55 protein-coding genes, 2 tRNA genes and 1 pseudogene (1 of these 58 running past the window's edge) are annotated in these 57,671 nt (G+C 40.7%); 13 read left to right on the top strand and 45 right to left on the bottom strand.

Annotated features, from left to right (window positions below; genetic code table 11):
• A protein-coding gene (locus tag WJR50_RS12585) for a serine/threonine-protein kinase (RefSeq protein ID WP_341293635.1) crosses the window boundary here: on the bottom strand, positions 1-401 show its 5' portion. 1,132 nt of this gene lie to the left of the window's left edge; the window shows 401 of its 1,533 coding nt (coding positions 1-401); it begins with the start codon at positions 399-401; the stop codon falls past the left edge of the window.
• A 169-nt stretch (positions 402-570) separates the two neighbouring features.
• On the opposite strand from WJR50_RS12585, the gene WJR50_RS12580 reads away from it, so the two are divergent.
• From WJR50_RS12580 to WJR50_RS12560, 5 genes are read left to right on the top strand one after another with little or no spacing between them, the layout of a single operon-like run.
• Entirely contained in the window at positions 571-2,088 is a 1,518-nt protein-coding gene (locus tag WJR50_RS12580) for an FHA domain-containing protein (RefSeq protein ID WP_341293634.1), read from the top strand.
• A 4-nt stretch (positions 2,089-2,092) separates the two neighbouring features.
• Positions 2,093-2,878: a hypothetical protein gene (locus WJR50_RS12575; RefSeq protein WP_341293633.1), complete on the top strand. Its 786-nt coding sequence runs from the start codon at positions 2,093-2,095 to the stop codon at positions 2,876-2,878.
• Positions 2,879-2,896: 18 nt separating this feature from the next.
• The gene (locus tag WJR50_RS12570) at positions 2,897-4,375 is read left to right on the top strand and encodes a PP2C family protein-serine/threonine phosphatase (protein ID WP_341293632.1); all 1,479 of its coding nucleotides are present in this window, start codon (positions 2,897-2,899) and stop codon (positions 4,373-4,375) included.
• A gap of 5 nt (positions 4,376-4,380) precedes the next feature.
• Positions 4,381-5,373 carry an FHA domain-containing protein gene (locus WJR50_RS12565; protein WP_341293631.1) on the top strand — a complete coding sequence of 331 codons (993 nt, stop codon included), beginning with the start codon at positions 4,381-4,383 and terminating at the stop codon, positions 5,371-5,373.
• Positions 5,374-5,390: 17 nt separating this feature from the next.
• The gene (locus WJR50_RS12560) at positions 5,391-6,710 is read left to right on the top strand and encodes a protein kinase domain-containing protein (RefSeq protein WP_341293630.1); all 1,320 of its coding nucleotides are present in this window, start codon (positions 5,391-5,393) and stop codon (positions 6,708-6,710) included.
• A gap of 134 nt (positions 6,711-6,844) precedes the next feature.
• Here the strand turns inward: WJR50_RS12560 and WJR50_RS12555 are convergent, their stop codons facing one another.
• From WJR50_RS12555 to WJR50_RS12410, 30 genes are all read right to left on the bottom strand, one after another.
• A complete protein-coding gene (locus tag WJR50_RS12555; protein ID WP_341293629.1) occupies positions 6,845-7,423 on the bottom strand; it encodes a cysteine peptidase family C39 domain-containing protein in 579 nt (192 codons plus the stop codon).
• A 105-nt stretch (positions 7,424-7,528) separates the two neighbouring features.
• A complete protein-coding gene (locus WJR50_RS12550; protein WP_341293628.1) occupies positions 7,529-7,831 on the bottom strand; it encodes a PAAR domain-containing contractile injection system baseplate protein in 303 nt (100 codons plus the stop codon).
• The gene (gene tssK, locus WJR50_RS12545) at positions 7,828-8,991 is read right to left on the bottom strand and encodes a type VI secretion system baseplate subunit TssK (RefSeq protein ID WP_341293627.1); all 1,164 of its coding nucleotides are present in this window, start codon (positions 8,989-8,991) and stop codon (positions 7,828-7,830) included. The genes WJR50_RS12550 and tssK overlap by 4 nt, the downstream gene beginning before the upstream one ends.
• A 14-nt stretch (positions 8,992-9,005) precedes the next feature.
• The gene (locus tag WJR50_RS12540) at positions 9,006-9,959 is read right to left on the bottom strand and encodes a type VI secretion system baseplate subunit TssG (protein ID WP_341293626.1); all 954 of its coding nucleotides are present in this window, start codon (positions 9,957-9,959) and stop codon (positions 9,006-9,008) included.
• Position 9,960: 1 nt separating this feature from the next.
• Positions 9,961-11,826, bottom strand: a complete 1,866-nt coding sequence (locus WJR50_RS12535) for a hypothetical protein (RefSeq protein WP_341293625.1) — start codon at positions 11,824-11,826, stop codon at positions 9,961-9,963.
• An 11-nt stretch (positions 11,827-11,837) separates the two neighbouring features.
• On the bottom strand, positions 11,838-12,932 hold the full coding sequence (locus WJR50_RS12530) for a hypothetical protein (RefSeq protein ID WP_341293624.1): 1,095 nt from the start codon (positions 12,930-12,932) through the stop codon (positions 11,838-11,840).
• A gap of 3 nt (positions 12,933-12,935) precedes the next feature.
• A complete protein-coding gene (locus WJR50_RS12525) occupies positions 12,936-13,373 on the bottom strand; it encodes a GPW/gp25 family protein (RefSeq protein WP_341293623.1) in 438 nt (145 codons plus the stop codon).
• A gap of 5 nt (positions 13,374-13,378) precedes the next feature.
• Complete coding sequence (locus tag WJR50_RS12520; protein WP_341293622.1) at positions 13,379-13,873, bottom strand: hypothetical protein; 495 nt, start codon at positions 13,871-13,873, stop codon at positions 13,379-13,381.
• 6 nt (positions 13,874-13,879) lie between these two features.
• The gene (locus WJR50_RS12515) at positions 13,880-15,742 is read right to left on the bottom strand and encodes a type VI secretion system Vgr family protein (protein ID WP_341293621.1); all 1,863 of its coding nucleotides are present in this window, start codon (positions 15,740-15,742) and stop codon (positions 13,880-13,882) included.
• Between the two features lie 283 nt (positions 15,743-16,025).
• On the bottom strand, positions 16,026-16,439 hold the full coding sequence (gene tssD, locus WJR50_RS12510) for a type VI secretion system tube protein TssD (RefSeq protein ID WP_341293620.1): 414 nt from the start codon (positions 16,437-16,439) through the stop codon (positions 16,026-16,028).
• Positions 16,440-16,677: 238 nt separating this feature from the next.
• Positions 16,678-18,066, bottom strand: a complete 1,389-nt coding sequence (locus tag WJR50_RS12505) for a type VI secretion system contractile sheath protein TssC (RefSeq protein WP_341293619.1) — start codon at positions 18,064-18,066, stop codon at positions 16,678-16,680.
• An 11-nt stretch (positions 18,067-18,077) separates the two neighbouring features.
• Positions 18,078-18,524, bottom strand: coding sequence for a hypothetical protein (locus WJR50_RS12500; protein ID WP_341293618.1), 447 nt, complete (start codon positions 18,522-18,524; stop codon positions 18,078-18,080).
• 35 nt (positions 18,525-18,559) lie between these two features.
• Positions 18,560-18,970, bottom strand: coding sequence for a hypothetical protein (locus tag WJR50_RS12495; protein ID WP_341293617.1), 411 nt, complete (start codon positions 18,968-18,970; stop codon positions 18,560-18,562).
• Between the two features lie 115 nt (positions 18,971-19,085).
• Positions 19,086-21,557 (bottom strand): ATP-dependent Clp protease ATP-binding subunit, encoded by a 2,472-nt coding sequence (locus WJR50_RS12490; RefSeq protein WP_341293616.1) that lies wholly within the window; start codon positions 21,555-21,557, stop codon positions 19,086-19,088.
• Positions 21,558-21,589: 32 nt separating this feature from the next.
• Positions 21,590-21,952 carry a helix-turn-helix transcriptional regulator gene (locus WJR50_RS12485; protein ID WP_341293615.1) on the bottom strand — a complete coding sequence of 121 codons (363 nt, stop codon included), beginning with the start codon at positions 21,950-21,952 and terminating at the stop codon, positions 21,590-21,592.
• A gap of 346 nt (positions 21,953-22,298) precedes the next feature.
• A tRNA-Arg gene (locus WJR50_RS12480) sits at positions 22,299-22,370 on the bottom strand.
• 129 nt (positions 22,371-22,499) lie between these two features.
• Positions 22,500-23,000, bottom strand: coding sequence for a rhodanese-like domain-containing protein (locus WJR50_RS12475; RefSeq protein WP_341293614.1), 501 nt, complete (start codon positions 22,998-23,000; stop codon positions 22,500-22,502).
• A gap of 104 nt (positions 23,001-23,104) precedes the next feature.
• Positions 23,105-23,338, bottom strand: coding sequence for a hypothetical protein (locus WJR50_RS12470; protein WP_341293613.1), 234 nt, complete (start codon positions 23,336-23,338; stop codon positions 23,105-23,107).
• Entirely contained in the window at positions 23,322-23,486 is a 165-nt protein-coding gene (locus tag WJR50_RS12465; RefSeq protein WP_341293612.1) for a hypothetical protein, read from the bottom strand. The genes WJR50_RS12470 and WJR50_RS12465 overlap by 17 nt, the downstream gene beginning before the upstream one ends.
• Before the next feature lie 144 nt (positions 23,487-23,630).
• Positions 23,631-23,942 (bottom strand): rhodanese-like domain-containing protein, encoded by a 312-nt coding sequence (locus WJR50_RS12460; protein ID WP_341293611.1) that lies wholly within the window; start codon positions 23,940-23,942, stop codon positions 23,631-23,633.
• A 110-nt stretch (positions 23,943-24,052) separates the two neighbouring features.
• Positions 24,053-24,706 (bottom strand): peroxiredoxin, encoded by a 654-nt coding sequence (locus tag WJR50_RS12455; protein WP_341293610.1) that lies wholly within the window; start codon positions 24,704-24,706, stop codon positions 24,053-24,055.
• A gap of 140 nt (positions 24,707-24,846) precedes the next feature.
• The gene (locus tag WJR50_RS12450) at positions 24,847-26,256 is read right to left on the bottom strand and encodes an MBL fold metallo-hydrolase (RefSeq protein WP_341293609.1); all 1,410 of its coding nucleotides are present in this window, start codon (positions 26,254-26,256) and stop codon (positions 24,847-24,849) included.
• A 140-nt stretch (positions 26,257-26,396) separates the two neighbouring features.
• A complete protein-coding gene (locus WJR50_RS12445; RefSeq protein ID WP_341293608.1) occupies positions 26,397-27,743 on the bottom strand; it encodes an OprD family outer membrane porin in 1,347 nt (448 codons plus the stop codon).
• Positions 27,740-28,774, bottom strand: a complete 1,035-nt coding sequence (locus WJR50_RS12440; RefSeq protein ID WP_341293607.1) for a c-type cytochrome — start codon at positions 28,772-28,774, stop codon at positions 27,740-27,742. The genes WJR50_RS12445 and WJR50_RS12440 overlap by 4 nt, the downstream gene beginning before the upstream one ends.
• Positions 28,775-28,780: 6 nt before the next feature.
• Positions 28,781-29,194, bottom strand: a complete 414-nt coding sequence (locus tag WJR50_RS12435; RefSeq protein WP_341293606.1) for a YeeE/YedE family protein — start codon at positions 29,192-29,194, stop codon at positions 28,781-28,783.
• A gap of 25 nt (positions 29,195-29,219) precedes the next feature.
• A complete protein-coding gene (locus WJR50_RS12430; protein ID WP_341293605.1) occupies positions 29,220-29,795 on the bottom strand; it encodes a YeeE/YedE family protein in 576 nt (191 codons plus the stop codon).
• Between the two features lie 156 nt (positions 29,796-29,951).
• Positions 29,952-31,361, bottom strand: coding sequence for an MBL fold metallo-hydrolase (locus WJR50_RS12425; RefSeq protein WP_341293604.1), 1,410 nt, complete (start codon positions 31,359-31,361; stop codon positions 29,952-29,954).
• 78 nt (positions 31,362-31,439) lie between these two features.
• Positions 31,440-33,167: a SulP family inorganic anion transporter gene (locus WJR50_RS12420; RefSeq protein WP_341293603.1), complete on the bottom strand. Its 1,728-nt coding sequence runs from the start codon at positions 33,165-33,167 to the stop codon at positions 31,440-31,442.
• Between the two features lie 76 nt (positions 33,168-33,243).
• On the bottom strand, positions 33,244-33,873 hold the full coding sequence (locus WJR50_RS12415; RefSeq protein ID WP_341293602.1) for a Crp/Fnr family transcriptional regulator: 630 nt from the start codon (positions 33,871-33,873) through the stop codon (positions 33,244-33,246).
• 148 nt (positions 33,874-34,021) lie between these two features.
• Positions 34,022-34,789 carry a type III pantothenate kinase gene (locus WJR50_RS12410; protein ID WP_341293601.1) on the bottom strand — a complete coding sequence of 256 codons (768 nt, stop codon included), beginning with the start codon at positions 34,787-34,789 and terminating at the stop codon, positions 34,022-34,024.
• Between the two features lie 59 nt (positions 34,790-34,848).
• Between WJR50_RS12410 and WJR50_RS12405 the strand changes: the two genes are divergently transcribed.
• Both WJR50_RS12405 and WJR50_RS12400 read left to right on the top strand, forming a co-directional pair.
• Positions 34,849-35,361 carry an FKBP-type peptidyl-prolyl cis-trans isomerase gene (locus tag WJR50_RS12405; protein WP_341293600.1) on the top strand — a complete coding sequence of 171 codons (513 nt, stop codon included), beginning with the start codon at positions 34,849-34,851 and terminating at the stop codon, positions 35,359-35,361.
• A 47-nt stretch (positions 35,362-35,408) separates the two neighbouring features.
• Positions 35,409-36,212, top strand: a complete 804-nt coding sequence (locus WJR50_RS12400; protein ID WP_341293599.1) for a DUF481 domain-containing protein — start codon at positions 35,409-35,411, stop codon at positions 36,210-36,212.
• A gap of 60 nt (positions 36,213-36,272) precedes the next feature.
• Here the strand turns inward: WJR50_RS12400 and WJR50_RS12395 are convergent, their stop codons facing one another.
• The 3 genes from WJR50_RS12395 to WJR50_RS12385 form a co-directional block, all read right to left on the bottom strand.
• Complete coding sequence (locus WJR50_RS12395; RefSeq protein WP_341293598.1) at positions 36,273-38,804, bottom strand: ATP-dependent Clp protease ATP-binding subunit; 2,532 nt, start codon at positions 38,802-38,804, stop codon at positions 36,273-36,275.
• 108 nt (positions 38,805-38,912) lie between these two features.
• Positions 38,913-39,563, bottom strand: a complete 651-nt coding sequence (locus WJR50_RS12390) for a WbqC family protein (RefSeq protein ID WP_341293597.1) — start codon at positions 39,561-39,563, stop codon at positions 38,913-38,915.
• A gap of 12 nt (positions 39,564-39,575) precedes the next feature.
• Positions 39,576-40,208 (bottom strand): L-threonylcarbamoyladenylate synthase, encoded by a 633-nt coding sequence (locus tag WJR50_RS12385; protein WP_341293596.1) that lies wholly within the window; start codon positions 40,206-40,208, stop codon positions 39,576-39,578.
• Between the two features lie 283 nt (positions 40,209-40,491).
• Between WJR50_RS12385 and mltG the strand changes: the two genes are divergently transcribed.
• The 6 genes from mltG to WJR50_RS12355 all read left to right on the top strand — a co-directional run bounded on the left by mltG (position 40,492) and on the right by WJR50_RS12355 (position 47,604).
• On the top strand, positions 40,492-41,526 hold the full coding sequence (mltG, locus tag WJR50_RS12380; protein ID WP_341293595.1) for an endolytic transglycosylase MltG: 1,035 nt from the start codon (positions 40,492-40,494) through the stop codon (positions 41,524-41,526).
• Between the two features lie 6 nt (positions 41,527-41,532).
• A complete protein-coding gene (locus WJR50_RS12375) occupies positions 41,533-41,940 on the top strand; it encodes an acyl-CoA thioesterase (protein ID WP_341293594.1) in 408 nt (135 codons plus the stop codon).
• 98 nt (positions 41,941-42,038) lie between these two features.
• Positions 42,039-42,123: transfer RNA gene (locus WJR50_RS12370), tRNA-Ser, on the top strand.
• Between the two features lie 198 nt (positions 42,124-42,321).
• Positions 42,322-43,578: a site-specific integrase gene (locus WJR50_RS12365; RefSeq protein WP_341293593.1), complete on the top strand. Its 1,257-nt coding sequence runs from the start codon at positions 42,322-42,324 to the stop codon at positions 43,576-43,578.
• 643 nt (positions 43,579-44,221) lie between these two features.
• On the top strand, positions 44,222-47,107 hold the full coding sequence (locus WJR50_RS12360; protein ID WP_341293592.1) for a C10 family peptidase: 2,886 nt from the start codon (positions 44,222-44,224) through the stop codon (positions 47,105-47,107).
• Between the two features lie 56 nt (positions 47,108-47,163).
• Positions 47,164-47,604 carry a hypothetical protein gene (locus WJR50_RS12355; protein ID WP_341293591.1) on the top strand — a complete coding sequence of 147 codons (441 nt, stop codon included), beginning with the start codon at positions 47,164-47,166 and terminating at the stop codon, positions 47,602-47,604.
• 86 nt (positions 47,605-47,690) lie between these two features.
• Here WJR50_RS12355 and WJR50_RS12350 read toward each other — a convergent pair whose 3' ends face one another.
• The 11 genes and pseudogenes from WJR50_RS12350 to WJR50_RS12300 all read right to left on the bottom strand — a co-directional run.
• Entirely contained in the window at positions 47,691-49,484 is a 1,794-nt protein-coding gene (locus WJR50_RS12350) for a type IV secretory system conjugative DNA transfer family protein (RefSeq protein WP_341293590.1), read from the bottom strand.
• Between the two features lie 62 nt (positions 49,485-49,546).
• Positions 49,547-50,539, bottom strand: a complete 993-nt coding sequence (locus tag WJR50_RS12345; RefSeq protein WP_341293589.1) for a DUF5712 family protein — start codon at positions 50,537-50,539, stop codon at positions 49,547-49,549.
• A gap of 11 nt (positions 50,540-50,550) precedes the next feature.
• The gene (locus WJR50_RS12340) at positions 50,551-50,961 is read right to left on the bottom strand and encodes a BfmA/BtgA family mobilization protein (protein WP_341293588.1); all 411 of its coding nucleotides are present in this window, start codon (positions 50,959-50,961) and stop codon (positions 50,551-50,553) included.
• A gap of 169 nt (positions 50,962-51,130) precedes the next feature.
• Positions 51,131-51,802, bottom strand: coding sequence for an ATP-binding protein (locus WJR50_RS12335; protein ID WP_341293587.1), 672 nt, complete (start codon positions 51,800-51,802; stop codon positions 51,131-51,133).
• Positions 51,750-52,571 carry a helix-turn-helix domain-containing protein gene (locus WJR50_RS12330; RefSeq protein ID WP_341293586.1) on the bottom strand — a complete coding sequence of 274 codons (822 nt, stop codon included), beginning with the start codon at positions 52,569-52,571 and terminating at the stop codon, positions 51,750-51,752. The genes WJR50_RS12335 and WJR50_RS12330 overlap by 53 nt, the downstream gene beginning before the upstream one ends.
• The gene (locus WJR50_RS12325) at positions 52,568-52,843 is read right to left on the bottom strand and encodes a helix-turn-helix domain-containing protein (protein ID WP_341293585.1); all 276 of its coding nucleotides are present in this window, start codon (positions 52,841-52,843) and stop codon (positions 52,568-52,570) included. Before WJR50_RS12325 ends, WJR50_RS12330 begins: the two co-directional genes overlap by 4 nt.
• A 205-nt stretch (positions 52,844-53,048) precedes the next feature.
• On the bottom strand, positions 53,049-54,542 hold the full coding sequence (locus WJR50_RS12320) for a hypothetical protein (protein WP_341293584.1): 1,494 nt from the start codon (positions 54,540-54,542) through the stop codon (positions 53,049-53,051).
• A gap of 255 nt (positions 54,543-54,797) precedes the next feature.
• A complete protein-coding gene (locus WJR50_RS12315) occupies positions 54,798-55,118 on the bottom strand; it encodes a hypothetical protein (RefSeq protein WP_341293583.1) in 321 nt (106 codons plus the stop codon).
• An 86-nt stretch (positions 55,119-55,204) separates the two neighbouring features.
• The gene (locus WJR50_RS12310) at positions 55,205-55,975 is read right to left on the bottom strand and encodes a hypothetical protein (protein ID WP_341293582.1); all 771 of its coding nucleotides are present in this window, start codon (positions 55,973-55,975) and stop codon (positions 55,205-55,207) included.
• 570 nt (positions 55,976-56,545) lie between these two features.
• A complete protein-coding gene (locus WJR50_RS12305) occupies positions 56,546-56,914 on the bottom strand; it encodes a helix-turn-helix domain-containing protein (RefSeq protein ID WP_341293581.1) in 369 nt (122 codons plus the stop codon).
• A gap of 496 nt (positions 56,915-57,410) precedes the next feature.
• Positions 57,411-57,560 (bottom strand): annotated as a pseudogene (locus WJR50_RS12300) (JAB domain-containing protein); the annotation flags it as partial.
• Positions 57,561-57,671 lie beyond the last annotated feature (111 nt).

The raw sequence follows: 57,671 nt of genomic DNA, 5'->3' as shown, positions 1-57,671 counted from the left end.
AGTCCCTGAAGGATTTCTTTAATCACTTCTTTAAACTCTTCTTTGGAAGGAGATGACTTCAGAAAGTCCTGCAGATTACCTGCATTGGCATATTCAAGAATCCCTACCTGTACATCTTCAGTTATACCGAAGCTATTGGTAAACCTGACAATACGTGCATCATGTACCCTGATGATATTTTTATGCGTGAACTTGCGAGAGTTTCGCATCTCACTTATAATGTCATATTTCTGGGCATCAGTATTTGTATAAAATTTGAGTGCGACAGTTTCCTCAAATTGACGATCAAAGGCCTTATAAACTTTAGCAAAGCCTCCCTCTCCCAGGAGGTTGGTATGGTCGTAAACAAACCTTCTCCTAAAGTCCTGTTCAGAGATGACTACTTTTTCACCCTCCTGCATAGTGTATAATTCAGTATCTGAGATTGAATGATGTTGCTATATGAGCAGCAATTAAATTTAACATTATTTATTGTAATTGTTAAATGTTCGGTCCAGTCTAAAGGAGGAATTTCATTAAAATTTTAATATATTGAACTACATTTAGTCCTTAGCCTATCACATTGTTTTTATGTCCAGAGCTACACAATCCTTTAAGACAGGTATGTCTTTCATAGGGGGTGAGAATGTTCCTGCTTATACACTTGAATTCCTTACAGCTTCGCCCAAGCATGCCGTAGCAAGCTTTGAAACTGTAGTTGTGCCATACATTGAGATTGGAAGGTCAAGCAGCTGCGCCATCAGGTTTTCAGATGAGGTAGGAACTGTGAGTAGAAAGCATGCTGCTCTGGAAAGAAAGGGGAACGATGTATATATCAAAAACCTATCGGCTACCAATCCCACTCTTGTTAATGGCTCACCGGTAGCCAAAGAGTGGAAGTTAAATAACGGAGATGAAGTACAGCTCTCCTTTGAAGGACCACGATTGAGATTTAACATTGCCAGAAGCGGTTCCACTTCTATGGGAGTTACCAAAAGAATAGGCTTGGTAGTCAACCAGGCGGTAAGACCCTATAGAGTAGCTGTGATTTCTATGATAAGTCTACTGATCATTGGGGGAGTAGTTGCAGGATTTTTTATTTATCAACTTAACCAGGAAACGGAAGTCTTAGCTGGTCAAACTGACAGCTTACGCAGGAATAATGAAGCGATCTCTGATTCCTTATCACTAGCCATCAGGAAAAACGAAGCACTAAAACAGGAGATGCTGGCAGATAGACAAAACATGGAGGCGCAACTTCAATCAACAGTTGCCAATTTTGCTGCAAAACAACAACAGCTTATCCAGCAAATTAATAACACAAAAAAAGAAAGCCCCGAAGAACTAGTCGCTAACGCTATCGCCAAAGTAAAGGAAAGTGTTTTTTACATGGGCATCAAAAACGTAAAAGCTGAGATGGATGGTGAAGTGCTGGTAGATGAACCTCTTCCTGAAAATTGTCACTGCACTGGCTTTTTATTAAACGACGGTAAATTTGTTACTGCCCGACACTGTGTGGAGATGTATTTCTATGAGAAAAACGAACTCAACCTACTTGCTAGTTTGGGTGGTACAGTAACGTATGATTTCTATGCAGTTTCCTCAGACGAGTCAATACGATTTGACTTTACTAATCATGATTTTATGCTTGACCGCTCTACCGACTATCATGTTGAAGAAGAATATAATGGGCAGGAAGTCGTTTTGATACAGGCTAATCATTATGACGGTACCGACTGGGCATATTTTCAGACAGATAAAAATGGTACTATTGCAGCTGACCCTCAACTATCTGCATCGCTCAAAAGTGGTACAGAACTCCACTGCCTGGGCTATACTTATGGTGATACCTTTCAGAAGTTAGGTAATGATAACGGGTTGGAAGTATTGTACAGTAAGGCTAGCGTAGCCAAAGATAAGCTAGATAATAATACCATCATCGTGTCTGGCTATGGCTTTGACAATGGTAATTCAGGAGGGCCGCTTTTCGTGATAAGAGATGGTGTACCAAAAGCTATCGCCATCGTATCAGCAGGTTATACCAATCCCTCTACCGGAAGAGATGATGCATTAGGGTCAGTGGTACCTATCAAAAATATTAGCAGGTAATTCTATGAAAAAAGTAGTTGAACTGATTTTGGTATTATTTACCCTATGTTTTTTTAAGATAGAGGCCCATGCCCAAATAGACTCTACCTCTATCCGTATCCCACAACTGGTAGCTTTACAGAACAACCAGAATCTGGTCAACAAAGCCATTGATGGAGCCATTTATTTGGTAAGACAGGAATATCTGCTGGAGTCTGCTTCAGGTGAAAAATTAGGAAGAGGTATTTTAGATTATTTTGGTAAATCATATAGAATAGGAGTACTGGTGAATAGAGACCTATGGATGCCCAGCAGCATACGGTCACCCTGGAAAGAAGACCCAAACTTCAAAGAATATGAATCCGAACATAAGCCAGCCTGTTCTTTAACCAAAGTAAAAAAGATTAACTCAAATAACGACTATAGGGTATTCGAGATCAAACAATTAAACCTTGATGCCTCTTTAACGAGCTTTAAGCCAGGTATAGCCGGACTCAATGCCAGTGACTCTCTTCCCCAGAATGGTAAATTACTGGTTTATTATGTAGAAGCAGATTTAAGCCCGGATGAGGCTGAAATTAAATCCACCAATATCAGCCTCAATCAAATTAGCTGGGATAATGAAGGTATGGCTGAGGTAAAAGACATACAGTTCAAGGACAGATCAGTGCTGGGAGGGGCCTTATTTGTAGAAAAAGTCAGTCTGGGTAAGATTGATATTGAGTTAGTAGCTGTTTATACCGATGTAGAGGATAACTGGGTCTTACAGGCCGTTAATCCTATCAAGGCAAATCTTATTCCGAGCAATTAAGCATTAAATTTTACTATTGTGAGGCACAAAAAAAGTAGTTTGAAATATTTTGGCGCCACTAATGTAGGGCAGGTCCGAGACCATAATGAAGATAGCTTTGTGATTATTGATCTCGCTCAGGAAGAGAATAATCCAAAAGGGACCATTTTTATGGTAGCCGATGGTATGGGAGGAGCCAATGCGGGAGAAGTAGCTTCAGCCATTGCCTGCAATGTAATTGAGGATAGATTCCTTAAACTACAAACAATACCAGATTCACCCAGAAATATAGAAAAATACCTGAAGAACTTACTGCTGGAGGCACACCAGCAGATGGTACAACATGCCAGCCAGCATCCGGAATGTGAAGGTATGGGTACTACTGCGGTACTTGCCTGGGTTATCGCTAATCAGTTACATATTGTATGGTGTGGAGATAGCCGTTGTTATGTTTACCAAAACAGACAGCTACATACTCTCAAGCCCATTACTGACGACCATTCTTTGGTCTGGCAAATGGTACTGAGTGGAGAACTTTCTCCCGAAGAAGCCAGAGTACATGATCAAAGCAATATTATTCTTCAGGTATTGGGGAGTACAGATTCAAAACCTAAGCCATCCTATCTCAGTAAAAAGCTGATTAAGGGTGAAAAAATACTGCTCTGTAGCGATGGCCTGAACGGGATGTTGAGCGATGCTGCGATACAGCAAATTCTGGAACGTGAGAATGATGTAGAGCAAACAACCGAAGTATTAATTGATGCAGCCAATCATGCCGGCGGAACAGATAATATTACGGCAATCTATGTAACTGTTGAGGATGCCCCAATCATGGCTCTCGAACAGAAGAAAGATATCTTTAGTACGTTCAAGAGTAAATGGCCTTTCGTTTTAGTATTCGCTTTAATATTGCTCGTTTTGGTATATTCAGTGATAGCCTGGAAAGGGAAAAAAACGAGCACTGATTCAGAAGTTGAAGTGAAAGCGCAATCTTCTCTTACAGATGAAAATCTCAATCAGTATAAAACAGCCATCAGCACTAATGAGAAAGAAGAAGAAGCTGTTATCTCAACTACAGAAACAAATCAAGGTGATGCAGTAAGCCAAGAAGAGAATGATCTGAGCACTGCTGAATATAACTTTCTCGGCTCATTAAATAAGCTTGATGAAACGTTGGAGCAGCAAATCGCCAGCACCAAAAAACTGATAGAGGGTTGTAAAACCTGTAATGATAATCCACAATTGGAGAGTGTTAACGAGTCTCTTTCCGCCACACACGATCTGATCAAAGACCAAATCAAAACGGCTAGTCTAAATTTGCCTATTTCTAGTCAATCTAAAGAGAAACTTTCTTCAATAAGTCAGTCAGTAAATGTATCTTATGATGCGAATAAACCATTTAAAGCAGACAGTCCTTTATCTGAGCAAGAATATATGATCAATACCATTAATGAAGTAGTATTAAAGATTAGTGAGCAACTGGCGACTTTAACCTCTAAAGTCCAGCAGAAAAATTAAGCGTTATGAGAAACCCATTTAAAAATAAAGGCTTTAAAATAAAAAAGCAGGAACCTAAGCCTCCCAGTGAGCCTATTAAAGAGCCCTGGAACAGACAACCCAATGAAAAGCCATTAAAGCAAACGAATAAAACGATAGTTGGGAAAAAACCTAATGCTCCCTATCTGGACCAGCAAAATAAAGAAAATTCCTTTGATAGTGGCTACCAGTGTCCTGAATGCTCTTACCCCCTGAGAAACCAGATCTCTGATACTACTCCCTGCCCCAATTGTGGTTTCAGTGGCGTGGAGAAAACTCAGCAGGAAACTACCACCGCTAAGCGTACTATGACTTTCAGTAGCCTTAACTTTGGGAAAATTTCCAGCAAGAGAAAATTCACTTTGGTTAACGAAGCCGCACCTGAAATGTCTGTAAGTGCCGAACTCGGAGAAGTAGAAGAAATTACGCTGGGTAGAGATGAGTTAGACCCCGATAACCCCAGTATTTCAGGTAGTGGTCATATTCAACTCAGGGAAAGTCAGGGGAAATGGTTTATCAAAGATATAAGCTCTAATGGGGCTACCTTTTTGCAGGCTCTTAATTACCACCCGCTACTGGAGGGTAGCAGACTTATCTTGGGAAATCGTATATTTCTTTTTTCTTCTCATGCTACCAAAAACAATCCTGTAAAAGTAGAACCAAACAAAACAATGCAGTTCGGTCAATTTAATATTTCTGAAAATCAACAGGGCACGTTTACTTTAATAGATGAGATGAATGGTACGGCAAAGCAATTTACGGGGCCAGAAGTTACCCTAAACCGTTTTAACCTTGCTCCTGATGACCAGAGCATTTCCAGTAAACAGCATGCCAGTATTGAGAAAAAACAGGATGTATGGATGATAATTGATAGGAGTTCTAACAAAGCTACGTTTGTACAATGTACGAATGAAGTCCTGTTACCCCATGAGACAAAGCTGATTTTAGGTAATAAGGTTTTCAAATTTGAGATTGGGTAATCCTTATTCCTCAACACATGCCTGTTTCTGAGAGAATAAACCTTCAACCTCCTCAAATCATTCATTTAGATGGGCTTGACCTTTCTATCAAGGAAGAAATTGGTAGAGGAGGATTTGGGAGTGTATACCTTGCCGAACATGAAGGCGTATACATAGCCATCAAACTATATCGTATGTGGGAAGTGCTCCCCGCAGAGCGAGAAGACATGGTGCAGAGGATCATTCAGGAATACAAGATCAGCAAAGAAATTGAGTCTCCTTATGTGTTAAAAATTTTCAGTTATCATGAGTTGGCTGGCAACCCCTTGCTTTTTATGAAATATTGTGAAGGGGGAAGTTTGAGAGACACTATAGGAGATAAACTGGATGACCGAAAAATATCAAAGGTTGTACATGATATTTGCAAAGGCCTGCAGGCCATGCACCAACAAAACATTATCCACCGGGATATCAAACCTGAAAATATTCTCCTCAAAGCAGGGAATTACTGTCTGAGTGATTTTGGTGTATCTGCCAGTTTACACAACAGACTTACCCAGACTGATATCCGAGGGAGAGTCAAACAAATATTTGCTACCGCTGCTTATTCTCCTCCCGAACAAGCCGATGGTGCCAGGGCATATAAAAAGACCGGACCGACAAATGATATTTTTGCTTTTGGAGTGGTGTTATATGAGTTACTCACCCAAGGTCACTTACCTTTTGGATCATTTGAGCAGTATGAGAGCGATCCTTTGCAATACGAGAAGAACAAGAAAAGTGATGATTGGGATTATCAAAGATTAATTGATTCCAATGTCAAAGCTTTCTGGAAAAATATTATTGTAAAATGCCTGAATCCAAAAGCAGACGATAGATTTCAGAGTGCTGAGGAAATACTTGAGTTGCTCAATAGAAGTGACTTCTCTAGTAAGCCTGTCCGAAACAAAGCAAAGGTAGCCCCTCATAAAAAGCTGGTTATCATATCTCCTAAAGAAAGTCAACAACAAAACTTCTACATCAGTAAAATTGCTGAAAACAAAAGTAAATTTAAACTTACAATCGGACGGCTTGATGATGAAAACTTCTCTGCTAATGATATCTTGATTGAAGAGGACGAAAGTGCCTTTATATCTCGCCACCATGCTACTTTAGAAAAATTCTTTGATAAGGAAGATAATGAGAAGTGGTACATAAGAGACGGTCAATGGATCAAAATTGATGGTCAGATGAAATGGAGGCCCTCCACCAATGGTACTTTTGTCAATGATTTTCAAATAGGCCAGGAAGGTATAGTTTTAGAAGAAGGTGATGAAATCAGGCTGGGCAATACCACCCTTAAATATTCTTCTTCCTGATCGCTTTTTAAATCTATTCTAAGCTCTGATATGAGGCTGTGTCTGATAATTCAAAAAATAAAGTTAGATCTGTCTCACTTTTAAAACTTGACAGATTTTCTTCACCAAATGTTATTTATCAGACATAACCTAAATTAAGCCAACTGTATAAGGTCATTGATTCTACCTTTTGATGCTGCATCTATAAAGTAAAATGGGAATAGCGATGACAGTGTCTCAACTAAGCCATAGTATGGGTCTAAACACACGAGTTTTTGCCCATACTGTACGCAAACCACCCAATGTCCTCCTTGTCCAACCCCACTTACCCCCCAATCGACTCCAAGGATTACTGGTTTTGTTGGTGTTGCTAGTCTGAGCCATTTCTCGACGTATTGGGGAGCCACCTGATTTGTTTGAATACCATATTTTGAAAGTACTCCTATTATTGGTGACTGCGTAGAACCTAATGCATCGAAATCCCGAACACCAGCACCATCAAGATTGACGGCCCCTTCTGCTTTTCCAAAAAAGCGACGCCCAGTACCTTCATCTAGTTCTCTGTTTTGCTTAAGTTTAAGCACCATCATTGCGCAAGCAACTCCACAACTCTGAGACTTTTCTTGTTTGAAAAGCCGATAAGGATTACCTGAACTAGTTATTACATTTATCCATGCCATAATATTATTACCTTTTAGTTTTACATTTATTAAAATGATTCTGATGCTATTCATTTAACTTCATCAAACCAAAGGAGCTAAAATCAAATGATATACTTTCATTTAGCAAGTACTAAGGATGAGGTCTTTTGTTGTAGCACAGGCCCTGGACTTTATTTGTTATCCTCCAATGAGCACAGTAGGCGCACCAAGTACAATAACCCCACCGTGCGAAGTAGAGTCACCCATACGCGCGGCGGGTTTTCCACCAATCATGACAGAAGTTGATCCCAGAATGATGCTGTCGGGGGGACCTACACATGTACACATATCACCCATTACAGCGGCGGGCATTCCGGTAATCAGGACCGTAGGCACACCAGGGCCAGTGATAGGGCCTCCCACATGTGGCACTGGCGGCAATCCGGGGGTCACCATAGGGCAGGTATGCATATCTCCTATTCTAGCGGCAGGCTTACTCATAATTCCCTCCCTCCTCTGAATATTTTAACAGTAGAGCCCATTTTTTTGGGGGCTGGCTGTTCCGCTTGGGGTTCAGGTTCTTCCCGAGGTCTTTCGTAAGCCGTAGTACTACTATAGGGTAGTTTTGAGAGTATTTCATTGAATGTACTTATTTCTTGGTGAAGCATGGCAATTACCTGATAGATCTGCCTGTGCGAATACTTCAGGTTCAGTATGTTATGAATCATATTTTCAAAGGTGCCTGCGGCGAAACTTCTGTTGAAAGTATTATAAACGTTAAGCCTGTCATCTTCAGGCATACAGTTCAACTCTGTAGATATCAACCTGATATACCTCAGAAAAAACTTGAATATGTGAATAGGAGATTTGGTAGGAACCTCCAACTGAAATTCATCCTGATAAATAGCCATGGTCATCAGCATGCTCTCGGATAGTGCCAGCACATTATGGTTAATTGACCTATCATCCAACGCACGGTTTTTTTTGATGAATTGGGTAAGACTTTGCCTGATTTCGTTAAGTAAAGTCTCAAACTCACGATAATATTCTACCAAAGTCGGATGACTACTCATACTGGTACAAGGTGGTATATAATCTTCCACCTGCACTTCTCCACCCACTACTCTGAATTTTCCTATCGTAAGGTGATACGTGCTGAACTCCTCAGAATTAACTTCCTTGGAAGGTATAATATCAACCGAATATTTAGGGATAGAAAAAGGATGTCGGAGAGGATGCTCTTCCGGATTGGGATCGCCTACAGGAATTCTGTGGTAAGGGTCAACCGTTATTACAATGGCATATTGCTGGTTGGAGGCATTTTTCAGGTCGTACTTTACTTCAAACTGGTTGCGTTCCAGACTATACAGCTTACTGATATAAGGTGTGATCTCTATTCTGATACCACCCCTGGTGATCGCCCTACAGGATAAGAGCGTAACTTTGACAAACTGTGTTTGCTCAATATCTATCTGAAAATTTACTGAGGTGTCAACATCGCCAGAAGCCGGCAGTAATCCGTATTCGTTATCCGTCAACCTTAAGGCAGCAATATCTTTGAGGTGGTCAATGACCCAATCTTCGGTTTGAAGAAAGTGATCTTTATTCACTTTCATTCCATCTATCCAGTTGACCGAGGCTTTTCTTAGGTTAGGATGCATATATCAATAATCTATTAAATAACTGTTGTATAATTTAGTAATCCTTTTCCATAATTGTCTCCTAACCTAAACGTTTCTTGCTCAGGATTTACCAGAATCTCTATTTCCCAATCAAGCTCAGCAGGAATGAAATAAGCGACCAGAAATTCAATGTATTTCTGCTGTTGTCCATCAGGTAAAAAACCAGGGAGCGACTGCTCTTGCAGAGGACCAATTCTTATTGTAATAGTATCCAGTTCGCCTACATACAGGTCGTCAAGTAAAAAATTATCACCCAGTTTAAACGCACCCAGGCTGTTGCCTTCCAAATGAAAGTTTTCATGTCTACCCATAGTACTTTTCAGAGATACCGGCACCTGCAATAGAATACTCAGGCATTGGGCTGTCAGCTCTATATTTCCCACTATGTTATGTACTATAGGTAGCATGTAGGCCATGCATAAAGACTGGTAATAATCTAATGGAAAAGGAATTTGCCAGAAATCTGTAATCAGTTCATCCACAATTGCCTCAGAAAGGCCTACAAGAGATTTTTGCTCTTCTATTTCAATGGCAATCCTTTGCTGGTAAAACATCTGCTCCAGAGGGAGGAAAAACTTTCTAGCGCTTTTCTCTTCTTCCCGATGTATCTTAAGCTCTTTCACCGACTCTTCGGTATCAATGTGCTTTGTCTTCCTAAGATTTGTGTGAAACAAACCCTCCGGTAGCATATCATAAAGTCCCTCGCGATGGATATTAAAGTGTGCGGCTGAATGCCCCATTTTTTTATCTTCAATCACTTCCACTCTGGCCAGGTCAGGCTGGTAATTTCTGGAAAATGTACCCTGAGGTTTAACGTATAATTTTTCAGGGTCTACCCTACCCTGCTCTATCAAAGCGGCAATCACTACTTCCACATACAGGTCAAGCTTAAGCTTGAGCGGCAGTTCTTTGAGTCTTGCGTTGGTTTCTTTAGGAGTAGTATTCATCTCAGGAGAGTTCTTGTAATACAACCTTTACCGTAATTGGTAAGAAGATAGAAGAACGTCGCTGTAAATTCATTGACAATTCCTCACAGATTTTATTCCACTCCTCTTCAGACAATTCCTCTTTTCCGTGGGGAGTAATTTCAACATCCAATACCCTGCGCAGCCCTTGCCGAGGTGAAGGTGCATTTACGTATCCTTTTTTGATATCAATGTGTGCAATTGTGTCTCCTAGTTCAGCATAACAGGCAGCCCTTATATCTTCCCGGGTGACGATCCTGTCTCTGGAGAGTAAGTTGCTACGGAAGGTATATAGCTTTTCCTGTTCCGAGGGCTTATCCTTTCCTCCGAAAGAAGTGGTCATAGAACACACGCTCTTGGCTTTAATGTCTATAGAACGTGTTTTGAATGCGCTTCCGGCAGGAACTTTATTAGCAAGCGCTCCGGTAGTATTCCAAAAAGAAACGTAAATATCTTTCGCCTTATCCGGCTTAAGCATAAGGTACTGGTCCGTATCACCTTCCTGCGTTTTGTTGGCGAGGTTATTTTCAATCCTGTTCAGGATCTGCTCCAGTTCAACGATTTCTTTGGAACCAATGGAGCCGCTGGCAGCCTTAAACGCGGCAGCTTCATCCCGCATAAGTTCCAGTACATAATTTAACATTTCACGGGCATTACGACTGTCAAACTTCCCTACCCTATCTCTGCGTATCGCATAGATTCCTGGTTTCATCTGCTTTACATCAAAAAACGGAAGCCCCTGGAAAGGCTGATTATCGTTTGACGCTACCTTATGTACGGCCAGAAAATAATCATCAGATTTCAGGGGAATGATATTTAGACTTTCATCAAGGCGATAAGGCCGGCGATTATCAACCAACTGCCGGTTGCAGGCCGGAAAGCAGTTAATAGCCAGGATCATATCTTCTACTGCATCCTGAGGGATCAGTTGCGATAATGACAGCTTTATCCAGAGGAGTGGTTCTTTGAGGTTCTTTAATGTCTCTTCTTCAAAAAGCGCTTCAAAAGCTTCAGGATAATTTCTAAGGTGTTCTTTGGTCGCGATATCATTACTACTGAGGGTAAGGAAATGCTGCTCGTACAACTGATTTACCTTATCCTCAATTTTGGGCAAGATGTCCCACTCCTCTAGTAATTCATTTCTAAGCTTACTTATCCTATCTTCTACAGTAAGGCCGTAGCCTGAGCGGGTGCTCATGTTATTTTCTCCTACTGAACATTGAGTGACAGGAAGCAGGTTGAGAAATTTCTGTTTTTCGGGATGGTTTCGCCAGTCAAAGAAGAAGCTGATTTGTGGAACATTTACCAGGCTAGCATTCACTTTGAGTCCAACCCATATATGCTGATTGGTAAAGCTTTCTCCTTTTTTTGTACTACTCAACATCTCTCTGGCATTGACATCTGTCTGCTGTAGAAGCCGCTTTCCCAGACCTATATAACGTATGCTGACATCAAAAATACTGGCCGGAAGTGTAGGTGAGAAAAAAATAGCCTTCTTACTGATTTCGGTGGGCTTTGCCGGGTTGATCACTTCTTTATCAATTAAAAACTGATCTTCAGGACGGAGCGTATAGCGCGGTTCTACCGCACTGGCATGTATGATGGTATGCGCCGGCAGAGGGGTAACCAGGCTTTCAGGTAGCAGCAGGTGGGCCAGTTTTTCCAATACCCGGCTTTGGGAAGAAACGATCTGGTTGGCGGTGCGCTCAAACTCCACAGCGCAAGCTCCCAGCAGCAGATCCACCAGCGGGTCAAAACCATCCATATCCGCCTGCTGATAACCCCAAAGGTCAGCTACGTACTTGACCAGGCGACGCTTGATGTTGGATTTGTCTAAATTAGAACTCATATGATGTAGTCTCAGTAATAGTACCCTCTGCTAACCCAATTATTAAAGTTTCTCTCAAATTCAACATAAGCTGATGCAGCTTTACTCTCAATCATTTCTTTTTCTTCTGTAATCAAATTAATAACCCTGACCATTTCTTCTCTTGATTCTTTTATACCTCGGTCAATAGCATTACATAGTTTATCTGTCAAACCTAATTCCTTATCCAAATGACTTACCACTGCCCCTATTATCACAGTGACACCCACAAAAAGCAACGCACCAGTAGCACCTGCAGCAACGAACACTGCCGCTTTGGCAACAGTTGCTACAATTAGAGCAGCTGATTTTACCGAGATCAATAGCTTTATCATTTCAGAAGAAAATTCTCCTAAAATCTGACCAAATGTTTTTTTATCTTTATTAACGAGTTCACCAATAGCAATGCTAGAATGAACAACTACAGCCAGGGCACTACTTTTCACCAATGTTTTTCCATACTTCATACCTGTTTTCAGTAGTTTTCCTCCTTTTAAAAATAATGCTTGAATAGGCTTAGCATTTAGTAATGCGGTGACCTTTTTTTGAGCATTACCGATTTCCTTGAAGATAAATGTGTTATTGTTGCTGTGTAAATAGAGTTTCCCTTTTATTGATTTAGCCTTACAAATTAGATCACCAAGCTTATTTATTAGCTTTTCGTTGTATTTATCAATTGTTGGCGTCGAGGAAGGCGTATTTTTGCTGGCAAATTTTGTATAAGTCAATTTATCGCTTACCACCTTGGTTGATGCATCATCCGACCGTTTCAATACTTCTAATACATCATCAACAACACCGCTTTTCAAATTTTGAAATAGTTTTTTTATATCATCTTGTGCACCTTTTATCTCCAGACCTAGCTTTAGCAAATCTTTAACGTCAAATACATGCAAAACAACAAACGATTGTGCTGTTTTTACAGAGGACTCTATTTTAAACTCCCTATTCCCTTTAATTATGTCATTTAAAAATCTATCCTGTTTATCAGCGTTTGTTTTTCTATAGCAAGCTTTTTGTTTTTCGGTAATGTCATATTCCCGACCAAATTTCGGAATACACATTTTATTTTGGTGGTCGTAAGACATAGTTTAGTTAATTGAAAGAGGACTGAAATAAATAAACTCCTGATGCTGAAACAGCTCTCGTGTTTTCTGTATCGTACCGGATACGGTGATATGTATTCTTTTTTTCAGACGGCTTTGTGGGTTACTTTCAGCGGCATAGTCTTTAGGCTCTTCTACTTTCACTTTCGTTTGAATATAATCCATCCTTTTTTCGTACTGCCGGATAGCTTCCCTGATCTGTGCCTCCAGCGCGTTTTCCCACTTGCTGATGCTCTTGATGTTCTCAAAGTCTTGGTTCCATACGTAGCAGCCAAAATCGTAATCATAGCGGTACTCAGTAAGATGTGTTTTGAGGATGATATGAATGTAATCCGCAATCCCTTCTTTCAGCTCGGCTAAGCGATGCCTTTTTTTCTGGGTCAACTGCTCTGTTTGTAATGGAAATGTATAGTAGGGACGCATTGGCTTTAGTTTTTATGAGTGTAGAGGCACCTTGGCTTTCCCGGATAAGCGGTATTAAACTTTCCGACTTTATATGTAACTACAGTTACTGTTGAGGTGGGACTATTCAATTGGGAATCGTAGCCGATTACATACCCCATATCAAAAGTAGTGACTAAATTACCATTGTTGGCTACTATGGCTGGATATACCGCAGATCTTAACACCGCTTCCTCTAGTATCTCAAAGCTATTAAATTTACTTTTTTCCAGTCTATCTGCTTCATTATCTACCTGATGACTTGGCCTTCTCTTTTCGTAACCGGGCAATCTGGCACTGGTCTTAGCCAATACTGTGTCTAAATATCTTTTTTTAGGTTTAAAGTTTGGTTTATCATCATCATCAGTATTGGGGTTCGGAACAGGATGCCATGTGGCATAATCATGATTCATCCGAGCATGAAATTTGTCTTCGTACTCAAAAATTACAGGTGGCTTGTTTTCAGGAAGAACTATTTTCATAAAAGTTTAATTTATTTTCACCAGGGCACCTTTCAGGTTGGCCATAGGGCCACCATCCAGATCCAGTTGAGCACCACCCTTGAGAGACGACATCAACCCGCCCTCAAGTTTTAAGTCAGTACCACCCTTAACACTGGCTGCAGTTCCTGCTTCAACTTTGGTGTCAGTACCGGATTTAACATTTAACTCAGTTCCCGCTTCCATCTTGGTATCTGTACCAGATTTGATCTCCAGCCCCTGGCCTACATCCAGGCTGGCATTGGCTCCTGCTTTGATATCAATGTCTTCATCGGCTTCCATGTTGATGGAATTTGCTTTGATATCCAATGCCCCCAAAGTCATAATGGTGATCTTACCATCTCCTTCCATACTTAGCCTGATTTCGTTAGTAGCACTATCAATATCTTTATTGGTAATAATAATTTCTTCCTTGCCATTCTCATCTAAAAAGTGAATCTGATTACCTGAGCGTGTCCTGATCACCTTTCGGTTGGTATTCGGATCATGCCACTCACCAGGATGATTACTGCTATTATTATGGTACACACTTCCCATTACATAAGGTAATTCGGGATTGTCATTAATAAACCCTACAATCACTTCATCCTCTATCTCTGGGGTGAAAAAGAATCCGTGCAAGTCAGATGACTGACCGGCATAAGGTTGCATCATGCGTATCCAGGGAGTAACTGTCCCGGTTTCCTGCCATTTAAACTGCACTTTCACCCTGCCCATGCCTTCCGGGTCATCATTTTCTATGACCGTCGCTTGCTGAGCTTCGCAAAAAGGCACACGTACCTTTGGGTTATCGGGCGGACTGGAAGCTGCATCAGGGATTGCCTGAATGGTATTGCTATAACTGAAGCTTTCGTCTATGCTATGATTAATCGCGGTAATGATGAATTTTTCAAGGTCTACTTCATTGGCCTTTTCACCGGTAATATTGACCACCGAACCTACTCTGAGTTGTGTATGGTCGGTAGTTCCGCTAAGCACCACCATATCGCGGGAGCGGGTGGCCATCTCATGGCGGACATAATCATCCAGCGCCTGAGCGGACTGAAATTGGTGATACGGCATACGTAATGATTTACCGGAGAAAGCATCAGGCTCAACTTTATTCAGAATTTCACCGCCAAAATTATCCAGATCAGAAATATCGCCTGGCTTTGCCGTGCTTTCATAAACTTCATGTTTGAGGTAATCATAAGCTTTAGCCTTAAAATTTACCGGCACTACACGCATAGAGAGCTTCATGTCCTGCAAATCCTTTTCAAGCAGTAAATCAATTGCAGAAACTGAGGGTTGTTCCCCAAAAATAAATTCGTCACCATCGTAATAGAGCCATTCACCGTAGGTATCTGCCAGTCTTTGCAGAAATTGCATGTTTGTCTCCCGATACTGCACAGCGTATTCTATGTTTTCTGTATATCTGGGGCTGACGATAGCGCTCATATTGGCTGGCACATCCTCCAACAACTGGTTGACAATATCTGCCAGCGTCATCTCATGGAAGGAACGGGTGGTAGCGACCCCGCTGAGGTAGACGGTAGGGCTATAGGCCGTAACAAATATCATCCTTTCCCCTCTCTGGGAGCGAGTCATCCGGATATCGGTCACAATTCCTTTGAAGCTAAAATCTCTCTTGAGTTTATCAAATACCCCTGACCTGATTTGGGCAGTGAGAGGCTGATTCAGATAATCCTTAGCCTGATTGAGAATTTGTGCATTATTGTCCTTGAATGCATTAAGAGGGATAACAACCTGAATAACATTATGGTCAAATAAGCTCTGACTGATGTCCAGATCCGCTACTGGAGAAATGGTTTTGCCCGCAATGGTGACATTTACCTTTACTTGATGTGCCAAAATAATGAGATGGTTATATCTACAATCAGTATATTAGGTCTATCATCTAAACTGCAAAACAGTAGGTAAATCAATTTTATATGATGCCATTTCACATATCCGCACGCAATGCTTGCTTGATAATACTGTATTGATTGCCTTGAGAATCTTAGAGAGCCCCTTGTGCCTATGAATACAACAAAACAAGTCCTTTGATTAATACCTTAATCTGTCAGCTGCTGTCTGAATAGAAGAACTGCACCACTCAAATACTAAGTATATTAAGCGGTGCAGCCTATTTTATCTATTTAGCAAAGTCAGGCCATTCATTCTCATGTACCGCGGGGCCATCATCGCCCTCAATGGTGATTTCCCGTGCAGACAGGCCGAAGTTTTCAGTAGCTTCCATGTTTTCACTATACGTTTGAGAATAATCTACTATGTAGACATCTTTCAGGCTGATAGTTTTTACAGGTTTTTTATCATCAGTTTCATCCATGATTTCAATCTTAGCCTCTTTGGTTTGTGTATTAGCCAGTGTCATCCAGGTAGGCAGAAAAACACTTTTGGAAGCTTCAATACTGAGACTTACATACCCTCCGGTTATATTGCCAGAAGGTTTACCAGAAAAATCGGTACCGCGTGAGAAATTGTAGCTAAAAGACAAAACTCTCCTGTCAGTAATTTTGTCTAATGTTAATCTTACTTTTTGAGCCATGATATTTAATGATTAAAGTTAAAGTTGTGTACTTAATAAGTTAATATTTCCAGAGGTTCAATAGCTATTATTGATACCCGATAAGAAAGCATCCAATAAGCCATTACCTTGCTAATGCGCTCGCGCATTAGACTGAAGGCATCTGAACAGAAGCCTGTATCAAACAATTGCAACATCGCAATTATGCTTACCAGTATCTGCCGAGCCATACGCTTCCGGAAACGGAGTTATCCAGCTTTTATTCTTCAGCAAATTCAGCGGCCCACTCATCGGCTGTATCTCCCTTGGTACCTCCCAGTTTCAACAGGAAATTTTTGGCAGGAAAAAAAGGTGTGATGTGCAGGTCTATATTAATTCGCTTGGTTTCAGGGTCCTGTTCCAGTTTCATCAGTTTATAGTCCTGGATAATCTTGGTACTTCCCATGATACTTTTTAAATATCCGGAAATCTCACTGCTCAGCTCCTTTTGTACTTTAGGCGTCCAGTTCACAAAAGCTTGCCGGTTAAGGAAATCAATAAGTACCTTGCCTATATAATCAAACACACGAACTACTGAGTATGTCTGTAAGCCTATATCATTTCCGGTATAGAGGGTTTTGGCAGAAAACGCCATAATTTTATCCCACTCTTTTACCATAGGTACAAGTCCACGCTTCTCCAGTTCAGTGATTTCACTTTTCTTCAATGGAAACCTCACACCGTTTACCTCATTGATGCCACCGTGCATTTTTCCGGCAGTAGGTTGCGCGATGAGTGTGCTGTAGATTTTTCCTGCTAAGGCAGCAGAGGGTGGAACATGCAGTTCTTCTTCCTCGCCCAGTTCATCATACTTCTCACGACCTACCAGCCAGTTACAAGCCATGATCACATTGGAGCGATGGATCTCTCCGCCGGTAAGGTTGGCTACATCAAACTCTTCCATTACCGCGTCAGGATCGTCCAAATGGGCAAAGTCAGTCACCAGCATTACCTTATTCTGATAGGCAATTTTAGCCCATTTCTCTACCACCATATTGGAACCCAGATAGCCGGGAATTACCAGCAAAGAATAATTTTCCCTCAGGTCCAGTCTGTCGTGCCGGGCCTTGAGCTCTTCTGCTATCTTATCAATAACCAAAGTATTATCAAGGTCTTTCAGGCGGTCAAGCTCTGCATTAAATATGGTAATGTTCCTTACCTTATCCTGCTCAGAATTTTTGAAGAACAGGGCCATAGAACGATAATTTTGCTCTAGCTCACGGGTAGCCTCCATGGCTTTGGCAAGGTTCTGATTCAGTAGTTTTTCTGCTGATGCACTTCTTTCTTCGGCTTTACTTACCAGTTCGGTGATATCATCAGATTCACTGAGCAGAGCGTGCCAAAGTTGAAGCTGTTTTTTCAGTTCTTCCCGGTCCTTCTTCCGGCCTGCTTCTTTGAGAAAAATGTTTTTACGAGCCTTACCCTCAGGACTCATCACTTTGGAACCATCTACTGAGGCCTCAATGAGTTCAAACTCTCCGTATTCTACCAACTCCTCCAGGCTTTCTTCCAGCACCTGGTTAGGGTTGTCAATTTTTGATCCTTCCTTAGTCTTGGCAGGTACCGCCGCTGCGGTAGCTGGCGATTTTTGAGCTTTCTGTTCAGCCATGGTTTTTTTGTTTATTGGTCAGCGTTTTCAATTTCCTGTATCATTGCCTGCAGAGCCCGCAGATAAGCTTTCTTCGCATCCGGGTTCGTTAGGGCAGACTTAAGAATTTTGTTGGACCTGAGTTGCTTAGCAAATTTTTGATAATTTTCTTTTTGCGCGTCCAGTTCTTTCAGGAAATCACTCTGTCCGGAAATGCCTTTTTTATTAAAGTCGCCTAGATTACTGAAGTGAAGCTCTTCCTTTACCGGTGCCCCCTGCTCATTTTCAAACTCTACTTTTACGTTAGGTTTAAAATGATCAAAAACATCGTCAATGGTTTTGAGTCCGGTGATGGGCTCTGGCTTGGTAGGCTTACTGGTGAGTTTTTGTACCAGCAGGGTCCTGTTGGAAGAAATCTGTGAGATTGCTTCAAAAGATTCCTTAGGCACTAACTGGCCTCCGATTTCTACTTGGTTCATGAATTATTGGTTTATTAATTACACTGAATTTTTTGTTACCAATTTTTTGCATAAGGAAAAGGACGTTCTTCTAAGGGTATATAATTCATATCCTCTTCCTTATGCGTGTAAGCCAGACCACGACGAATAGGCACAAAAGGCTTCGCGCCCTTCGCCTGATTACAACCTCCATCTCCTTTCTGTAGCGACGTACATAAAATCACCGCGTTAATCGCGATAGCGCTGGGGCGTCCGCTTCCTCTCAGTGAACGGTCCGGCGCCAAATGATCCACATTGAAGTAGCGTTTATCAGTATGACAAAACAAGCAGTTCTCACAGAAATATATTAAGCCAACCAGATGCCTGTAACCTTCTGCTATTTCTATCCCATCTTCACCTTTTGCAATCCTGAGCGCATTGTAATAATAAGCCTGATCCTTCTGTGTCGATAAGAATTCTTGTCGCATAGTGGAGAGTTTTAGACCAATATTTAATACTTAAGGATAAATAGTTTTTCAAAAAGATATTTATTAATCCTTATTTGTATGTATCCAAAGCTGTTAATAAGTAACCCCAATAAGATTAATATTTCCACTTCATCTCTTTTTTATCGTCAAGGCTCAATTTGATGGTAGAGCCTTTCTTTACTTTTTCTGCGATGATCATCCGGGAAATCGGTCTTCTCAGTTGGTTCCTAATTACCCCTGTAAGTGGCCTTGCTCCGTATTCTGGCGTATATCCGGAAAGTGCTAACTGCTGCTTGGCTTCATCAGATATTTCCAACTCAATACCTTGGGTCTGTAATTGCTTCAGCAGCTTCTTGAGATGGATATCAAATATTTTGACAACGTTCTTTTCTAATATAGGTGAAAATGGGATAATTTCCGTTACTCTCGCTAAAAATTCCGGACGGAAACTACCACTCATGATTTCCATCATTTCATTGGAAGTAGGAAGGTTTCCTTTTTCTACTTCATCAATTATATGACGACTACCAATATTAGAAGTAAAAAGCACAACTGCATTAGAGAAATCACCTTCTTTGCCCAGGCGGTCGTGAAGTTTACCCTCATCCATAATTTGGAGAAAGATATCAAAAACGGAGGCATGAGCCTTTTCAATTTCATCAAAAAGCACTACCGAATAAGGTTTCTCTCTGATCTTGTTTACCAATATACCGCCTTCCTCATAGCCCACATAGCCTGCAGGAGCACCGAGAAGTACTGCTGCCGAATGTGACTCTTTAAACTCCGACATATCAAAGCGAATGAGCATATTCTCATCATTAAATAGGAAGTCTGCCAAAGACTTGGCAAGCTCGGTTTTACCTGTTCCTGTGGGGCCCAGAAAAAAGAAAGAGCCGATGGGTTGCCCTGCTCTGGTAAGACCTGATCGTGATTCTAAAATAGCATCTGAAATCACCTTAATCGCATGATCCTGCCCCACTACTCTCTTCTTGAGATGCTCTTCCATATTGAGCAATTTCTCTCGCTCCTGCGTCTGTATTTTACCAATAGGTATTCCTGTTTTGTAGGCTACTACCGCAGCAACATCTTCTTTTTCCACACTACCTCTTTTCTTTTCCGTAAGGGTAAGCAGAAAATCTATGGTTTTATCCAGATAATCGGCAAACTCATCGGCAGAAGCTTTTTCATGTGCCTTTTCTTCTTCTATTATTTGTCCAAGCAGTATAGGACTGATTTTATCGTTGAGTTGTCGGTGAAACCACCTCAGATCAGGTAAGGACAAAAGCTTCTCTTCGTTGTCCCGGAAGCTTTTTAATTCTTCCTTGAGGGTTTTTAACTCATTTTCTGAAGTTTCGTCTGCCATACGTATTGCTGCCATCGTACGATCCAGCAGGTCAATGGCTGAATCAGGCAGCCTTCTGTCCTTCACATATCTCTTGGCCAGAGAAACTGCTTCAGAAGGTGTATTTTCGGCTACACTAATGGTATGGTGCTCTTCATACAAAGGTATCAGAGTTTTGATCATACGTGTGGCAGCCTCTTCATCGGGCTCTTCTACTCTAAGCACCTCAAAACGACGATTGAATGCCTCTTCTTTCTCAATAAATTTCCTATACTCATCGTTTGTGGTGGCACCGATGACAGTAATCTCTCCCCGGGCAAGTTCTGGCTTGAGTAAGTTAGCTGCACCTGTGCCTACTGGCCCATTGCTGTCCAGCAGCAAATGTATTTCATCAATAAAAAGGATCGCTTTATCAAAGCTTTTCACTTCATTGATAATATTTTTCAGCCGATCTTCTACTTCTCCCTTATAGGACGCACCTGCCACCAAAGAGCCCAGATCAAGTTCAAAGACTAGTGCCGCTCCCAGATGCATGGGTACTTTTTCCTGAATGATACTCAAAGCAAACCCATCTACCAATGCCGTCTTACCAACACCAGGCTCACCTATAATCAACACGTTAGGTTTTGTACGACGACCCAGAATCTCAATCATCATACGGGTTTCCCGATCACGACCTATAATAGGGTCAATCTTATCTTCTTTGGCAAGTGAGGTTTTATCTACACAGAACTTATAAAGCGCTTTGGGTTTTGTTGTTTTCTTGACGTTACTTCCATTGGCGGGCACACTCACTGCCTGCTGTATAGCCTCTTCCTGGATAATTGTAGCTAAAAGATCATCCTGTTTGAGCGGAAAAGTTTTAAGCTGATCTTTGTTAAAGGCCACATTTGGTTTACAAAGTGCAGCGAGGAGTGCAAAAGGGGTAATTTCATCGTCATTGAGCTTAAGCCGGATAAGATCAGCCTCTTCAATAATGGCAGTTACCTTTGTATCTCCGGGTGGCTCTTCGGGTATTTGTGTGTTTTTAGAAAGGTTTTCTATACGTACTTCCGCCCATTCCTGGAGGTATTGGATATCCTGCCCAAGAGAATCCAGCAAGTCACGAAGTCCTACATCTTTATGTAGTAATGAAAGTAGCAGGTGCCCGGGAGTAAATTGAGCGTTTTGATATTCTTTAGCATAAGATTGAGCTATCTGAATAGCATGCCTTGTCTGATCGGATAGGCTTAAGGTTGTAGTCATTAGGTAGTAGGATTTTATATTGGGCTAAGCATTTAAATAAAGCCAAAAACCCTGGCGTAGATCATAATATCTTTAAACGATTTGATCTTCAGTTTTTCCTTCAGGTTTTTCCTGTGGGTCTGGGCTGTATGTTTTGAAATAAATAGTTCTTCGGCAATTTTTTCACTACTATAACCCATTGCCAACAAAAAAAACACTTCTTTTTCTCTTTCACTCAGCGAGTCAAACTTCTTCTTGTTACACTTAAGGAACTGGTTATCTCTGGTAAGCATTTTTAATATCTTAATGCTTTTGGGAAGTTCCTCAAGGGGCTGCTCTATTTTAATGACTGCTTTATGATGCTGAGTATGCTTCTCTACCGTTACCTTCCATGTCTTCTCTTCTATAGTTGTCATGAGGTGTAATTTTTAAAACAATTTAATAAGCTTTCGGTAGAGATAATGCTGATGCTTATTATCTTGAATTGTATGTAATAATTAATATTACGAATAAATTATGAACATGCAAAGAAAAAAAATTGTGTTTCTGTTGATTTCAGCATGCTGCTCTTAATGACAAAAAGTCAATACCCACTAGTGGGTATTTTATTAAAACACTTATACTTTTACTGTAATGTTTTATATATAAAACAACAACGCTCGTCATATATATTCCGAAACCAGCAAGAAATCAAGGAAAAACCAAAAAGTGAGTGTGGCAGAATATACGTTTGCTGATTTTGTGTTCAAGGAAAAGCAATTGTAGCCCCGACAGGAATCGAACCTGTATCTAAAGTTTAGGAAACTTCTATTCTATCCATTGAACTACGGGGCCAGTACTAACTGTGGCTGATTAATTAAGAGACTAATTCATCTAACCCATCAGCGCTGCAAAAGTAGTAAAATACATTACCTATGGCAAACCAAATATTATGATTTCAGTGCATAGCTAGAATATATCTTTTCAGTCATACACTTTTTCTCCCTCCTTTAACCAAATACCCCAAACTTTATCATAAGCGTGAACTTTCTGCGTTGTTTGTCCCCTGGCATCAACTACTGACATCCCTTGGTTTACCCATTCAAATATACCTCCGTAAAGATTAGATACATGATGAAATCCTGCTTTCTTGAGTCTTTCAGTGATTTTTTCACTTCGGTACCCCACACTACAGTACACTACAATTTCTTTATCTTTTGCAAGATCATCTACACGTTTTAATGAGAAGTCATCATAACCTACCCAACGAGCACCCTTAATTTTGCTTACATTGTACTCTTCCTTCGCTCTGGCATCAAGCAATAATACTCCACCATTTTTCACTTCATCAACCGATATTTCAGGTACAGTATGGTCCAGTAAGGTACTAAGCATTACATCATAGGCAGTGCTCTCTACTTCCTGCGCCCGTATCGCAGGACTTATGAAAAAAGCGAGTAGTATCAATAAATAATTTCTTACCATATAAATATTTATTCTTTCCTGTCAGACCAAATGACTCAATTACTTTGAGTCATCCCCACTTAAAAACGATCTGTACTCAAGATAGTTCTGTACTTGTGATTGGACTACCCATTTGCATTAGGTGTAAATCGCTGAATAATGGTAAAGAGTAAATATAACCAGGGAGCCCCATGAAGAAGCAGGTCAAAATAATCTATGGCTTGCATACCACTGGCACCGCCTAATACCCACTTGAGCTTTCCTATAATATGGGGTTCGGGAACAAAAGGAGCTAGCCCAAGCGTCAATGCAAATAGCACGGCAATCAGTATATTCTGGCCTTTATTTTCTTTCTTCAAGGGCTTTGAGTCTTTTCTCAATTTCAATCAGTTTATGTATGATGATAATATGGGTTTTCTTGGCATCTATCCCCACTACGCTTTCGCTACTTGCAATCATCTTTTCAATTTCTTCATATATTTTTTGAGATACTACTTCATTTTCCATAAGGTATATTTTTAAGTAATCGTTTGAGAAGGTAAATCACTATCTTTTTAGGTTATGGCTGATAATTATTAATAAAAAGAATAATCTGCCAACTCTCTAAGATTTGCCAGATCTTCTCCCTTAACTTTATGTATAAGACACTGCCTAGGCTACCTTGGCACTTCTCCACACACCTATTCCTCCTGCCAAGTTATAAAGATTTTTAAAACCCAGGTTAGCCATCAAAGTACAGGCATTTGCACTACGGTTGCCACTTCTACAGTAAACCAGATAGTGCTTTGACTTATCTAAATTCTCAATTTTGGTTCTGAATGCGGGGTCAAAAAGGTTGATAGCTACATGTCCGGGAATCGCTTCTTCCGCTACTTCTGCAGGGGTGCGCACATCCAGCACCACATACCTCTCCTTTTTTCTAAGCTCGTTAAACTCTTCGGGACTTATATTACTATATTTCATCGGTCTTTTTTAAAATAAATTGAACATCATTCTGAATTCTAAGTATTCATTCCTATTTTATCAACTTAAAGCTTAAGGCTGCCCTTACGCGCAGCCTTAGTTTTTTGCATTTATATGGCTTTCTTTGCCAGGTAAAAATCTACTTTCTCCACACTTTCATCAGCAAGCCTGGCATTCATTTCTTCCAAAGTTTTGGGCGGAGGCACAATCACTTTATCTCCCTTTTTCCAATCCAGTGGCATAGCTACTTTGTACTTATCGGAAGTCTGAAGCGCTTCCAATGCTCTCAAAATTTCATCCATGTTACGCCCTACATTGAGTGGATAGTACATGATCAACCTGACTTTCTTGCTGGGGTCAACGAAGAATACTGCCCTCACTGCAGCGGTCTCGCTTTCGTTGGGCTGAAGCATACCGTAGCATTTTGAAACCTTCATATCCAGATCAGCGATGATAGGAAAGTCAAAGTAGACTCCGGTATTTTCTCTTACATTATTTACCCAGGCCAGATGAGAATGTATACTATCAATACTAAGGCCCAGTAATTCAGTATTGAGCGGGTCAAACTCTGCTTTTCTTTGGGCAAAGCCACTCATCTCAGTAGTACATACGGGTGTGAAATCGGCAGGATGTGAAAACATAACTACCCATTTATCTTTGGCAAAGTCTGAAAAGCGAATTTTCCCTGTGGTAGTAACAGCCTCAAAATCAGGCGCAAGGTCTCCGATTCTGGGCATCTGTATTGGTGTTTCTTTATCTTCCATGACAAATATTTTTAAGGTTTGTATAGTTAAATAAACGACTTTACGGCATGCTGTGCTGTAACAAAGGTTACACAAGACCGCAACAAAAAGCCTCGATTCAAAGAACCGAGGCTTTATCAATCCCACGCAAAGTTTGAAAACTACAACATGGTTTCCGGCTCGTGGTATTGCGTTACTTTGATACAAGATTTCTTGATCTCATTAAAGCCACCGCGAATATTGACAATATGACTGAAACCTCTGGCTTTTAAGATTGAAGTGGCAATCATAGAGCGATAACCACCCTGGCAGTGCAGATAGTAGGTTGTGTCTTTATTGATCTTAGACATATTCCTGTTGATAAAATCCAGTGGAAAGTTCATAGCACCTTCTATATGCTGAGACTCATATTCGCTCTGCTTTCTCACATCCAGAACATTCAGCACTTCTGTATCATAAAGATTGGTAAAATCATGAGGACCAATTTCATTGACAGTATCTACATCTTTTCCGGCTTCTTTCCAGGCCTGCATGCCACCATCCAAATAGCCTAATGTATTATCATATCCAACCCTGGATAAGCGGGTTACCACTTCTTCTTCTTTGTCTTTTTCAGCCAGAAAGACAATTGGCTGCTTTAAGTCTGTAATTAATGCCCCTACCCAGGGAGCAAATTTGTCATCAAGACCAATCCAGATCGCACCGGGGATAAAGCCTTTTACAAAGTCTGTCTGCGGACGAGTATCCAACACCATAGCACCATTTCTTTCTACTACATCTACAAACTGCTTAACATCAAGGGGTAGTACGCCTCTATCCAAAACTTCATCTATACTTTCGTAACCCATCTTGTTCATGACAGCATTTTTAGGAAAATACTGGGGAGGCTCCACCAGCCCGGTAGTTACTTCTTTGATAAATTCTTTCTTTGTCATGTCTGCACGGAGTGCATAATTGAACATTTTCTGATTGCCAAGTGTATCGGTGGTTTCAGCACTCATATTTTTACCACAGGCCGAGCCAGCACCATGACCAGGATAGACGATCACCTCATCAGGTAAGGTCATAATTTTGTTTCTTAACGAATCAAAAAGGTGGCCAGCCAAGTCTTCCCTGCTCAAATCAGTTTTTACGGCCAGGTCAGGACGACCTACATCACCAATGAACAAAGTATCACCGGTAAAAATCGCTTTTTCTTTACCTTCTTCATCTATCAGTAAAAAAGTACTGGATTCCATGGTATGGCCGGGTGTATGCAGCACTTTTATTTTGATATCTCCCAATGCCAGGAGTTCACCGTCCGTAGCCACATGTGCTTCAAAGTTGGGCTGAGCAGTAGGCCCGTAGACAATCTGTGCACCGGTCTTTTTGGCCAGATCAATGTGGCCCGACACAAAGTCGGCGTGAAAGTGTGTTTCCAGTACGTACTTTATTTTTGCGCCGTTTTCCTTAGCTTTTTCTATGTAAGGGGCTACCTCTCTGAGAGGGTCAACGATAGCCACCTCACCTTTAGACTCTATGTAGTAGGCAGCTTCTGCCAGACATCCGGTATAAATTTGTTCTACTTTCATGATGCTTTTTGTTTGATAAACTATACTGTAAATAACGGATATTCACCTGTGAAAGAGTGTTACTAATGTTACACATAAAAGTGACTAATATCAGTGTAAAATTGCTTTAACTCCCTCTTCTATGATCAGACAGTCACTTCCTAGAAATTGTAGTTCACAATAAAGTTGATCTGAAACATATCCACTTTATTGATAATAAAGTTAGGGTGCTCAGGATAATTTCCGCTTCCCATTTTGTAGGTCAACAGTAATTCTGGCTTTAATCTTTTCACTTTATCGTTGTGGTAGAAAAAATCCAGATTGAGGTGTGTATAATCAGGCATGGCGTATTTGTTATCCGCCGCATTGGTCACCGGAGGTTTCCAGTGATGCCCTATACTAATGATTGATTGAAGCTTATCTTTGTTCAGAGGAAAGGTCCTGTCAAAAGTGTATACTACAGCATGGCTATTGGCTGTTCCTTCGCTACGTTCTCTCTTCTGAAAGCTGAATAAAGGCTCACGCCCCCATTCACGGGGAAATAAGAATCTGCCACCATCCAAAATATGGTCATAGGCAAAAGTCAGGTTAGTTTTGCTTACCTTAAATTCCAGTTGTACACCCAGCACGTTAGCACGTTCATCTGTAAAGTACCGGAGGGAATCTACACTATTTCCTCCTTCCCCTACTCTCTCCTGATGCATCCATTCTAACGAAAGTTTAGTACCTCTGTCATCCAGATCTATAACGGGCCTGAGGTAAGAAGTATTAAAAACATGATCAACGTAATAATTCCATAATTCTACTTTAATAAAGTCAAGCGGCTGTATATCCAGATTAGCAATAGCGATATAATCCGACTCAGTATTGCCCGCATACAGGCTGGGTGAACCGTCAGGATTTCTACCTAGCGGGTATTTTCCTATACTTTCTCCTATGTTAAAAAAACCATTGGTAGAACGAACGCCTATTGCATTCAACACGCCCAGTTGAAGCTTATACTTTCTCTGCGGTTGGTAGGTATACCACAGCCCCTGTGCCAGGGTAGGGATCATTCGCCCATCTTCAGGATTGATCCATGGCGTTGCCAATTTCATTCTTCCCAGCGTAAGCTCATGCTTTGGAGATGTATATCGCACAAAGAGTTCACCCAGTATAAATATAAAGCGATCATTATAATCCTGCACATTGAATAAGCCTGATTCATAGCGGCTGAACTTACCCGTAATAGGATCAGGTATGCTCAAATCCTGTATTCCCAAATTTAAAGAGGTATAGGCTGCTCCACCTAATTTGAAGTGTTCTCCCAAGGAATACACGTACTTAATCTTTCCTCCGGTGGCAAGTCCATAGTAATCTTTCAGTTCGCCTTTGTTGAAAGTATTTAAATAAAAGGTCCTCCATTCGCCGGAAAATGCTCCACCACTTTTATTAAGAGAGTCTTGTGCCACCACGCTGTGGTTAAACCACAGTATCAAACTCAATATGAACGGTGCTCTTAGTCTCATTTCGTTTTGGTGATATTGTACTTCTCTTTGTAATAGCGCATGATTGGCTGAAAGGGTCCATACTTATGTTGCTCCGCCGAAAATTCATCTGCCCAGGGGCCGTATGGGGTGGAGACTGGCTTAAGTTTATTATCAGGAAAATCTGCTTCTGCATTTTCTTTTTCTGGCCGCTCAAAACTATCAATATAAGCAGCTACATGATAGGCTTCTTCATCGCTAAGCTTTGGATTAGCGGAAGTAGCTTGCGCAAAAGGCATATTGGCTTTGATAAACTCTGCCGCGGTGATTATCCGGTTCATACCTGCCCCGTGATTATAGCTATCCTGTCCCCAAAGTGGAGGGTATTGATAACCTTTACTGCTGTCTGCCAACCATACGCCTTCGCCATTTTTCCCATGACAGAGCAAACACTCCTTTTCATAAATAGCCTTACCTATAGCCGGGTCAGCGGCTACTTTGGGAAGCTTGATACCAGGAAAACCGGCAAATTCCTTAATCCTTTCTTGAGGTATATCTTCACTCAGCCACTCCATATAGGCTACCATAGCCTGCATCTGCTTGGAGTCTTCAGGAAGTTTGCGACCATTCATGCTGCGTTCCATACAGCCGTTGATCCTGTCTTCAATAGTGCCCTCTCTATTCTCTCTGGCACGGAACTGAGGATAACGTTCAGTTACCCCCACCCAGGAGGCTGACCCCGCCTGTCTCCCATTATCTAAATGACAATTTTTACAAGCCAGATTATTACCGGTATATTGCATATCAGCATTTTTCACCTGAGGCCCCATCCATTTGGGAGTTTCTGTGAGTAGCAAATAACCATACCTGATCTGCTTGCCTTTTTCACCTTCTGGCAAATCTGTCGCGATAGCGGGGGGAGACCAGTCTGCTGGCTCTACTACTGCTTCATGAATATAGAATAAAGATGGCTCCAGCTGATAAAGAATGACTGCTCCAAAGAGCCCTAGTACCAGCAAAAATACCACAGCGGTAAGGCTGGTAAGCTGTTTTATCACTTTTTGGAAATCCATGGCTTATCAATGAGGAAGCCTCTTTCGCAGTAATCCATATGTATAAGTCCCTAATAAAGCGGCGGCTATCATGACCAGGATCACTCCTACTCCATTTCCTAACAGGATAAACATAGGACCAGGACAGGCTCCTGTCATCGCCCAGCCTAAACCGAATATAGCACCGCCAATCAGATATCGGGGTATACTGAACTGTTTGGGATTGATCACAATAGGCTCGCCATCCAATGACTTTAGATGATTTCGCTTAATGATTTGCACGAAAATGATACCTAGCAATACTGCCGATCCTATCACGCCATACATATGGAATGACTGAAATTTGAACATCTCATAAATTCTGTACCAGGAGATGACTTCAGCTTTTGCCAGCGTGATTCCGAAAATGATTCCTATGATTAAATATCTCAAAAACTTCATTGTATTCCGTTTGTATAGTTTATTACTAAAGTGTAAGCAGATGGGGCAGGATCAGGTAAGTCATGATTAATCCACCAATGAAAAAACCGATCACAGCAATCAGTGAAGGCAATTGCAAATCACTTAACCCACTGATCGCATGCCCTGAGGTACAACCTCCGGCATAGCGCGTACCGAAACCAATCAGAAAACCTCCCACCACGATAAAAATCAATCCTTTAATAGTGAAAAGCGTTTCCCAATTGAAGATACTTGGGGGTACCAGGCTACTTCCGGGTTTATCTAAACCCAGTGCCTGCAGGTCATTGATCGTTGCCTGTGAAATGTGAACTTCTGCGTTAGGTGTCAGGTAGAGATGTGAAATCAACCCTCCTATCACCAAGCCCAAAGCAAATACCAGGTTCCAGACCTGACTTTTCCAGTTGAAGTCAAAAAACTCACAGCTTTTTCCTGCTCCTGCGATAGAGCACATCGTCCTTAAATTGGCTGAAATACCAAAACTCTTACCTAAGAGTAGTAATGAGAACATTACCACTGCTATTATCGGCCCTGCCACATACCAAGGCCAGGGTTGACTTATAAATTCAATGAATGGATTCATGTAAATGATTTTCTTGTTTTTGTACTATTCAAATGTACGCGAATTCTTAAGGTAGGAACGTAACAATTGTTACATAGCCCTTGCACCGGGGCTTATGAAAGCATAAAAAAAGCCAGGTTTTACCCGGCTTCTTGTTGATTAGTAATCTAACTTAATTCACTTCAGGGTAGACGGGCAGACATAATCCGTTTTAGGCACATCTGTTTCCGAGAGCGCTTTGAATCCCCCGGAAATATCCACAATATTTTCATATCCCCGGGACTTTAGGATAGAAGAAGCGATCATAGAGCGGTAGCCTCCTGCGCAATGAAGATGGTAAGTCTTTTCTTTATCCACTTTATCCATGTTTTCGCTGATGTAATCCAAAGGAAAGTTCTCCGCACCTTCTATGTGCTCTGCCTGATATTCAGAAGACTTTCTCACATCCAGCACGTTTAATTCTTCCTTATTGAATTTTTCAGCAAACTCACTCGCAGAGATAGATTGCACTGAGTCTGTTTCTTTTCCGGCAGCTTTCCATGCCTGCAGGCCACCTTTTAGATATCCCAGTGTGTTATCGTAACCTACTCTGGATAAGCGGGTAACTACTTCTTCCTCCCGGCCTTCTGGTGCTATAAAAACAATGGGCTGCTCAAGATCGGGAATTAAAGCGCCTACCCAGGGGGCAAAGCTACCGTCAATCCCGATAAATATGGAGTTAGGAATATGACTCTGAGCAAACTCTTCTGGTGAACGAGTATCCAGTACGATAGCCCCCTCATGGTTGGCCATGGCCTCAAAAGTATCTGCGTCCAGAGGTACATTTCCTTTTTCAAGGATTTCACTTAAACCAATAGCACCGCTTTTATTCATGGCTACGTTCTGAGCAAAGTACTGAGGCGGAGGCAGAAGCCCTTCGGTTACTTCTTTGATGAACTCCTCTTTGGTCATATCCGCTCTCAGCGCGTAGTTGGTTTTCTTTTGGTTTCCCAAAAGGTCAGTTGTTTCTTTGCTCATATTTTTACCACAGGCAGAACCCGCACCATGGGCAGGATATACGATCACATCGTCGGGTAGGGTCATGATCTTCTTTCTGAGACTATCATACAGATAGCCAGCAAGATCGTTCTGGGTTAAAGTACCTTTCTGAGCAAGATCAGGTCTGCCTACATCACCGATAAAAAGGGTATCTCCACTAAAAATCGCATGCTCTTTTCCCTCCTCATCTATCAGCAGAAAAGTAGCGCTCTCCATCGTATGGCCAGGGGTGTGAAGTACCTTTATTTTTACTTTACCTAGTTCAAATAATTCTCCATCCTTGGCTTCATGAATGTCGTACTCGGTTTTGGCATTAGGCCCATACACAATGGTAGCTCCGGTCTTCGCCGCCAGGTCTACATGACCCGAAACGAAATCTGCGTGAAAGTGCGTCTCAAAAATGTATTTGATCTTAGCGCCTTCTTTTTCTGCTTTTTTGATGTAAGGATCAGACTCTCTCAAAGGATCAACGATAGCTGCTTCGCCTTCGCTTTCAATATAATAGGCTCCCTGAGCCAGACATCCGGTATATATTTGTTCTATTTTCATATCAATGTTTTCTTGAATTTCTATTACGTTTAATTATTCAAATATACGAGACGTAGATAAATCTAAGTGTAACAATTGTTACCGTTTGTGATTGGACTGTAGCGCATATTCCTTGTGACCTTCATCTTCATGGGTGGTAATAAAAGTTACTGCTTCATTGAGGTCAAAAAAGATGTTTTCCTTCCCAATAATATCAATCAGTCCGGTACGGTGTAGTGTGTCTCTCACCGGTCCAATCAGATCACAAAGTACAAATCTGATATGCTTTTCTTTTAGAAAGTCCAACAGTTCCTTTAAGCCGACAGAAGCTGTAGCATCCAGATGACTAATAGGCCCTGCATCCAAAATTACTGTGTCTATCTTGTCATTAGACTCCTGAATAGTGTTTTCCACGTATTCTTTGAAATATTGAATGTTGATAAAAGTCAGCGGGGCATCCACTCTCAGAATCAACAGGTTTTCCCATACTTCAAGCTCTTTGAAACGGGTTATATTTCTGAACTCATGATAGCCCTTTACCCTTCCCAAGCGTGCGATGTGAGGGTAAGCCGCTTTATACAGCAGCACCAGTATGGAAAGTACAATACCTGTCACGATCCCCGGGACCATGCTAAAATTCAGGGTTACCAGGAAAGTGGCTAATAGAAGTAAAAACTCTATCTTACTATCCTTCCAGAGTTGTCGTGCATAAGATAAATCAATAAGACCAGCCACGGCTACCATGATCACTGAAGCCAAGATAGCTTCAGGTAAATAATAAAACAAAGGGGTTAAGAATACTAAGGTCAAGGCTACTAAGCCTGCGCTAATGATTGAGGCAACAGGAGTATTGGCACCAGATTGGTAATTCACCGCAGAACGGGAAAACCCTCCGGTAACCGGATAGGCCTGAAAAAGTGAACCCACCACATTGGCTGCTCCCAGAGCTACCAATTCCTGATTAGGCAGCACTTTATAATTCCTCTTCTTAGCCTCTATCGCTTTGGCTACCGAGTAGGCTTCCATAAACGCTACCACTGAGATCGTCAAGGCTAGAGGAATAATTTCTCCTAACTGACCCAGGGATAAGTTGGGCAGCTGAAATGCCGGTAAACCATCCGGTATGGCTTTGACGATACTTACCCCGGCTTCATCCAGCTGCATGAAATAGACTAGCACCGTACCAAATACTACGGCTACCAATGCGCCAGGAATATTTTTATGAATCTTTTTAACTCCCTTAATCATAACAATTCCAGCAATTCCGATGAGTAAGGTAATCCAATGCGTATGATCCACCTGCAGAATGGCACTCCAGAGGATTTCGTAAACCCTGTTACTCTTTACTAACTCTATTCCCAATAAGTATTTGAGTTGGTTTAAGCCTATGATGAGGGCGGCGGCTGAAGTGAACCCGCTAATCACTGGCTTAGATAATAAGTTAGTAATAAAACCCAGCTTCAATACGCCCAACAGAAGCTGAAAAGCTCCCATGAAAAATGCTAAAAGGATGGCAAAGCCAATATAGGCGTCTGTACCCTGGGTAGCCAAAACAGAAACCCCAGCAGCAACCAGGAGCGAATCCATGGCTACCGGAGCTACTGAAAGCTGGCGGGAGGTTCCGAAAATCGCATAAATGACCTGAGGTACAATAGAAGCGTATAATCCATATACCGGAGGAAGACCAGCGATCAATGCGTAAGCCATTCCCTGAGGAATTAGCATAATACCTACTGTTATCCCTGCAAAAATATCTCCATTGAGGTATTCCTTTTTGTAGCTGGGCAACCAGTTGGTGATTGGCAATACTTTTTGTATAAGTCTCATATTTTCATGTTAATACTCATATCAAAAGTACGTTAGGCTGATCTTCAGCGATGTAACATTTGTAACATAAGGGAAATTACAAGATCTCAATACGATTGCGGTACTGCTCTATTTTCTGCTCTTTCTCCAGCTTTTTCAGTAATCTGGATACTACCACACGAGAGGTATTGAGTTCGTTGGCAATCTGTTCATGAGTTTTATGAATTACAAAAGACCCGGAAGCCTGCTTTTTATCTAATAAGTATTTATAAAGTCGTTCATCCAGATTTAAAAAGACTACACTATCTAATGTGTTGAGCAACTCATCAAACCTGGTTTGGTAGGAGTCAAATACAAATTTTCTGAATGATGGGTACTTGGTGATCCAGGTATCCAGATAGCTCATAGGAATCATCCAGAGTACTGAGTCTTCTTCGGCCATTACCAAAAAAGAGGTCTTTTTTCCTTCTATGCAGCAAGTAATGGACATGGCACAGGTCTCTCCGCCTTCCAGAAAATACAGGAATACTTCATTACCATTTTTATCCTGACGCATCACTTTGAGTAAGCCTTTTAGTACAATAGGCATCTCATTGGCCTGACTTTCGGGGCTAATTACTACACGTCCGGCCTTCACCTTTTTCAAACGTCCTACTGCCAGTATTTCATCTATCAACTTAGGCTCAAGTGCTGAATTGATAAGTACTTTGTTTACTAGTTCTTCCATACATCAAAGTATACAAATATGTTTTTTTATTCATATGATATTACTCAGTAAAATATATTTTATATAAACTCATTGTGTATACGTAATTGAGCTTATCTGGTATTTAGAATTACTGACAAATAACAATAGCCTCATAATATTATTGGTCTTACGCTGATACATTTCTCTGAGCTATCAGGCGTAATCCATCCAGAGTAAGCCAGGGATCTATGGCATCAAACTGCTTAGTGTGGGGTGCTATTACTTCTGCTAGACCTCCGGTGGCTATTACTTTGGCAGCCTCTCCTAACTCTGCTTTAATTCTTTTAATTAACGATTCTACCAAACCCACATAACCCAGCACTACTCCAGATTGAATTGCATGAATGGTATTTTTACCAATCGCTGAAGGAGGAGCTTCTAACTGAACGAAGGGCAATTGAGCGGTATTAGAAGACAAAGCTTTCATTGCTGATTTGAGACCGGGAGCAATAGAACCTCCCAGAAGTTTTCCACCCTCCCCTACTATGGTAATGGAAAGTGCCGTTCCAAAATCTACCACAATACATTTATCCTGATACTTGGCATATCCAGCTACTGCATTAGCTAACAAATCAGAGCCAATTTCCACCGGATTGTCTATTGTTACCTCTATACCGGTATCCATGGTAGCATTTACCATCAAAGGCGCAGTACCAAACATACGCTGCACCATATGCTTAAAAGTGGGGCTAAGGGGAGGCACTACACTGCTGATCACTACCTGCTTCACATTTTCTAAACTTCCATGACCATTGGAAATCAGCGAACGGAAAAGCACTTCGTATTCATCTGAAGTTTTATCAGCTACAGTGTTGAGGCGCCAATGCTGTTTCCAGCCATTTTCATAAATCCCAAATGCAATATTTGAGTTACCGATATCTATTGCCAAAAGCATAGTATAATTCTTGAATAAACAATGCTCAATATGGGATGTTCATTTAATAAACCAAAATTATGACGATGATTATAGAAGAGAATAGAATCATTACAATGAGTTATGAATTGAGAGAAGGTGACGCTTCCGGACAGGTATTAGAAGTGATGGATATTGCTTATCCTTTTATTTTTTACTATAAATCTTCAGGCATATTAGATAGCTTTCAGGAAAATCTCCGTGGCATAGCATCCGGTGAAAATTTTGAATTTATCCTCCCGGTTGAGGAAGCATATGGACCTCATAAAGATTCCAATATTGCCTCTATCCCGATTGAGCGTTTTGTTTTAGACGATGAAATGGCAGATTCAATCCGTGATGTAGGAGACTATGTATCAGTTACAGATGAACAAGGTAATACCCAAAATGGAAAGGTTGTTGAAAAGAATGCCACCCATCTTAAAGTAGACCTTAATCATGCGATGGCCGGCAAGGCCCTCCATTTTAAAGGAAGAATACTTAATATCCGTAAAGCCACGGCAGATGAAGCTGTGCAAAAGAGATACATCATGCCTGACGGAATTCGGTTTTAGATGAATCTTTTTACTTTTGTGCGGTAATCATTTATAACATCCGTACTATGTCTTTGAAGCATATTCTTTTCATCTGTATTACTCTTTTTTGTATTCAAAACCTTTCAGCGCAAATTCTTAATGTAGAGAAGTCACGACTGAGCAGTGACTCAGTAAATTACTTTCTGGGAAGTCTAGGTTTGTCTTTCAATACCAACAACCGCAGTATCAATGACGATGGAGAAACAGTCTCTTTCATAGGCCTTACCGCAAACTCTGATTTTGGCTATATTTCTGAGTTGCACAGTTTCCTGATTATCAGCCAGTTCAACTATACGGCTACATCTGACGATCCCATTAACAGTACTGGATATGGTCATTTTAGGATCAATTTTCTGCGAAAGCGGTCTATATCTTATGAGACTTATACACAGGTACAGTATGACCAGGGAAGAGGTATGGAAATTCGTTGGCTGGGAGGAGGAGGCTTTCGCTTCCGTCTGAAAAAAACAGAGAAGAGCAGTATGTATGCAGGTATAGGTGCTATGTACGAAGAGGAAACCTGGAATTACCCTGGGCCTAACGAAGCTATATTTACAACTCGCATCTGGAAATCATCTAATTATCTTTCAGGAAGATTTAAGTTAAATGATCATATTAACCTAAATCTGATTACCTACTATCAAACAGGCTATGATTTTGAAGCAGAAATTTTTAGGCACAGAGTTAATGCCGACTTGAATTTACTTATCAATGTAACTTCCAAACTCTCTCTACAAACCAGCGCATTCATCGGTTATGAAAATGAGCCGGTAGTTCCTATTTCTAAAACTATTTATTCTATTAGTAATGGCGTTATTTTAAGCTTTTGAGCAAACAAAAAAAGGACTGTCTTTTCAGACAGTCCTTTCATTTATTTATTTTCCTATAGCTTACTCTTTCTTTTCTTTCTCCATCTTTTTCTTCTTATGGCTTAGTGTAAGCTCATCACTTTTCCCATCATAATCTGCCACAATGATATCAGTAGGTTCTACATCACCTTTCAGGATTTCTTCAGCCACAGCATCTTCCAGATACTTCTGTATCGCTCTGTTGAGAGGGCGAGCACCGTACTGAGGATCATACCCTTTGTCAGCGATGAAGTCTTTTGCTTTTTTAGTCAACTCTATTGTATAACCAAGGGCTGTTACACGAGCGAACAACTTACCAAGCGTGATATCAATGATTTGGTGAATATCTTCTCTTTTCAGAGAGTTGAACACGATAACGTCGTCCAGTCTGTTCAGAAACTCAGGGCTGAAGGTTTTCTTCAAAGCATTCTGAATCGTAGACCTCATGATCTCATCCATATTCTCCTGCTTAGACTGCGTAGAGAATCCTATTCCTGCACCAAAATCTTTCAGATCTCTGGCACCGATATTAGAAGTCATGATAATGATAGTATTACGGAAATCTACTCTTCTTCCCAATCCATCTGTCAGGATACCATCATCCAATACCTGGAGTAAGAGGTTGAAAACGTCAGGGTGGGCTTTCTCAATTTCATCAAGCAATACCACGCTGTAAGGCTTTCTTCTTACTTTTTCGGTAAGCTGACCCCCTTCCTCATAACCAACATATCCGGGAGGCGCTCCTACCAAGCGAGATACGGAGAATTTCTCCATGTACTCACTCATGTCTATTCTGATAAGTGCGTCTTCCTTATCAAAGAGGTAAGTTGCCAGAACCTTAGCAAGTTCTGTTTTACCTACTCCTGTAGGACCTAAGAATACGAAAGTACCTATAGGCTTTTGAGGATCTTTCAGTCCTACACGTGTTCTCTGTATTGCCTTTGTCAGTTTATTAATTGCATCTTCCTGACCAATCACTTTACCTTTCAGTTCACCACCCATGCCAAGAAGTTTCTGGCTTTCGTTCTGCGCCACTCTGCTGGTAGGTATACCCGTCATCATCGCAATTACTTCCGCTACATTTTCTTCGTCTACAGTATAACGCTTGGTACGTGTTTCTTCCTCCCATTTTTGCTTGGCACTTTCCAGTTGATCTAACAACTTCTTCTCACGATCTCGCAACTGGGCAGCCTCTTCGTACTTCTGGCTTTTGACGACACGGTTTTTCTCTACCTTGATATTTTCTATCGCCTCTTCCAGCTTTACGATTTCATCAGGTACATGTATGTTATTGATATGGACACGCGCTCCAGCTTCATCTAATACGTCAATTGCCTTATCGGGTAAGAAACGGTCACTGATGTAACGGTCTGAAAGACTTACACAAGCATCCAGCGCTTCCTGCGTATAGTTCACATGATGATGGCTTTCATACTTATCCTTAATGTTGTTAAGGATCTGCATAGTCTCTTCGGGAGAAGTAGCATCTACCATTACTACCTGGAATCTACGGGCCAAAGCGCCATCTTTTTCAATGTATTGACGATACTCGTCAAGCGTAGTAGCACCGATGCATTGAATCTCACCCCGAGCTAGCGCGGGTTTGAACATGTTAGAAGCATCCAGTGAACCTGAAGCTCCACCTGCTCCTACGATGGTGTGCAGCTCGTCTATGAAAAGGATAACATCAGGAGATTTTTCTATCTCATTCATCACCGCTTTCATACGCTCTTCAAACTGACCGCGGTACTTAGTACCCGCTACCAGAGAAGCAAGGTCCAGCGTTACTACTCTTTTGTTGAATAGTACACGAGATACTTTTTTCTGGGTAATTCGCAAGGCTAGGCCTTCAGCAATAGCAGTCTTACCAACGCCTGGCTCACCTATTAAAATAGGGTTATTTTTCTTTCTTCTACTCAGGATCTGCGCTACACGCTCAATCTCTTTCTCTCTACCTACAATGGGATCAAGTTTGTCTTCATCGGCCAGTTTGGTAAGGTCACGGCCAAAGTTATCCAAAACCGGAGTCCTTGACTTTTCTGATCCTTTTGACTCACGGCTTGAGCTTGAGCCACCAAAAATTCGGCTGGAAGAATCCTCATCGCTATCGTCAGTATCAGAAGAAGCCATAGGATTCTCTGTCTGGTATTCCAGAAGTTCTTTTACAACATCGTAATTGACATCAAATTTCTCCAGGATTTGTGTAGCGATATTATCTTCATCTCTCAAGATAGAGAGCAGCAGATGTTCAGTTCCAATTAACTGACTCTTGAATATTTTTGCCTCAAGATACGTGATCTTCAGCACCTTCTCTGACTGTCTTGTCAAAGGAATATTGGCCAGGTTTTTCACATTGCCGGTGGCTGTACCTTTAGTAGCCTGCTCTACTGCATTTCTGAGTTCATCAAGTGATACACCCAGTTTTTTCAGTAAGCTAACTGCTACTCCCTCCCCCTCTCTGATCATGCCAAGCAGCAAGTGTTCTGTACCAATATAATCATGCCCCAAGCGGAGAGCCTCCTCTCTACTAAGGGATATTACTTCTTTCACTCTATTAGAAAATTTAGCTTCCATATAACTAAGGAATTAAAAGTAAGTCGGAAATCATTAATTGATCTATCCTGCCCACGAGCAAGATAAAAATTTTGTACTAGAATTCAACAAGTCTGGGAAAGCAAATGTTCAACGAAAGGTGAGGGATGATTGCCCTAGAATCACATTGGCATTTGCACCTTCACAAAACAACAAATCTATTACACTCAGATTAGGAACAAAGTTTTTGCCAAAAATCTGATTGTAGGCTTTATACCTTTCTTTTTTATCGTCGGGTGGCATGAACTTTACGTCCATTTCCCCTCTCAGGTCAACCCACTGGCTTTCAGGGGCTTTCACATATGAACTTGTAAGCTCTATTTTCTTATCATGCCAATTGAGCAGCTCAAGACACTTTGTCAGTAAATCCACATTCAGGTCTATTAAAAACTTGTATTTACTGTATAAAATGTCATGGAAGTAATCAGCAAAAAAATCAAAAAAAGGAGACTTGCCATAGGCTGAACTGATAGCTCTCCAGTGATTATTTTGCCAACGCTGCGTATAGCTGACCCTTATGTCCTTCAACTTTGTTTTTTCCTCATCTTTGCTTACAGGTATGCTTAGCATTTGTATTTTATTAGCAGTAAGGATATAGCTTCGGTTTCGGTAGGTTTGTTTAGTATAATTTTCATTTACTTCAACGATAATATTCCGAAACTTTTGCAAGTGAAGAAAATAAGCGATGCAAGGCAGATAATGTAACTCCATCAAAACAGTATCTGCGGATGAATGATTCATTAACAGACCAGATTACATGAATGGGGCCAAATTGCCCATTCCTTCCCGTACTATTTTTACTTCATAATCATCGGTACAATCTACTACAGTAGAGGCGATATTATTTCCGGGACCTCCGTCAATGATGATATCTACCAGATTGCTAAACTTCTCATAAATTAAAGCAGGATCAGTAGAATATTCTACGATCTCATCATCGTCATGAATAGAAGTTGTAATGATGGGGTTACCCAGACCTTTTACTATTTCACAGGGGATATTATGGTCGGGAATCCTAATGCCTACTGTTTTCTTTTTGGAGTCTATTACTTTAGGTACTTTGCTGCTGGAGCGTAAGATAAAAGTATAGGGGCCAGGCAATGTTTTTTTCATGAGTTTAAACGTGGGCGTAGGCAGATTTTTTACATACTCTGAAATGTGGCTCAGATCATTACAGATAAATGAAAAATGATTCTTAGAAGAATCTACTCCTTTGATGCGAGCTACTCGCTCCACAGCATCTTTATTATAAATATCACAGCCGATTCCGTAGACTGTATCTGTAGGATAAATCACTACTCCGCCCTGACGTAAAACTTCAATTACCTTATCAATTTTTCTTTTTTCTGGATTTTCAGGGTGTATTTTCAAAAGCTCTGCTTTCATAGATAGAATAAATTTGGATTGACTAATAAAAAACAGCTTAAGTTAAACTAAGTATTGGGTAAAAGATGTTTGTTGTACTCAAGCATTTTACGTAAAGTTTTATTAAAAACTACATGCTTATCTCAGGATTATTAAAACTATAAATCAAAAATGTCCTTTTCGGACAAATTACTAATTTTGCTGACGTTATGAAATGTGTGGTAGTGATTCTTGAACCATATTATATTTTTTATTTCCATATCACTCAGCGCATTGACAAAGCAAGAATGTTAAACCCATACGAATGAAAAGAAACAAAATATTCATAATAGGACTGATAGTATTTACAGTAGCAGTAGTTTCCTTCTCCTTTTATGCCTACCAAATGCTTATGTCGCCCAATATACTGGTAGACAAATCAGAAAGAGAAGTACTCATTCCTACTGGCTCTACCTTTGACGAAGTACGGGATATGCTGTATGAAGAAGGGTATGTAAATGACCTACTATCTTTTAGCGTTCTCTCCAAACTCATGAAGTACGATCAGTATGTCAAACCCGGCCGCTACATTCTGAGTCCTGATATGTCTAATCTGGAAGCTATTCGGTATCTGCGTTCCGGTAAACAGGAGCCGGTAGACGTTACCTTTAATAATGTAAGACTAAAACCAGAGCTTGCAGAAAAGCTTACTTCAAACCTTGAAGCCGAGGCTGATAAGTTTTTAAAACTTATCCAGGACTCTTCTGTAATCGCACAATATGGCTTTTCGGAAGAAAACATCATGACAATGTTTTTGCCCAATACTTATGAAATGTTCTGGACTACCCAGGAAAAGGAACTTCTGGATCGTATGCATCAGGAATATCAAAGGTTTTGGAATGAGGAACGTTTGAATAAAGCTAAAGCGCTTAACATGACTCCGGTGGAAGTGTCTATTCTGGCATCAATAGTGGAATCAGAAACCAATAAGATGGAGGAGGCTCCAGTAGTGGCAGGCTTATATCTAAATCGCCTGCAGCGCAATATTGCTTTGCAGGCTGATCCCACCCTGGTATTTGCTGCTCAGGATTTTACCATTCGCCGGGTTTTGGATAAACACAAAGAGATTGACTCGCCCTACAATACCTATAAATACACAGGTCTTCCTCCCGGACCTATACGTGCTCCTTCTATTCAGGCTATCAACGCTGTACTCAACTACGAAGACCATAACTATCTGTATATGTGTGCAAAAGAAGATTTCTCCGGTTATCACAATTTTGCCACTAATCTTCAAACTCATTTGGCCAATGCCCGCCGCTATCAGCGTGCTTTAAGTCAGGCAGGGATTTACAACTAACTTTTTATGTATACTCACACAACCCAAATCAGAGTTCGTTACGGGGAAACAGACCAGATGGCTTATGTTTATTATGGCAATTACGCTTCTTACTTTGAAGTAGCACGGGTAGAAGCCTTGAGACATCTGGGCATGAGTTACAAAGAATTGGAGGATGAAGGGATCATGATGCCAGTACTGGAGAACCACTCCTACTACCATCATCCGGCAGTATATGACGATTTACTTAGTATAGAGGTAAGTATCAAAGATATACCTTCAGTAAAGATCAGTTTTTTCTATCAAATCTATAATGAGGCTGGCAAACTCGTACATTCGGGGGAAACCAAACTGGCTTTCATGAAGGCTAATACCAAACGCCCCTGCAGACCTCCTGAAAAAATGATTGCTCTACTTAAGCCTTTTTTTGATTGATTCTTTTTAAAAAACCAAAAATTCTCTCATTGATCATTTGTCATTAAAATGAAAAACTTTACATTTGCATTCTCGTTCACCAAAGCGAATAACTACACAGAGAGTTGGCGGAGTGGTCGAACGCGCCGGTCTTGAAAACCGGAGACCTTCACGGGTCCGGGGGTTCGAATCCCTCACTCTCTGCATCTTTGATTCATTGACCACCAAAACCCTTCAAATTTTAAGATTTGAAGGGTTTTTTGTTATTAAGCCCTTCATTTTATTCACCAATTCTTATAACTTAGGTGACCTATTCGGTTACCTATTTTGCTTGTTTTTGAATAGGTAACCGAATTGTAAAAAGTATTAGTTACGTATTCTAATGTAAAACATCAAGGGCCAATGAAGTATTCACTTTCAATATTGTTCTGGTTAAATAAAGCTAAGGTAAACAGTAGTGGTTTAGCTCCAATTTATGCTAGAGTTACTGTCAATGGTAAGCGGACTGAGATAGCTACAGGAGAAAGAGTATTGGCAGAAAAATGGAATTCTAAAACGGGTAGTGTTAAGGGGAATAAGGAAGAATCAAGAAGAATTAATTCACACCTGGATCAGATAAGAGCTAAAATCAGAAAGATTTATCATAACCTAATTGAAAAGGATCAGGTGATTACTCCAAGCATTATCAAAAGTGCATTTACTGGAAAAAAAGACAATGCTCATAGTTTGATAAAAATATTTATGCAGCATAATAATGAGATGAGAGCTCAAGTTGGAAAGGAGTATGCTGCCGGTACTTTAGAACGTTATGAAACTTCCCTCAAACTCACTAAAGAATTTATCAAATATGAGTACAAAAGAGATGATATTTACTTATCAGAGCTTCAATATAGCTTTATCACAAGATATGAGTTTTTTCTAAAGACCGTCAGAGGTAATAGTCACAATACAGCTAGTAAGTACCTTCGCAATTTCAAAAAAATCATACGCATTGCGGTTGTAAATGGCTGGCTGGAAAAGGATCCGTTCCTTGCATATAAATGTACTTTAAAAGAGGTAAAGCGTGACTATTTAACAGAAGAAGAACTTGAAAGAATCGCCAATAAAAATTTCCCTACTCAAAGACTAAATCTGGTTAGAGATATTTTCGTATTCTGCTGCTACACAGGCCTTGCTTACGCGGATGTTTACAAACTTAAACCAGCTGATATTTCTCGTGGCATTGATGGAGAGTACTGGTTATTTGCAGAAAGAAGAAAAACAGGTGTTTCTTCCAATGTACCGCTACTTCCACCTGCCCTAAAGATTTTAGAAAAATATAAAGAGCATGGTGAGGTTACCAATGGAGAGCAATTGCTCCCTGTTATTACCAACCAAAAGTTAAATGCATATTTAAAAGAAATTGCTGATGTCTGCGGTATTCATAAGAAATTAACCTTTCATATTGCAAGACATACATTTGCTACCTCAGTGACGCTTACCAATGGCGTTCCCATGGAATCTGTAAGCTCAATGTTAGGTCATAAGAACCTGCGTACTACTCAGGTTTACGCTAAGGTAGTTGAGAAAAAGGTTAGTGAAGACATGAAAGCCTTAAGGAGTAAACTTGCAAAGAGTGATAAAAAAGAAAGTGCCCAAGTCCGAGAATTAGGACAATAGCCGTACATTATGAGTAGGAAGTTCAATTTAGTGCATACTACTACTTTATTTTAATGCTTGAAATTACTTCATATTTAATAATACACTTTATGATTTTTAAATTCGTGAGAGGGTGAAAGACTAGAAAAGATTAGTAGAAATTTAAGTTGTTCATCCTGGTTACCTATCTCATCTAAAAAGTCTGAAACAGATAGTAAAACAGAACAGTAAACTTGTAGTGTTCCTGTATGACTATTCTGCAAATCGCCTACCTCTGTTCAAATCTGCTAAATAGTATTGACCCAAGAATAGTAGAAGACGGATACAATAACTTGATCTTAGGTTGTTATAAACGACATCTACTTTATTTGGCATATTAGAACTCAAGACATTGAAAATATAATGAATGAGGTAGTATTCTTTAGGTAGTACTCAAAAATTTGGCTAAAGGAAACCAGTACATTATATAAACCTAATTTCTGAATCAATTAATTTTTGACCATATCCAGCACTTTCACTCTTTTTTCGTGAATGCTATTCTCTGTTTCATATCATTAAAATACCGGATTTACGGTAGTGCAATTACGGCTTAATGGGTATTCGTCCTTTTTACCTGCAAAAGTAGCTTTGTAAGTAAATCAGACCTTCACCCAAACCGGATTGCATGAGCTCCTTATTTTTGCCAGGAAAAACAATGGCGCACCGTCTTTTCATTTTGTCTCAATTCTTTTGCTTTTGGCTATTCTCTCTGTTTTGTCTTGGAGCAGAGGTAACACCTGAACAGGCAGAAATCATTGCCAGAGAATTTTTAAGCCACCGGCTCTCACAAACTAATGGAAGGGTGCAATCTGTTGAGTTGCAGTTAAGCTATGTCAAGCGCATGCCTGCTTCCTCCAACACTCGCCAGAGCATTCAACCGCTCTATTATATTTTCAATAATGAAACAGATGGTTTTGTCATCGTTTCCGGTGACGATGCCGCTTATCCTATTTTAGGTTTTTCGGATGAAGGCAACTTTGATGTCAATCAGTTACCTGATGCTTATCGGAAGTGGGTGGATCACTATGAACAGCAGCTCAGACAGCTGATCAGGGAGGAACAGCAGCCTACTGCCCGGATTTCCAAAGCATGGCGTGAGCTGGGTTCTGAGTCTACCAAAGCAGTAGCTCCCCTGATGAGTACTAAGTGGAATCAATCTCCTTACTTCAATGATATGTGTCCTTATGATGCAGAATATGGAGAAAGTGTAGTAGTAGGCTGTGTGGCTACTGCTATGGCGCAGATTATGAAATATCACAACTATCCAGAAAGAGGCAGTGGTTTTTACTCCTATCAACACCGTACTTATGGTACCATTTCCGCTGATTTTGGGCTGGCCGAATATGCCTGGGATCAGATGCCTGATGAAGTCAATGCTCCCAATGAGGCAGTAGCTCTACTGAGTTTTCATGCCGGAGTCAGTGTAGACATGCAGTATGGGGTCAACAGCAGCGGTTCTGCCGGTGCCGTCTTGGTACAACCTGCACTGCAAAAGTATTTTCAGTATGAGGCTGAACTGGCTCATCGCGAACAGTTTACACAGGAGCAGTGGGTGAGCCTCCTGCAATCCGAACTGGACGCGGGTCGCCCCATTTATTATGAAGGTATGGGAAATGGTGCAGGACATGCATTTGTCTGCGATGGTTATCAGGATGATGAGTTTTTCCATTTTAACTGGGGATGGGGTGGTATGATGGACGGCTACTATTATATCAATGACCTAAGTCCTTCTGAACTGGGTACGGGTGGAGGAAACGGTAGCTACAACAGTGACCAGGCAATTGTCTATGGCATCACACCTAAAGATGATAATGGTGGACAGGATCCTAATGAGCCTACTGACCCTGAAAGTTTTGATATGCAACTCTATAGTGAAATTCAGATTGATCCCAATCCCATTCTTTTTGCCAATCCATTTACTGTAGATGTACAGGTAGCCAATTTTGGTTTGGGAGAATTTTCTGGCCAACTGGCTGCCGTAATTACCAATCGTGAGAATATTACCGAAATATTAGATAGTGTTTCTTTCACCACTTTTGAAGCTCAGACTTATTACGAGCTGAATTTTTCTTCCGAAGGCTTGCCCATCGCCACACCGGGAACTTATGCCCTAGCGATCTTCTACAAAGCCGAAGATGGGGACTGGCAATTGGTGAATAGTGATACTTATGCTCCTGTATTGGATGTGGAAGTATTGGGTTCGGATAATGATATGACACTATCAGCAGCCCTAACACTGGAATCAGCATCTATTATGCAGGGTCAATCCTACAGCGTATCTTTCAATGTGACCAATTATGGTGATCTGGAGTTTACAGGAACCATCTATGCGGCACTGTATGATTTGGAAGGGTATTATCAGGATATGGTGGATTCTATACAGATTCCCTCACTTCCTTCTGGTTTTACATTTGAAGAAAATCTAAGCTTAGGTTCTGCAGGCACTGAAATTGAACCTGGCACTTACCTGCTGGCGCTGTTTAGTGGAAATGGCACAGATACTTTGTTGCTGGCCGGAGGAGAGTACGTAAATCCGGTAGCCGTCATCGTGCAGGCGCCTCCCATAGCCGCGGATGCTTATGAAGACAATGATACGGAAGTGAATGCCTTCAGCCTGGATGTGAGTCAGTTTACCAATAATCAGTCCAGTGTCAAAATTACAGATGCCAACCAGCATACTGAACTGGATTATGATTATTACCAATTGGACCTGCCTGCTGGTCCGGACTATGAAATCAACGTCAGGGTACACGACAGCTACGACAGCCAGGATGGCCTGACCTACACCAATGATGTAATTTTCTCTTTTAAAAAAGCGGGCACCGACTGGTCAGAAGCTTTTGATACTGAAATGGATGAAAATATCGTAGTAGCTGGTGGAGGCAAAGTTCTGCTTTGGGTATCTCCATACTTTGCCGGTCAGCTGGGAACCTATGCACTGGATATACAAGTTAATCGCCAGCAGCAACAGCAACTGATCTCATTAAGCAGCCCTGTCAATGGGGCGTCCTGGCAGTCAGGTTCTACCCAGGAAATCAGTTGGGAAAGTAATTTTATAGAAAATGTTAGCCTGGAACTCTATAAAGGTGAAAACCTTCAATTTGCCATTGCAGAAAATATCAGCAATAGCGGAAGTTACATGTGGCAATTGCCAGATACTATGACCACTGCTTCAGATTACTGGATAGCCATTTATAATACTGAAGATGCCAATGTGTATGACTTCAGCGACTTTTTTAAAGTAGACAAAGTAACAGGCCTCGGTGATGCCTTAAGTGTAGAAATCCGCCTTTATCCTAATCCGATAGTGGATCTGTTGCACATGGCTTTTGAGCATGAGCGTCCTCTGATCGTAGAAATTTATGATGCTCAGGGTAGATTTTTAGAGGACATACCAGTCAACCATGAAGAAGTCAGCATAAATATGCAGCATCTTTCTCAAGGACTCTATTTAGTACATTGTATATGGGCAGAAGGACAACAGACGATTCACAAAGTACTGAAACCATGAGTCAGGTATTGATAAAGTTATTTGTCTGTTGCATCTTGCTGCTCAGTACTGCGTGTATGAGATCAGCACCCACCTTACTTCTGATTGATACTGCGCCTTTGATCGTCTACAAAACGCAGGAAGATTACTCGGATTATGTGCCGGTAAAGCTTTCAAAGGATGGTAGCCGAATTCTCTCTTTTCCCGCTCCCCAGGACCTGAAGTCAGGGGAGCAATTGCTTAGACCTATACTTTTAAAGCAGGGTTACTGGCTGGATCAGCAGGGGGTAAGTCCTACTACTGCTTTCCTTCAGATGACTTATGAAGAATATGCTGCATTGGAAAGTCCCCTTGCTCCGCAGCAGCTGATGGATCAGATTCTGGTAAAATCTCCTTTTGTGGAAATGTATTATTGTGGAAGAGTGACGGATTTTAAAGATGTCAGGAAAGAAATCAACGAAGCTATTCGCAAAGATAAACTTAAGAGCTTCCAAGCTCTGCTCGAGAAAGAAGAGTAACTAATACTAAGAAGATTGAAAATCGGCCAATGTTTTACTCACCTTATCAATTTAATGGTTTAGCTTACTCACAGTATAAATTTATCTTAATAATGCTTAACAATATGTTCAACCTCCCCCCTCACTCGCTTAAAATTAGCTTGTAACATCTTTTGAATATCCTGGCCTTCAAAGTGTGTAAAGGCTGTAAGATAACGTGAATTCTCAAAACCTCTTCTTTTCACACGTGACCAGAAATAAGGAATGGTAGATTCTACGGTTTGGCCTACAAACTCTCCGGGTTGAAGTTGCATGACTTCCTGAGGTTTAATGATGTATCTTTCCTGATGGCTAATACTGGTATTGTGAGAAAGGTTTCTACCTCCTTTACTTCCTCTGCTGCTTCCCCTGGAATGATTGGTGATAAGCCTTTCCTCTTTTCCTATCATCTCAGAAACTGACTTAGCTGTTTGAACTGAGCTAACTTTTCCATAGAACTGGTTGGATAGGTTGGCAATGATGACTTCGGTTTTTTCTCTACCATACATATCAATCATTTGCGCATAATCCTGAGCCATATAGACACTGGCGATTTTGTTACTTCTGGCTGTGGCTGGAATCATCTCAAACTTAGGAATGTAAAGAGTCGGTGCCTCATCCAATAGTACAAAGCATTTATGCTTCCCTTGCTGATTCATCTGTTTTAAGGATACTGTGATGATAAGAGAAATCACCGGACTAAAAGTATCTACTAAACCCGGAGATGAACCCAGGCATAATAACTTGGGATTTTTAGGGTCATTGATTTTCATATCAAAATCATCACCAGTCAATGTCCAGACAATTTCCGGGCTGTTGATCTTGCTGACCAATATTTGTAATGATGCAATTACTCCTGCGATCTGTTTTTCAGCTTTGTTTTCAATAGCAGTAGCAATACTGCGGCTCATATCCGCACTCTCTAGGTTAGTTTGCAGCATGCTGATCACTTGCGCATAGTCTTTATAAAGTGCTGTATTGATGACATGCGGTAAGGTACAGTATTGAGGATATTCTGAACGAAAGAACCAAATCAATGATGACAGCCAGGCGATAGCAGAGTTAGAAAAGAAGTCTCTTTGTTTGATGGTACTGGTATCCAGGTTGTTGACGATGGCCCTGGCATATTCTTCGGCATGGGCAAGCGTAGGTATATTTTCTGGGGCGAGTGGATTACAACGATGAGAAAGCGTGGGGTCTTGAAAGTTGATAATATAAAAATTTTTTTCGGTGTCATTACAGTACGAGTGTAGTGCAGAATTAACTTCCTGAACCAAAGTGGGAAACTTGAAGTCATAGATAATTCCACAGTAGCCTTTCTGGATAAACTGTTGGATAAAAGTATTGCCGATGCTTTCTGATTTACCTGAACCAGAAGAGCCAACCACCAAGGTTCCTCTAAAAGGATTAGTGACATTAATCCAACCTCTTTGGGTCTTTAGATGAATACTATCATCATTTTCTATTTTACGAGATTCATATTGATCTTTCCTCCTATTGCTCTTAGCATAAATGATTTGTAAGAGCAATGGCAGACTGATGAGTGTTCCAAAAGCGGCAGTGGGATAAAGCCAGTAAACAATGTTTGCTGCATAACCATTTACTCTAAGCAACATCCATGTAGAAAGGATTGCCATTAGGCTCCCTCCTACCCTTATTGTGATAGAAAAAGCGATTCTTTTTTGCCGGGAGGAGTCTGGTTTTGAAGATAGTAGCACTATTCCAGTGTAGCTCAAAACAGCCATAAATCTTATTCCTTTTCCCAGGTCCAGAAGCAATTGTACCGCTCTCTGCAGTAGTGGATGCCATCCCTCAATTTCAGAGCTATCAAGCTTAATCAGCAAGTAGTACTCGGCTCCCATCAAAGTTAACAAGAAAAGAAAGCATATTAGGAGTAGTTCAAAAGTTGAGCTATGTTGACCCATCACCTTTCCTGATCTATCTCAACAGACTTTCTCTTTTTCAGTCGCTCTAGGAAGAGATCATCTTCCTCACTGGTTTCATGGCCCATTTGCTGAATACTTTTCGCCACACTGCTTATTGACCTTTCTGGGTGAAAAACCTTCTCGTCTCTTCCGGTTTCAAGCACATGATAAGGATTGTGGATTAGCTTTCCCTTCTGGTAGTTTTGAGTGAGTCGGTGCAGGTTGAAGAAAAAACCTTTTCCGTATTGCTTCTCTTCTGCAATGGCCAATGCTCTGTGAATATCTATCTTTTGACTTCCTACAAAATATTGGTTGAGATGATCTACTCGGTTTCTGATGCGCTCCTGGTGCCTCTCTACCTGATCCTCTGCCATTCCTTGAGTAAGTTTCTTTGAGTCAGTCGCTTTCTCATAGCCAAACATCTGCTGGAAAGTCTTGCCATTTTGCTGCTGCCATTCTCTAATGGAAAACTGGGATTGATGATGCCGGGGATTCAATCTCAACGCTCCACTTTTGTCTTTGCCACTAACAATGATATGTACATGCTGATGAGAGCCGGATTTACTTACCCCTTTCTGTTCTCCCTCTTTAACCTTTCTTTCTTCATGAATCGTAGCAAACCAGATAAGATCTTTTGAGGACAGAGGTTTATCCTTGTGTTGAAAGTTAACGGCATAGTTTCGCATAACTTCCCGGGTAAAGGCCTTGAACTTTTCAGGATCATGTTGCAAATGCCTCAGCTCCTCTTCTGAAGGAGAAAGCACCAGAGAAAAGAACTTTTCCTGATTCTTGCGTAAACCTTGAGTATTAGCATCTATGGATTCTTTTACATATTCTGATTTGATACCTGATTTTTCATCATTGAAAAACTGGGTTTCTTTGTCCTGCTCTCTTGCCTCATGGCCAAGATAGGTGACGATTCCCTTACAGGAACCGCGGTTGTTGAACACAAACTTTCCGTGCTGTCTCGGATTGATGATTTTACTATGCATTTTGTTAGAGTTTAGGAATGGAAATTATCCAGTTGGTCCTTTACATGTCTCAGGCGCTCAGCTAAATATTGTTGATCTGCCTGCTGCATATTTTGCAGACTAGCCTCGTCATCGGTAAGGAGAGTGATTAAGTGATTTACTGACAACTCACTTAGTATCCGGGCTTTGGCAGTTTCTAAGAATAAACTTTTTAACAGGTATTTCTCCTGATGCATGAGGTAGGAAAAGAGCCGGTCTATGGCCTGTTGGATAATCTGTTTATTTTCCTCCGGTTGATAGATTCTGGGATCCAGCTGACGCTTCAGAAAGAAACTGATACATGCTTCCACATAATCTTTATGAGACAGCTTTAGCCTTTTACTTTCTTCTTCAATCTGCTGGTGTAGTGTATTAGATACATTGATTTTTTTACTACTGCTCATGCGTGATTTTATATAAGGTACTTCGGTTGGTACTTCTTTGCTTATTGATTATCAGTAAGATAGAGGAGTTAAGTACTCCATCATTTCATAAACATGTTGTAACTCACTAATAATCAACAAATTGATAAAGTACCTGCACCTGCCCTTCTTGCTGTAATCATTTCAAATTTTACCTTCTACGGTCTTTGGCTTCTCTGGGAAAGCTGACCAAATTGAACATTTCTCTGAGCCTGGAGCGAACCCTATCCCCGTACAAATTTTCAATTTCATGGGTATTCAGATTGGTTGTCATATGGGTTAACATACCCCGACTGATGAATTGCTCATAACGGTCAAGTAATACTTCGGCCATTGCATTACACTCATTGCCAAAGTGCTGGGCATTGGGCTCTACTCCGAGATCATCAAAACAGTAGGTAATGGGCTGGTCATAGCATATTTGTTTTCCATAACCGGTATGCTTTTTCACAAAACTCTTGGCACCATATTTTTCCAGCCCTGCGTGGCCATTTTGAATAAACTGCCGACTGATCTCACGGGTTGAAATAATCCTGTATCGCTGCCTGGAAAAAAGGCGCATCAAGGTAGTTTTTCCGCAACCTACCGGCCCCGATAGCAATAAGCCTTTCTGAAGGTTTAAACCTGCATTTTGACACTTTACCCTATCACTGGCAAAGTAAGCCAGTACAGATTCTATAACCGATTTGTTCATAGCATCTATCTTAAAGTTGGGTAAAGCCAATTGTACTTCATTGCTGAACCGCTGCCAGGTGACTGAGAAATTATCTTCAGAGCGGTATGCTGTAGTCTTTTGCCCCTCCGCTGTGTAATCGGTTTTCATGGTTTTGTGGTTTCTGGAGTTGATAATTCGCGGCGTTGAGTAGCCATTTGTCTACTGCTGCTTTCCAATCCTGCATACTGTGGTGTCCTACCTTCCAACCATTGGCCTGATAGTGACTTACAAACTTTAAAGCATGTAGGTGAGTAATTTCAATATTGGGACAAAGTGCCTTTTGCTTTTTCATGTAGTACTCCACTTCTTCGGTGGTTGGCTTTACAAATTTCTGAGGAGGGGACGAGCGTCGTACCGGGACTGGCGCAACCCGGGGGGAGGTTTCCGACTTTTTTGAATCTATATCTTTCCCTTCAGGCTTCTTATCTTCCCTCCACTTTTTAGTAGATGAATCATGGTCTTTTCTATTATATAATCGATAGTTATAATCGATAATATTATTAATAAGGTGTAAGTGTTCTTCCGATCTACTTTTGGATAGATCGCCCTCTACTATTGAGTTCCTCTGCTCTACTATAAAAGGTAGGGTGCTACCCTTCTGCAGTGGATCGCTATTGACATAAATTTTCCGCTGATTACCCCGGAGTACTTCAATCTTAACATATCCGAATCTGTTTAGTAAACTGATCCAACGAGAAATGACTTTTGCTTGAACACCATAAAGATTTGCGAGATGATTGTTACTTGCCCAGCAGTAGCCCTGTTGGTCACAAAGGGCCTTTATCTCTCCGTACAGTAATTTTGCATTGGGAGGTAAACGCTTGTCAAAACGGACGACTCCCGGTAGCATGATCTGGTAATTGGGATAATGACTCATAGTCCATTATCTATTTTATTTTCCTCCAATACTTTTAGAATATCGCCCTGATCATAATAGATTACCCCTCCTACTTTGGTGTAAGGTAGCGTGCCGTTGATCCGCAGGTTTTGCAGGGTTCCGGGAGAAACCGATAACATCTTCCTCACTTCAGAAGACCGCAACCATTGTTTGGGTTGCGCAACGTTTTGGGCTAATAAGCCTTTTAGCTCTTCAATCAACTCTTTTTTAAAGATTAACAGATCTTCAGTAGTAACGATTTGTGCAGACATATTTTATTGTGTTTTGTTTGATGCCTGCAAGTAGAAAAAAAGGGAAAAGCAAAAACAGTAGTAAGGGTAGTACTACCCCTCTTAAGTCATTGATAGTCAATAAGAAATAAATTTTATTTTTTCTATCGCTGTATCCTTAATTACCGCTGTAATTAGGTTGCTTTTGCTGGATTTGCATGAGCTTGGAAAGATTTGTTCCTGATTGTCACTGGGTAATCTTCCGGGCCACGTTGAGCATTTCAATAATTTTATCTTTGACAACTCTACTTGCTCCCTCTTCTATTCTGTAATAATTAGACTGCAGGCTTCCTGCAGAAACTTTATGAACACGATTTGTGGAAACCAACTGTGAAAACGTTCTGAACAGATCAGATTTTTGCCTCGGTAATAATATGCCCACTTCATGTAAAAGTCGTAGTAATAATGCCCACTGTGGTACTGAGAGACCAATAGGAATCATTTGATCTACAGATAAAGTTTTCGTTTTTTCATCTTGACCTTCTACTTCTTTACGAAACACCAGTTCTTCTTGAAGCCACTCCAGTAATTGTTCTTTCAGGGGAGGTAGGTTTGGTAGATAACTCAAAGGATTGGTAATGGGCAATTGACGACATTGCTTGATCCAGAAACGAAGTCTACTCACCGGATCAATTTCTGCTTCAATATCGGCTTCTATCTTTTTGGAGAGAAAATCAAGCAAGTCCGGATGGTTAAAATCTTCCCTTAGGAGTACCTGTACATAGTCCAATTCATCTTTTGGTTCCTGTGAGTCATGGGCCAGAGATTTGATGAGTTGTTTTCCGTAAACAAGTTCACGGTAGGTTACTTCCTGATGATAGGGCAAACGTTGAAAATGATTAATTGGCATTTTGATGATCTTTTGAAGATCATCGCTAATCTGATCTTCAGTCAACCGTTCCAGGAGTAAGTTTAATGCAGGTGATAATTCCTGGTAAGCCCTCAGGCGACTACGAAAAGACAAGCAGGCTTTATCGTCAACAAATTTACCATATTGACTTTCCAGATGCATCATAAGTGCATCCAGGGCAGTATACATGGCTTTGTAAGTATCCTCTATGGTAAAAGTTGGTGAGTATTCATGAAGGCGATGGTGTTCCTGACTATTAATGTTGCTTTTCACTTTTGCTCGTAGACGATCAAGGGCCCTTTGATGATTCTGAACATAAAGCCTGATTTCATCTTCCTGTGTCAGACTAAAAATCACTTTCGCCCATCGTTCTTTAATCTTCTCCCCTTCTATGTAAAGCATGGTCTGGTAGTAGTGAAAATAAACTTCCTGGGCATCTATTTCCTGAAAATCTGATAACACTACCAACTCTATGGTCAACTGATTTTCTTCATGATGATAGCTGGTCCATTCAATATCTTTTTGAGGAAGTTGAAAGTAATCCACCAGCCAGTCCAGCAGGTAAGCATAAGGGCTTCTGTTTAATGCCGGATAGTGTCTCTCCGGAAAGGCCATAGGTAAATCATAAAGCTGTTCCTGGGTACTACGATCAAAGGAAATGAATTGCCATTTTTCATTATGAAGGCTGAAGTGAACCGCATAATGCTTCATACAAAGAGGAAAGCGATCCTGAAGAAAATGACGTTGCTGAGAAAGATCACTACGGCGGGTGTAATTTAATGACAACGTTCCGGAAACAAGTTTTTTCAGGGTATTAAATTCATACTGCATAGCCAACACCGTAAACCTATGTAAGTTTTGATTAGTTTTTCAATATTAATAAGTGCAAATATGATCTCAAAATTACTTTATCACAATAAAAAATTGAAAAAGTTTATAATTTATGATGTAATATTTAAATACTATTACTACTTTTGTAACCCCATAATTTTGGTAGTTATGGAAGTAGGAAAAAGGCAGCCTTTTGGGCTGCCTATTTTTTCTTAATTGTTTCTTGCCTAATATGTGATCTAATGTATGGCGTACCTAACGTTGGTAGATGATCAGATCAGCCTTGGAGTAAAAAGCAAATTGTTTTTTATGTGAAAATAGACTGAACAGAAATGTAAAGATCCCAATGAAGGAAACAGAGAATACCCCTTCACTATCCAATCTGGAAACAAAAGAAGCTGCCAATACTCCCCAGAAAATTGAGAAAGAAAGTGCAAATAAATAACGAAACCATCTGGATGAATAGAAAGCTTTGTAGAGTAAGCGGTGTAATAAAATCGTAACTACTAATAACATATACCAGGGTAGCCCTAGAGAAAACTTCATGATGGCTATAAGCATGATGAGGGTTAGCATACACTCTGTTTTAAGGAGCACATTTCTTCTTCTGACTATCCTGACTTTTCTTGGTGACATTACTATTTATTAAAGCTTTGGTTAAATCAGGCAATTTTAACCTTATGGTTATTCTTCTGCTTCCTCGCTTTTTTACAAAGCTCACAGTCTCTTTTGTAGCGAGACAGTTGTTGATAGGTATCGGCTTGGTAACCACAAGTGACACACATCCTATTTTCAGCGACCATTTGTAGTTCTTCCTCATGCTGTCGTTGTTGCCTGGTCAAGGTTTGATGAAGCTTGGTAAGGGCCTGTTTACCTTCGGTAAGTTCTTCGTTACGTTTGTTGAGTTGTGCTTGCAGCATGGTAAGGGATTGGTGGGTATTGGTAACTTCTTCCTTGAGTTGGGTTGCCGCTTCCTTAGCATCTTGTAAAGCCTGTTGATCTGCTTGTTGGGTTTTTAACTCTTTCCACTTTCCTACGAAGAGGTATACAAACAAATAGTTGATCACAGCGATCAGCAAACTAAAAAGCTGGCTTATGAATATGTCCTGAGAAGCTTTGGCAAAATTCCAGGCATCAAAAAAGAGGGTCGTGATAAAATAACCGGCAAAAGCAAAGAGCACCGGAAATGCCTGGTGGACAAGTTTACTATTCGCTGCAGTAGTGAGAATAGTCAGGTGTATGGCTACTGAAAGAAACCATGCAGCGCCTTCTCTTTGCCAGCCTATGATTGTATCCGGTAATTGGTTAATTAAGAGAGCCTGACTTTCATAGACCAGGTAAGCATACATGGCAAACATACCAATCATGATGGGCGGCAGCGTAAACAGGCTTTCTGCAATCTTTTCAAAAAACAGGTGTATTCTTCTTTCCATTGGTTAGGTTAGCTTTGAGTGTTTGGAGCGTTTTTCTCAGATTTGATCCTTAATAAATTTATTATACTGGCTTTCTATTTCAGGTAAGTTTAGCACTCTATATTTTGGTCTGGTCCACTATCATTCTGCATAGGAGGCCCGACCAATGTCATCATATTGTATAGTTTTATATCAGAAATGATACTTAAACTTGCTAAGCACTTTGCTGAATAAAATCATCCTAATTTACGAAAAAAATACGCATTCTACTAAGAATAGAGCAGGACAATAAATACATATTATTGGCAAAAAAAGATATTAATATGATTTTACAGATATATCTATAGATAATTTCTTATGATGAATTGCAAATTAACGAAATTAATACGTATTATTTTTGGTATTCTAATTTGAAAGGGTATTTCCAATTATTGGCACTGTAGATTTCCTCTCCCTCTATAAAAAAATAGTATTACATACCAGGTTGGATTGCTCCAGGATGGACAGGGGTTCAAGAGACTGACATTCCGGGTGTGAACAAGTACAACAAGACTTTATTGTCTAAAGAAAAATAATTGTAGCCATGCCTGATCATTTGTTTCTCATGCTTTCCAATTGTTGGATGAGTTCCTGGTTTTGAGCTTCCAACATCGCTACTTTTTGTTCCAGGTGCTTAATGCGCAAGTTTTGTATTGAGTTCTGTTGGTTGGAATAAGCTTCTGCTCCTTCTTCAAACATAGGTACATCATCTTTGAAGTAGTAATTAGCATTGATCTGAGGATACATCTGGATGATTTCTGAAAGCGTTTCAAAACTAGGCTTAGCTTTACCTTTTTCTATTTTATAGTATTTGTCCGGACGACTCAACCCCAGACGTTTACTCACTTGTGATGCATTCGTATTTAAAGCTTTGAATACGGCATTAAACTTTTCATTTACGCTTTTTTGGTCATCCTGCATGATAATACGTACATTTTTCCACTATTTACAAACTTTAGCGCAAGCATACATAGTATTTGTGCTTATTTGTTTGAAATTACTCTACAGCATACGAAACTAAATAGAAAAGCTAAGCTCAAATCTCATTGGGGTCTGTTTACCTAAGTTATATGGGATAGCCCCAACTTAATGTGGGAAGCATAGCACAAGGCAAACCTAAAGTGGAGTGCGCTGGACATGTAGCTTCTTGGAATGGCAGGACTGCTTTTGCTGGTAAGGTAGCTTGGTACTGTGTTCTAGCGGAATAATGGGTGACCTAGAGGTTGGCCCGCATAGGGTTCATAAACATGGGTATAGTGAGGAATGAATACTCGTGGCCGATGGGCTAAAAGCGAACTTCTATTCGATATTACGCCACCACTGAAAAGGTCCACGGAGGTCCACGGTGGCCATTACCATGGTGGCCGTCTCCACGGAGGCCGTCTCCAAGTTGGAAGGAAAATTAAGAAAGGAGTGCCTAAAGCACTCCCTCATCAGCGAAACTGTAGTATGCTTCTGATGTAATGATAATATGATCCAGTACTGGCAAGTCAAGAAACTTTCCTGCCTCTTTGAGCTTATTGGTAAGTTGCATATCTGCCTGGCTGGGGGTGAGGTTTCCCGATGGATGGGAATGTGATTTATGTAAAGCTTTACATAATGCTCATTATGTAGAGTAGTCGCTTATGTAAAGTGATACCAAACAATAGTGGATTGGTTGCCTACTAGCCACCTTTGT

Source organism: Catalinimonas locisalis (genome assembly GCF_038039535.1).
In the GTDB taxonomy this organism is placed as follows: domain Bacteria; phylum Bacteroidota; class Bacteroidia; order Cytophagales; family Cyclobacteriaceae; genus Catalinimonas.
This window is presented reverse-complemented; position numbering and strand designations above follow the sequence as displayed.

Excerpts from the sequence above, each read along its gene's own strand:
- WJR50_RS12465 (WP_341293612.1), bottom strand. The coding sequence starts at position 23,486 with ATGGAAAATGAAGTAGTATCTCAAAAAATATATGAAGAAATTGAAAAG.
- WJR50_RS12560 (WP_341293630.1), top strand. The coding sequence starts at position 5,391 with ATGCCTGTTTCTGAGAGAATAAACCTTCAACCTCCTCAAATCATTCAT.
- WJR50_RS12455 (WP_341293610.1), bottom strand. The coding sequence starts at position 24,706 with ATGGAAGATAAAGAAACACCAATACAGATGCCCAGAATCGGAGACCTT.
- WJR50_RS12540 (WP_341293626.1), bottom strand. The coding sequence starts at position 9,959 with ATGAATACTACTCCTAAAGAAACCAACGCAAGACTCAAAGAACTGCCG.
- tssD (WP_341293620.1), bottom strand. The coding sequence starts at position 16,439 with ATGGCTCAAAAAGTAAGATTAACATTAGACAAAATTACTGACAGGAGA.
- WJR50_RS12335 (WP_341293587.1), bottom strand. The coding sequence starts at position 51,802 with ATGAAAACCGATTACACAGCGGAGGGGCAAAAGACTACAGCATACCGC.
- mltG (WP_341293595.1), top strand. The coding sequence starts at position 40,492 with ATGAAAAGAAACAAAATATTCATAATAGGACTGATAGTATTTACAGTA.
- WJR50_RS12445 (WP_341293608.1), bottom strand. The coding sequence starts at position 27,743 with ATGAGACTAAGAGCACCGTTCATATTGAGTTTGATACTGTGGTTTAAC.
- WJR50_RS12425 (WP_341293604.1), bottom strand. The coding sequence starts at position 31,361 with ATGAAAATAGAACAAATATATACCGGATGTCTGGCTCAGGGAGCCTAT.
- WJR50_RS12375 (WP_341293594.1), top strand. The coding sequence starts at position 41,533 with ATGTATACTCACACAACCCAAATCAGAGTTCGTTACGGGGAAACAGAC.
- WJR50_RS12320 (WP_341293584.1), bottom strand. The coding sequence starts at position 54,542 with ATGCAGTATGAATTTAATACCCTGAAAAAACTTGTTTCCGGAACGTTG.
- WJR50_RS12505 (WP_341293619.1), bottom strand. The coding sequence starts at position 18,066 with ATGGCTGAACAGAAAGCTCAAAAATCGCCAGCTACCGCAGCGGCGGTA.
- WJR50_RS12440 (WP_341293607.1), bottom strand. The coding sequence starts at position 28,774 with ATGGATTTCCAAAAAGTGATAAAACAGCTTACCAGCCTTACCGCTGTG.
- WJR50_RS12430 (WP_341293605.1), bottom strand. The coding sequence starts at position 29,795 with ATGAATCCATTCATTGAATTTATAAGTCAACCCTGGCCTTGGTATGTG.
- WJR50_RS12395 (WP_341293598.1), bottom strand. The coding sequence starts at position 38,804 with ATGGAAGCTAAATTTTCTAATAGAGTGAAAGAAGTAATATCCCTTAGT.
- WJR50_RS12365 (WP_341293593.1), top strand. The coding sequence starts at position 42,322 with ATGAAGTATTCACTTTCAATATTGTTCTGGTTAAATAAAGCTAAGGTA.
- WJR50_RS12325 (WP_341293585.1), bottom strand. The coding sequence starts at position 52,843 with ATGTCTGCACAAATCGTTACTACTGAAGATCTGTTAATCTTTAAAAAA.
- WJR50_RS12490 (WP_341293616.1), bottom strand. The coding sequence starts at position 21,557 with ATGACTACAACCTTAAGCCTATCCGATCAGACAAGGCATGCTATTCAG.
- WJR50_RS12535 (WP_341293625.1), bottom strand. The coding sequence starts at position 11,826 with ATGAGTTCTAATTTAGACAAATCCAACATCAAGCGTCGCCTGGTCAAG.
- WJR50_RS12460 (WP_341293611.1), bottom strand. The coding sequence starts at position 23,942 with ATGAAATATAGTAATATAAGTCCCGAAGAGTTTAACGAGCTTAGAAAA.
- WJR50_RS12400 (WP_341293599.1), top strand. The coding sequence starts at position 35,409 with ATGTCTTTGAAGCATATTCTTTTCATCTGTATTACTCTTTTTTGTATT.
- WJR50_RS12435 (WP_341293606.1), bottom strand. The coding sequence starts at position 29,194 with ATGAAGTTTTTGAGATATTTAATCATAGGAATCATTTTCGGAATCACG.
- WJR50_RS12330 (WP_341293586.1), bottom strand. The coding sequence starts at position 52,571 with ATGAGTCATTATCCCAATTACCAGATCATGCTACCGGGAGTCGTCCGT.
- WJR50_RS12575 (WP_341293633.1), top strand. The coding sequence starts at position 2,093 with ATGAAAAAAGTAGTTGAACTGATTTTGGTATTATTTACCCTATGTTTT.
- WJR50_RS12555 (WP_341293629.1), bottom strand. The coding sequence starts at position 7,423 with ATGAATAGCATCAGAATCATTTTAATAAATGTAAAACTAAAAGGTAAT.
- WJR50_RS12485 (WP_341293615.1), bottom strand. The coding sequence starts at position 21,952 with ATGACAACTATAGAAGAGAAGACATGGAAGGTAACGGTAGAGAAGCAT.
- WJR50_RS12360 (WP_341293592.1), top strand. The coding sequence starts at position 44,222 with ATGAGCTCCTTATTTTTGCCAGGAAAAACAATGGCGCACCGTCTTTTC.
- WJR50_RS12385 (WP_341293596.1), bottom strand. The coding sequence starts at position 40,208 with ATGAAAGCAGAGCTTTTGAAAATACACCCTGAAAATCCAGAAAAAAGA.
- WJR50_RS12450 (WP_341293609.1), bottom strand. The coding sequence starts at position 26,256 with ATGAAAGTAGAACAAATTTATACCGGATGTCTGGCAGAAGCTGCCTAC.
- tssK (WP_341293627.1), bottom strand. The coding sequence starts at position 8,991 with ATGCATCCTAACCTAAGAAAAGCCTCGGTCAACTGGATAGATGGAATG.
- WJR50_RS12345 (WP_341293589.1), bottom strand. The coding sequence starts at position 50,539 with ATGCATAGTAAAATCATCAATCCGAGACAGCACGGAAAGTTTGTGTTC.
- WJR50_RS12530 (WP_341293624.1), bottom strand. The coding sequence starts at position 12,932 with ATGTCTTACGACCACCAAAATAAAATGTGTATTCCGAAATTTGGTCGG.
- WJR50_RS12390 (WP_341293597.1), bottom strand. The coding sequence starts at position 39,563 with ATGAATCATTCATCCGCAGATACTGTTTTGATGGAGTTACATTATCTG.
- WJR50_RS12565 (WP_341293631.1), top strand. The coding sequence starts at position 4,381 with ATGAGAAACCCATTTAAAAATAAAGGCTTTAAAATAAAAAAGCAGGAA.
- WJR50_RS12350 (WP_341293590.1), bottom strand. The coding sequence starts at position 49,484 with ATGGGAGCCGAGTACTACTTGCTGATTAAGCTTGATAGCTCTGAAATT.
- WJR50_RS12520 (WP_341293622.1), bottom strand. The coding sequence starts at position 13,873 with ATGAAAATAGTTCTTCCTGAAAACAAGCCACCTGTAATTTTTGAGTAC.
- WJR50_RS12550 (WP_341293628.1), bottom strand. The coding sequence starts at position 7,831 with ATGAGTAAGCCTGCCGCTAGAATAGGAGATATGCATACCTGCCCTATG.
- WJR50_RS12415 (WP_341293602.1), bottom strand. The coding sequence starts at position 33,873 with ATGGAAGAACTAGTAAACAAAGTACTTATCAATTCAGCACTTGAGCCT.
- WJR50_RS12405 (WP_341293600.1), top strand. The coding sequence starts at position 34,849 with ATGACGATGATTATAGAAGAGAATAGAATCATTACAATGAGTTATGAA.
- WJR50_RS12315 (WP_341293583.1), bottom strand. The coding sequence starts at position 55,118 with ATGCTAACCCTCATCATGCTTATAGCCATCATGAAGTTTTCTCTAGGG.
- WJR50_RS12340 (WP_341293588.1), bottom strand. The coding sequence starts at position 50,961 with ATGAGCAGTAGTAAAAAAATCAATGTATCTAATACACTACACCAGCAG.
- WJR50_RS12500 (WP_341293618.1), bottom strand. The coding sequence starts at position 18,524 with ATGAACCAAGTAGAAATCGGAGGCCAGTTAGTGCCTAAGGAATCTTTT.
- WJR50_RS12410 (WP_341293601.1), bottom strand. The coding sequence starts at position 34,789 with ATGCTTTTGGCAATAGATATCGGTAACTCAAATATTGCATTTGGGATT.
- WJR50_RS12525 (WP_341293623.1), bottom strand. The coding sequence starts at position 13,373 with ATGCGTCCCTACTATACATTTCCATTACAAACAGAGCAGTTGACCCAG.
- WJR50_RS12355 (WP_341293591.1), top strand. The coding sequence starts at position 47,164 with ATGAGATCAGCACCCACCTTACTTCTGATTGATACTGCGCCTTTGATC.
- WJR50_RS12580 (WP_341293634.1), top strand. The coding sequence starts at position 571 with ATGTCCAGAGCTACACAATCCTTTAAGACAGGTATGTCTTTCATAGGG.
- WJR50_RS12310 (WP_341293582.1), bottom strand. The coding sequence starts at position 55,975 with ATGGAAAGAAGAATACACCTGTTTTTTGAAAAGATTGCAGAAAGCCTG.
- WJR50_RS12495 (WP_341293617.1), bottom strand. The coding sequence starts at position 18,970 with ATGCGACAAGAATTCTTATCGACACAGAAGGATCAGGCTTATTATTAC.
- WJR50_RS12420 (WP_341293603.1), bottom strand. The coding sequence starts at position 33,167 with ATGAGACTTATACAAAAAGTATTGCCAATCACCAACTGGTTGCCCAGC.
- WJR50_RS12475 (WP_341293614.1), bottom strand. The coding sequence starts at position 23,000 with ATGGTAAGAAATTATTTATTGATACTACTCGCTTTTTTCATAAGTCCT.
- WJR50_RS12305 (WP_341293581.1), bottom strand. The coding sequence starts at position 56,914 with ATGCAGGATGACCAAAAAAGCGTAAATGAAAAGTTTAATGCCGTATTC.